This window comes from Microcoleus sp. B3-D7 (genome assembly GCF_036705305.1).
Taxonomy (GTDB): Bacteria; Cyanobacteriota; Cyanobacteriia; order Cyanobacteriales; family Microcoleaceae; genus Microcoleus.
Genome location: NZ_JAUBUE010000008.1, coordinates 1 through 57,671, shown reverse-complemented (window position 1 = coordinate 57,671; position 57,671 = coordinate 1). Strand labels below are relative to the sequence as shown.

General features: G+C 45.9%; 51 protein-coding genes and 4 tRNA genes (1 of these 55 running past the window's edge). 22 read left to right on the top strand and 33 right to left on the bottom strand.

Going from position 1 to position 57,671, the window contains the following annotated elements; all coding sequences use genetic code 11:
• Positions 1 to 890: the 3' portion of a ferredoxin:protochlorophyllide reductase (ATP-dependent) subunit B gene (bchB, locus tag QUB25_RS08510; RefSeq protein ID WP_242723164.1), read on the top strand. It extends 637 nt beyond the left edge of the window; the window shows 890 of its 1,527 coding nt (coding positions 638-1,527); its start codon lies beyond the left edge, outside the window; it ends in the stop codon at positions 888 to 890.
• A 50-nt stretch (positions 891 to 940) separates the two neighbouring features.
• Here the strand turns inward: bchB and QUB25_RS08505 are convergent, their stop codons facing one another.
• Entirely contained in the window at positions 941 to 2,008 is a 1,068-nt protein-coding gene (locus QUB25_RS08505; RefSeq protein ID WP_333182734.1) for a cold shock domain-containing protein, read from the bottom strand.
• Positions 2,009 to 2,611: 603 nt separating this feature from the next.
• Between QUB25_RS08505 and QUB25_RS08500 the strand changes: the two genes are divergently transcribed.
• Positions 2,612 to 3,070 (top strand): hypothetical protein, encoded by a 459-nt coding sequence (locus QUB25_RS08500; protein ID WP_333073129.1) that lies wholly within the window; start codon positions 2,612 to 2,614, stop codon positions 3,068 to 3,070.
• A 158-nt stretch (positions 3,071 to 3,228) separates the two neighbouring features.
• Here QUB25_RS08500 and QUB25_RS08495 read toward each other — a convergent pair whose 3' ends face one another.
• Both QUB25_RS08495 and QUB25_RS08490 read right to left on the bottom strand, forming a co-directional pair.
• Entirely contained in the window at positions 3,229 to 4,053 is an 825-nt protein-coding gene (locus tag QUB25_RS08495; RefSeq protein WP_333182732.1) for an SGNH/GDSL hydrolase family protein, read from the bottom strand.
• A 729-nt stretch (positions 4,054 to 4,782) separates the two neighbouring features.
• Positions 4,783 to 5,160, bottom strand: a complete 378-nt coding sequence (locus tag QUB25_RS08490; protein ID WP_333182731.1) for a Mo-dependent nitrogenase C-terminal domain-containing protein — start codon at positions 5,158 to 5,160, stop codon at positions 4,783 to 4,785.
• A gap of 471 nt (positions 5,161 to 5,631) precedes the next feature.
• Here QUB25_RS08490 and QUB25_RS08485 point away from each other — a divergent pair, with 471 nt between their 5' ends.
• A complete protein-coding gene (locus QUB25_RS08485; protein WP_333182730.1) occupies positions 5,632 to 6,222 on the top strand; it encodes a rhomboid family intramembrane serine protease in 591 nt (196 codons plus the stop codon).
• A 123-nt stretch (positions 6,223 to 6,345) separates the two neighbouring features.
• Here the strand turns inward: QUB25_RS08485 and QUB25_RS08480 are convergent, their stop codons facing one another.
• Positions 6,346 to 9,255 carry a PAS domain S-box protein gene (locus QUB25_RS08480; RefSeq protein ID WP_333182728.1) on the bottom strand — a complete coding sequence of 970 codons (2,910 nt, stop codon included), beginning with the start codon at positions 9,253 to 9,255 and terminating at the stop codon, positions 6,346 to 6,348.
• Between the two features lie 51 nt (positions 9,256 to 9,306).
• Here QUB25_RS08480 and QUB25_RS08475 point away from each other — a divergent pair, with 51 nt between their 5' ends.
• The 3 genes from QUB25_RS08475 (at position 9,307) to QUB25_RS08465 (ending at position 10,744) form a co-directional block, all read left to right on the top strand.
• Complete coding sequence (locus tag QUB25_RS08475) at positions 9,307 to 9,477, top strand: hypothetical protein (protein WP_333041716.1); 171 nt, start codon at positions 9,307 to 9,309, stop codon at positions 9,475 to 9,477.
• Positions 9,478 to 9,941: 464 nt separating this feature from the next.
• The gene (locus tag QUB25_RS08470) at positions 9,942 to 10,325 is read left to right on the top strand and encodes a hypothetical protein (protein WP_333182726.1); all 384 of its coding nucleotides are present in this window, start codon (positions 9,942 to 9,944) and stop codon (positions 10,323 to 10,325) included.
• Between the two features lie 230 nt (positions 10,326 to 10,555).
• Entirely contained in the window at positions 10,556 to 10,744 is a 189-nt protein-coding gene (locus QUB25_RS08465) for a DUF2949 domain-containing protein (RefSeq protein WP_333040356.1), read from the top strand.
• A 397-nt stretch (positions 10,745 to 11,141) separates the two neighbouring features.
• On the opposite strand, the gene QUB25_RS08460 is transcribed toward QUB25_RS08465, so the two are convergent.
• The 19 genes from QUB25_RS08460 to QUB25_RS08370 all read right to left on the bottom strand — a co-directional run bounded on the left by QUB25_RS08460 (position 11,142) and on the right by QUB25_RS08370 (position 30,329).
• Positions 11,142 to 11,218 (bottom strand) — tRNA-Met (locus QUB25_RS08460).
• Positions 11,219 to 11,334: 116 nt separating this feature from the next.
• Positions 11,335 to 12,288: an asparaginase gene (locus QUB25_RS08455; RefSeq protein WP_172189952.1), complete on the bottom strand. Its 954-nt coding sequence runs from the start codon at positions 12,286 to 12,288 to the stop codon at positions 11,335 to 11,337.
• A 180-nt stretch (positions 12,289 to 12,468) separates the two neighbouring features.
• A complete protein-coding gene (locus QUB25_RS08450; protein WP_333040353.1) occupies positions 12,469 to 12,978 on the bottom strand; it encodes a CGLD27 family protein in 510 nt (169 codons plus the stop codon).
• Positions 12,979 to 12,980: 2 nt separating this feature from the next.
• Entirely contained in the window at positions 12,981 to 13,400 is a 420-nt protein-coding gene (gene rsfS, locus QUB25_RS08445) for a ribosome silencing factor (protein WP_333182724.1), read from the bottom strand.
• Positions 13,401 to 13,538: 138 nt separating this feature from the next.
• Entirely contained in the window at positions 13,539 to 14,171 is a 633-nt protein-coding gene (yqeK, locus tag QUB25_RS08440) for a bis(5'-nucleosyl)-tetraphosphatase (symmetrical) YqeK (RefSeq protein ID WP_333182721.1), read from the bottom strand.
• A gap of 32 nt (positions 14,172 to 14,203) precedes the next feature.
• Entirely contained in the window at positions 14,204 to 14,431 is a 228-nt protein-coding gene (locus QUB25_RS08435) for a hypothetical protein (RefSeq protein WP_333182720.1), read from the bottom strand.
• A gap of 341 nt (positions 14,432 to 14,772) precedes the next feature.
• Complete coding sequence (locus QUB25_RS08430; RefSeq protein WP_333182718.1) at positions 14,773 to 16,041, bottom strand: WcaI family glycosyltransferase; 1,269 nt, start codon at positions 16,039 to 16,041, stop codon at positions 14,773 to 14,775.
• Between the two features lie 161 nt (positions 16,042 to 16,202).
• Positions 16,203 to 16,640, bottom strand: a complete 438-nt coding sequence (locus QUB25_RS08425; protein WP_333061381.1) for an ATP-binding protein — start codon at positions 16,638 to 16,640, stop codon at positions 16,203 to 16,205.
• Between the two features lie 547 nt (positions 16,641 to 17,187).
• Complete coding sequence (locus QUB25_RS08420; RefSeq protein ID WP_333040343.1) at positions 17,188 to 18,189, bottom strand: sugar transferase; 1,002 nt, start codon at positions 18,187 to 18,189, stop codon at positions 17,188 to 17,190.
• A 396-nt stretch (positions 18,190 to 18,585) separates the two neighbouring features.
• Positions 18,586 to 19,254, bottom strand: a complete 669-nt coding sequence (locus tag QUB25_RS08415) for a DUF3318 domain-containing protein (protein ID WP_015178535.1) — start codon at positions 19,252 to 19,254, stop codon at positions 18,586 to 18,588.
• A gap of 173 nt (positions 19,255 to 19,427) precedes the next feature.
• Complete coding sequence (locus tag QUB25_RS08410; protein WP_333040342.1) at positions 19,428 to 19,670, bottom strand: hypothetical protein; 243 nt, start codon at positions 19,668 to 19,670, stop codon at positions 19,428 to 19,430.
• A gap of 340 nt (positions 19,671 to 20,010) precedes the next feature.
• Complete coding sequence (locus tag QUB25_RS08405) at positions 20,011 to 21,066, bottom strand: hypothetical protein (RefSeq protein ID WP_333182715.1); 1,056 nt, start codon at positions 21,064 to 21,066, stop codon at positions 20,011 to 20,013.
• Positions 21,067 to 21,434: 368 nt separating this feature from the next.
• Positions 21,435 to 21,800 carry a type II toxin-antitoxin system HicB family antitoxin gene (locus QUB25_RS08400; RefSeq protein WP_333182714.1) on the bottom strand — a complete coding sequence of 122 codons (366 nt, stop codon included), beginning with the start codon at positions 21,798 to 21,800 and terminating at the stop codon, positions 21,435 to 21,437.
• A complete protein-coding gene (locus tag QUB25_RS08395; RefSeq protein WP_333182713.1) occupies positions 21,772 to 22,041 on the bottom strand; it encodes a type II toxin-antitoxin system HicA family toxin in 270 nt (89 codons plus the stop codon). Before QUB25_RS08395 ends, QUB25_RS08400 begins: the two co-directional genes overlap by 29 nt.
• 134 nt (positions 22,042 to 22,175) lie before the next feature.
• Positions 22,176 to 22,880 (bottom strand): AbiU2 domain-containing protein, encoded by a 705-nt coding sequence (locus QUB25_RS08390; protein WP_333182712.1) that lies wholly within the window; start codon positions 22,878 to 22,880, stop codon positions 22,176 to 22,178.
• 113 nt (positions 22,881 to 22,993) lie between these two features.
• Positions 22,994 to 24,403 carry a ferredoxin:protochlorophyllide reductase (ATP-dependent) subunit N gene (locus tag QUB25_RS08385; protein ID WP_199292772.1) on the bottom strand — a complete coding sequence of 470 codons (1,410 nt, stop codon included), beginning with the start codon at positions 24,401 to 24,403 and terminating at the stop codon, positions 22,994 to 22,996.
• 477 nt (positions 24,404 to 24,880) lie between these two features.
• Positions 24,881 to 26,308: a DUF5331 domain-containing protein gene (locus tag QUB25_RS08380; RefSeq protein WP_333182711.1), complete on the bottom strand. Its 1,428-nt coding sequence runs from the start codon at positions 26,306 to 26,308 to the stop codon at positions 24,881 to 24,883.
• Between the two features lie 34 nt (positions 26,309 to 26,342).
• On the bottom strand, positions 26,343 to 27,209 hold the full coding sequence (gene bchL / locus QUB25_RS08375; protein ID WP_006634709.1) for a ferredoxin:protochlorophyllide reductase (ATP-dependent) iron-sulfur ATP-binding protein: 867 nt from the start codon (positions 27,207 to 27,209) through the stop codon (positions 26,343 to 26,345).
• A gap of 957 nt (positions 27,210 to 28,166) precedes the next feature.
• Positions 28,167 to 30,329 carry a CBS domain-containing protein gene (locus QUB25_RS08370; protein WP_333182710.1) on the bottom strand — a complete coding sequence of 721 codons (2,163 nt, stop codon included), beginning with the start codon at positions 30,327 to 30,329 and terminating at the stop codon, positions 28,167 to 28,169.
• 145 nt (positions 30,330 to 30,474) lie between these two features.
• On the opposite strand from QUB25_RS08370, the gene QUB25_RS08365 reads away from it, so the two are divergent.
• Together QUB25_RS08365 and QUB25_RS08360 are read left to right on the top strand one after the other, a co-directional pair.
• Positions 30,475 to 33,033, top strand: a complete 2,559-nt coding sequence (locus tag QUB25_RS08365; RefSeq protein ID WP_333182709.1) for a PhoD-like phosphatase — start codon at positions 30,475 to 30,477, stop codon at positions 33,031 to 33,033.
• Positions 33,034 to 33,348: 315 nt separating this feature from the next.
• A complete protein-coding gene (locus tag QUB25_RS08360; protein WP_333061370.1) occupies positions 33,349 to 33,573 on the top strand; it encodes a hypothetical protein in 225 nt (74 codons plus the stop codon).
• Positions 33,574 to 33,640: 67 nt separating this feature from the next.
• Here QUB25_RS08360 and QUB25_RS08355 read toward each other — a convergent pair.
• From QUB25_RS08355 to QUB25_RS08340, 4 genes are all read right to left on the bottom strand, one after another.
• A tRNA-Thr gene (locus tag QUB25_RS08355) sits at positions 33,641 to 33,712 on the bottom strand.
• 73 nt (positions 33,713 to 33,785) lie between these two features.
• Positions 33,786 to 33,867 (bottom strand) — tRNA-Tyr (locus QUB25_RS08350).
• Between the two features lie 197 nt (positions 33,868 to 34,064).
• Positions 34,065 to 35,882 (bottom strand): ABC transporter ATP-binding protein, encoded by a 1,818-nt coding sequence (locus QUB25_RS08345; protein WP_333182708.1) that lies wholly within the window; start codon positions 35,880 to 35,882, stop codon positions 34,065 to 34,067.
• Positions 35,883 to 36,171: 289 nt separating this feature from the next.
• Positions 36,172 to 36,312 carry a hypothetical protein gene (locus QUB25_RS08340; RefSeq protein WP_172188980.1) on the bottom strand — a complete coding sequence of 47 codons (141 nt, stop codon included), beginning with the start codon at positions 36,310 to 36,312 and terminating at the stop codon, positions 36,172 to 36,174.
• A 219-nt stretch (positions 36,313 to 36,531) separates the two neighbouring features.
• On the opposite strand from QUB25_RS08340, the gene QUB25_RS08335 reads away from it, so the two are divergent.
• The 4 genes from QUB25_RS08335 (at position 36,532) to QUB25_RS08320 (ending at position 39,986) form a co-directional block, all read left to right on the top strand.
• Positions 36,532 to 36,603 (top strand) — tRNA-Gly (locus QUB25_RS08335).
• Positions 36,604 to 36,851: 248 nt separating this feature from the next.
• Positions 36,852 to 37,256 (top strand): hypothetical protein, encoded by a 405-nt coding sequence (locus QUB25_RS08330; protein WP_039888086.1) that lies wholly within the window; start codon positions 36,852 to 36,854, stop codon positions 37,254 to 37,256.
• Between the two features lie 4 nt (positions 37,257 to 37,260).
• Entirely contained in the window at positions 37,261 to 38,526 is a 1,266-nt protein-coding gene (locus QUB25_RS08325) for a glutamate-5-semialdehyde dehydrogenase (protein ID WP_333061367.1), read from the top strand.
• 320 nt (positions 38,527 to 38,846) lie between these two features.
• Positions 38,847 to 39,986 carry a fatty acid desaturase gene (locus QUB25_RS08320; RefSeq protein ID WP_333182707.1) on the top strand — a complete coding sequence of 380 codons (1,140 nt, stop codon included), beginning with the start codon at positions 38,847 to 38,849 and terminating at the stop codon, positions 39,984 to 39,986.
• Positions 39,987 to 40,104: 118 nt separating this feature from the next.
• Here the strand turns inward: QUB25_RS08320 and QUB25_RS08315 are convergent, their stop codons facing one another.
• Together QUB25_RS08315 and QUB25_RS08310 are read right to left on the bottom strand one after the other, a co-directional pair.
• Positions 40,105 to 41,808, bottom strand: coding sequence for a lipoxygenase family protein (locus QUB25_RS08315; protein ID WP_333182706.1), 1,704 nt, complete (start codon positions 41,806 to 41,808; stop codon positions 40,105 to 40,107).
• Positions 41,809 to 42,129: 321 nt separating this feature from the next.
• Positions 42,130 to 43,263 (bottom strand): class I SAM-dependent methyltransferase, encoded by a 1,134-nt coding sequence (locus QUB25_RS08310; protein ID WP_333061361.1) that lies wholly within the window; start codon positions 43,261 to 43,263, stop codon positions 42,130 to 42,132.
• Between the two features lie 551 nt (positions 43,264 to 43,814).
• On the opposite strand from QUB25_RS08310, the gene QUB25_RS08305 reads away from it, so the two are divergent.
• The 3 genes from QUB25_RS08305 (at position 43,815) to QUB25_RS08295 (ending at position 45,853) form a co-directional block, all read left to right on the top strand.
• Complete coding sequence (locus QUB25_RS08305) at positions 43,815 to 44,870, top strand: adenylate/guanylate cyclase domain-containing protein (RefSeq protein WP_333061359.1); 1,056 nt, start codon at positions 43,815 to 43,817, stop codon at positions 44,868 to 44,870.
• 36 nt (positions 44,871 to 44,906) lie between these two features.
• A complete protein-coding gene (locus QUB25_RS08300) occupies positions 44,907 to 45,335 on the top strand; it encodes an NUDIX domain-containing protein (RefSeq protein ID WP_333182705.1) in 429 nt (142 codons plus the stop codon).
• A 74-nt stretch (positions 45,336 to 45,409) separates the two neighbouring features.
• Positions 45,410 to 45,853 carry an HD domain-containing protein gene (locus QUB25_RS08295; protein WP_333182704.1) on the top strand — a complete coding sequence of 148 codons (444 nt, stop codon included), beginning with the start codon at positions 45,410 to 45,412 and terminating at the stop codon, positions 45,851 to 45,853.
• 82 nt (positions 45,854 to 45,935) lie between these two features.
• On the opposite strand, the gene fabG is transcribed toward QUB25_RS08295, so the two are convergent.
• On the bottom strand, positions 45,936 to 46,700 hold the full coding sequence (gene fabG / locus QUB25_RS08290) for a 3-oxoacyl-[acyl-carrier-protein] reductase (protein ID WP_333182703.1): 765 nt from the start codon (positions 46,698 to 46,700) through the stop codon (positions 45,936 to 45,938).
• Between the two features lie 73 nt (positions 46,701 to 46,773).
• Between fabG and trxA the strand changes: the two genes are divergently transcribed.
• Both trxA and QUB25_RS08280 read left to right on the top strand, forming a co-directional pair.
• A complete protein-coding gene (gene trxA, locus QUB25_RS08285; protein ID WP_015178505.1) occupies positions 46,774 to 47,091 on the top strand; it encodes a thioredoxin in 318 nt (105 codons plus the stop codon).
• Positions 47,092 to 47,178: 87 nt separating this feature from the next.
• Positions 47,179 to 47,772, top strand: a complete 594-nt coding sequence (locus tag QUB25_RS08280; RefSeq protein WP_333182702.1) for a hypothetical protein — start codon at positions 47,179 to 47,181, stop codon at positions 47,770 to 47,772.
• Positions 47,773 to 47,826: 54 nt separating this feature from the next.
• Here QUB25_RS08280 and prmA read toward each other — a convergent pair whose 3' ends face one another.
• Entirely contained in the window at positions 47,827 to 48,717 is an 891-nt protein-coding gene (gene prmA / locus QUB25_RS08275) for a 50S ribosomal protein L11 methyltransferase (protein WP_333061350.1), read from the bottom strand.
• A 184-nt stretch (positions 48,718 to 48,901) separates the two neighbouring features.
• Entirely contained in the window at positions 48,902 to 50,485 is a 1,584-nt protein-coding gene (gene serA / locus QUB25_RS08270; RefSeq protein WP_333040304.1) for a phosphoglycerate dehydrogenase, read from the bottom strand.
• 289 nt (positions 50,486 to 50,774) lie between these two features.
• Here serA and QUB25_RS08265 point away from each other — a divergent pair, with 289 nt between their 5' ends.
• The 5 genes from QUB25_RS08265 to QUB25_RS08245 all read left to right on the top strand — a co-directional run bounded on the left by QUB25_RS08265 (position 50,775) and on the right by QUB25_RS08245 (position 57,388).
• Entirely contained in the window at positions 50,775 to 51,281 is a 507-nt protein-coding gene (locus QUB25_RS08265; protein WP_333182701.1) for a hypothetical protein, read from the top strand.
• A gap of 74 nt (positions 51,282 to 51,355) precedes the next feature.
• Positions 51,356 to 51,946, top strand: a complete 591-nt coding sequence (locus QUB25_RS08260) for a Uma2 family endonuclease (protein ID WP_333182700.1) — start codon at positions 51,356 to 51,358, stop codon at positions 51,944 to 51,946.
• A 220-nt stretch (positions 51,947 to 52,166) separates the two neighbouring features.
• Positions 52,167 to 55,457, top strand: a complete 3,291-nt coding sequence (locus QUB25_RS08255; RefSeq protein WP_333182699.1) for a DEAD/DEAH box helicase — start codon at positions 52,167 to 52,169, stop codon at positions 55,455 to 55,457.
• 88 nt (positions 55,458 to 55,545) lie between these two features.
• The gene (locus tag QUB25_RS08250) at positions 55,546 to 56,370 is read left to right on the top strand and encodes an SWIM zinc finger family protein (protein ID WP_333182698.1); all 825 of its coding nucleotides are present in this window, start codon (positions 55,546 to 55,548) and stop codon (positions 56,368 to 56,370) included.
• Between the two features lie 238 nt (positions 56,371 to 56,608).
• Positions 56,609 to 57,388 carry a photosystem II S4 domain protein gene (locus QUB25_RS08245; RefSeq protein ID WP_333182697.1) on the top strand — a complete coding sequence of 260 codons (780 nt, stop codon included), beginning with the start codon at positions 56,609 to 56,611 and terminating at the stop codon, positions 57,386 to 57,388.
• Between the two features lie 77 nt (positions 57,389 to 57,465).
• On the opposite strand, the gene QUB25_RS08240 is transcribed toward QUB25_RS08245, so the two are convergent.
• A partial coding sequence (locus QUB25_RS08240) for a hypothetical protein (protein ID WP_333182696.1) occupies positions 57,466 to 57,671 on the bottom strand: 206 nt, incomplete at its 5' end.

Sequence of the window (57,671 nt, the reverse complement as noted above, 5' to 3'; positions counted from 1 at the left end):
CCCGCGCTTGGTTTAACTTGGTTCCTTATCGGGAATTGGGGATGATGACCGGGGAGTATTTGCAAAAAGAATTCGGTACGCCGATGGTGGATATTACGCCGATGGGTGTGGTGGAAACGGCGCGCTGTATCCGCAAGATTCAGCAAGTTTTAAACGCTCAAGGTGCGGATGTTGATTACGAAAATTTTATTGACCAACAAACTCGGTTTGTGTCGCAGGCTGCTTGGTTTTCGCGATCGATCGACTGCCAAAACTTAACGGGCAAAAAAGCCGTCGTATTTGGCGATAATACCCACGCTGCGGCAATGACGAAGATTTTGGCTCGCGAAATGGGAATCCACGTTGTGTGGGCAGGAACATACTGCAAACACGACGCTGACTGGTTCCGGGAACAGGTAAGCGAGTATTGCGATGAAGTGCTGGTGACAGACGATCACGGGGCGATTGGAGATGCGATCGCCAAAGCGGAACCTTCGGCAATTTTCGGCACCCAAATGGAACGCCACGTTGGTAAGCGGTTGGATATTCCCTGCGGCGTAATTGCTGCACCGATTCACGTCCAAAATTTCCCGATCGGCTACAAGCCATTTTTGGGTTATGAAGGCACGAATCAGTGCGTAGATTTGGTGTACAATTCCTTCACTTTGGGAATGGAAGACCACTTGCTGGAAATCTTCGGCGGCCACGATACTAAGGAAGTGATTACGAAGGGTATTTCGGCTGATTCTGATATGGGTTGGACGAAGGATGGACAAGCTGAGTTGAATAAAATCCCTGGTTTTGTGCGGGGTAAGGTGAAGCGGAATACTGAGAAGTTTGCGCGCGATCGGGGGATTGATAAGATTACCGTTGAGGTGCTTTACGCAGCGAAGGAATCTGTCGGCGCGTAGTTAGTTGTAAGGTGGGCATTTGCCCACCTTACTCAAAATGCAAAATAGCTTTAAGCAGGAATGACCTTTTCTATACGAGATAGTAGATTAAGGGCTAAATCATCTTCTTCTATCACATCTCGGTTTAATCTCTCTTGAAGTAGCCAAATAAGATGATTTACCGAAACTTCCTTAACTTTGATATTACCGTAATCACTGATTTCTCGCGTTTGACCTAGAGTAATAATCCAAACTTGTTTGCTTTTGCCATCAATCCTCAGAGTTTTTTTCTTTTGTACACCGTCTGAAGATCTAAGGTTAAATGTCAACTGAGCCTGCTCAAGCTTATTTATATAGTTTTCAATTTGGTCTTTCTTATATTCTTCAAAACCCTCCCTGAGCGTGCAATCATACATTACTGCAAGGTTGCCAATAATGAAAAATCCATCGGCTCTACCAGCTTGGTTTCTCTTGTCATATTGATAGAGATAATGGATGCCCAAATTTTTCAGTAATAAAAAAGTCAAGTCCTCAAATTCACTTGAACTGGTTGTATGTACTATTCGCTTAAATTGCTCAATTATTTGGTTTTTAAGTTCATCACAGGTGATAGGAGTGGGGTTCAACTCAGCAGGAGTATCATTTTGCTCTATTTGGTCAAAATTAATAAGTTGGATTCTATTGGCAAATCGTCTCCCATCTTCGCTCTCACCAATGGTAAAGGTAACTGCATCGCCTACTTTTAAAGTTTCCAGTTTATTCTTTTCTACTTGCTTGGCAATAAAATAGAGATCTTGAGTGCTACCCTCAAGTGTAATATAACCCGATTGCCTGTTGATAAAAATTTTTTTGACATGACCATGAAAGCGAGTTTCTGTGGTACAATCCTTATTAGTCTTTTCTGCGCTAACTAATTTTACTTTATTAGCAAAAACTACCTTGCCCTCCTTGCCTTTGCCAACAGTAAAAGTAACGGGATCTCCTGGCTTCAAAGTTTCAATTTTCTCGTTCTCAACTTGTGAAGCGATAAAATAAAGATTATCACTTTTATCATCTGGTAAAATGAATCCGCCTCTTTTATCACTAAGAATTTTTACCACTCGTCCTTGAAAACGGCTTGTCTCTGAAATTTCCCCCATTTTTTGCCTCGAATACTGAACAAGGATTGAGAAAGTATCTTTTATCGGAAAATGATTAACTCTCTCGTAACTTTAGGATCAGCTTGAAAGAGTATTTGCTACAATTGATTGATCAAATAAGTATACCTTAGATATTATAAGCCAATCCAAAGATAATAAAATGGTAGTCCTGCAGAGTCAGGACTACCCGATCGCACTTATCGAAATTGATGAAAACTAGCATCCGCGCCCGCAGTTGGCGCACAAGATTTAAAACAATTCTCTGCTTTGTCCTCACGATCGCCTGTTAGTACATAAGTCTTATCAGCAATCGAAAGTGCCAGTTTTTTAATTGTCCGTCGGCTAGTCAGTTGCAGGGAAACTCACAGAAAAATATCATTCTCAGTAACGAGCTTTCTACTATACATCCAATCCTCTTGTGGGGCGGGCTTCTAGCCTGCCCCTAAAAACTTATTGAGAATAGTGCGCGAGCTCAAGGGAAACGGAAATTGTATCCAAGGATTTCCTCCGTGAGGCCAATTGTGAAAACTGTACTGTTCGATCGCCCTAATCAATCCAACTTATTTAGGTTAGACGCATCAACATCTTTTAAAGGAATGACTTATGAACTTCACAGCAAGACTCACACAAACCAGCTTACTCGGTTTAATGCTATTTGCCAGCAATCCAGCGGCAACCTTTGCTCTAGGACAATCGAACACAAGCACTGCACCAACAGCGTCTCGCACTCAGTCTCCGATTGAAACCATACAAATAGCTAATGTATCCACCCCCCAAAAACTGGTGAGGGATTTTTGTGCTCGCAAAAGACAGAAAGTGGAAAACTATTTCGAGACCAGCAACTTTCGCATTTATCTGTGCTACAACCACGCCAATCAACTATATTACTATGGCGTTAAAAAGAGTAACGGCAGCACGATCGCCCTGCGTGCTCGTACTGAAGAGGGGACTGGTTACGTGGCAAAAAATGGCACCTACGATTACATTGTTACAGGAGCCAGCCTTAGTATTTATAACAAAGGCAAACGCATTCTCGAACAACGAGTGATTCGCTCCCTTTAGTATTTAAATGCGATCGCTCTTTCAAGCCCAGACTTCTTGAAAAAGCCGGGTATCTAACAAAATATCTGGCTTTTCTGCTGAGGCAGACGAAAGTTTGTTTAATTTAACCTGGGAGCATCCCGCTCTTGTGGCGATCGCCGGGAAAGCCTTAAAATAGTTTACCGAAGCATCTCCAATTCCGATTTAATGAGCCCGCTTTCCTGCACAACAGCCGACGCCGCTTCTCCCAAAATCCTGTGTGCAGCCGTCGTCGGATGAATGCCGTCCCAAAACAAAAATCGATCGGGACTACCACAAACACCTCCACCCGATAAACACGCACTCGTCACATTAGTCAAGCCATATTTAGCCGGAGAAGCAATGGCTTCCCGATAAAGCGCATGAGCATCCAGAGTCGCAATCTTTAAGTCAGAATGCTGTTGACTTAATACCTTAACCGTTCGCCTCAAACCCTGATTGTGTGCTTGTGTTAATGCAGTGAGCCTTGCAGAATTAGTGCCTGTTCGCGTCGCCGGTAACTGCCCCAAATCGGGTAAATTTGCTAGCAGGATATTTTTGGCACCCACACCAGCAAGAGATGCGATCGCCCTCGCCAGATTTTCAACGGGAATATTCGCATTATTTCCCCCCTGCAAATAGTCATTCGCCCCCGCCCACAGTACATACAGCGCATTAGGATTTGCCTGTTTTTGGGAGTTAGTCCATGACTGAACTTGAGTTAACAAACCAGGGACAAGGCTATTGCGATCGCTCCCCGTTGTTGCACCTCCATAAGCCAAATTAGTGACTCGTTCAGGCTGCAACTTCAGGCGATCGGCAAGATATTCTACCCAAACCTTACCATTCGAGTAACGGCCTTGAAAGTAAGTCGAACGAGGCGGATATTGACTCCCGCTTGCTCGAAACACCATTCCCATATCCGAAAGACTGTCCCCAAATACATATAGTTCATTGACAGCCTCAGAAGTTTGAGCTGATAGCATGAGTGAAACCATAAAAGATAAAAGTGCAATAATTACTGCAAAAAAAGTTCTTTTTAACACTTGGTATTAGTTAGATTCGTAAAATGTTTTATAATTTGTGTCGATAATTACCGAGTTCGTGATTTTGACATTTAGTTTTACTTATATTCTTGAAATAGCTTAAATATTTGCCTCAATTACTAATCTATCAATTTTGGGAAAAATGTAGGGAGTAAAACTCAACTTTAATTGTGGGTTGCCTCACTCCACTGCTCAACCGACATAGATTGGTGATGTCCTTGACACTTTTCTCATGGTATCTACCTCATAGCGCTCTAGAGGGGATAAAACCGTACATCTTTTGGGAGATTACCCAATAAAGTTAGGCAAGAGGCGAACCAGCAGCATCCCGGTTTTAAGCTAGCACAAGCTTTAAAACGCTCCTTTTGTTCAGGGGTCATAGCCACTTATCCTACGAATGCAGTTCACGCTTCTGTTGACGCTCTACCTATTATCCTCTCTTGATAGTTGTTTTACCTAACCGGGCTCCTCCCTACAAAATCCTCCCAAACAACCACCCTTGAGATAACTATCAATCACAAAAAAAAGAATTGATTCAAAACTGATTTACTGGGCGATCGAGAAATTGACCGCACTTTTGTTCCTGGAAAGCCGACACAAAACAAAAACCCTCCCCAACAAGGAGAAGGGAGGGTGAAAAGACAGTGAAAATTTTAAGTTTTTGCAGAATTAACAATAAGGAGTTACATCTTCGCCACACTCGTCAGCCAAATAACACAAAGCTCGAAAGCGCAGCCCAACGATTTGCTCGTAAAGCGGATTTAACTTGCACAGCGGCGGAATGGATAATAAAGTGCGATCGCCAATTTTGACTTCTCGCTCAAACGGACACTGGCTGGGAATAAACTTACAAAGCAGCCGAGCCAACTTTTGACTTTTAATTGCAGTGTTATCAAGCCATTCTTTTAGCGGATGCAAGGGGTCAAAGTGTGGCTTTTGACCGTAAGGTTGAGAATTTGTAGCGACATTAACGGCTGTTTCTTGTTTGCCAAATCCTACCCAAGTTGGCAGAGTTCGGTAGGAGACTGTATGCTCAAATACGTTCATTTTGCTCTGTTCCTCTTTTATAACGAGGGGCCAAGAACTCTTTGTAGAGCTTGTGCGATATTATCTACAATCAGTATCTACAGCATCTCGTTTTGCTTTACCGGATTGAACTTCTTAAAATTAATGACTTAGGGCGAGAAAAGTAGTTCCTGATTTTTTTTAAAGGCGGTGTGCGCTCTAAAAACTGTCCTCATTTCAAGCCCAACGATTGATTGATAGGGTAAAAATTCTGTCTTCTACGTTCTAGCTTCAACCTTCGGTTGACTCTCCTTTTGTAGTTCAATTACAATTGTGACGCATCGAGGTGAATTATCCTATACGTGAAAATGCGGAACTTTTAATAAAACTTATCATATTTCTAAATAAGCTCTGCTGCAAAAAACCCTGAAACCTCGCCCCAACAATCTTTGCTCGCGATCGCTCAGAAACTTCTACAATGAGAAATAATCGGTATCACCGCCCTCACCACCCATGAGCAACCCAGAAACCAAAGCTATCACCCGCGAATTGCAAAGCCACGCCGCCATTCTCGGTGGCTTCGTCTCCCTCCTCTGGATTATCGAAATTGTCGATGTATTCCTGTTCCGAGGCAGGCTGAATGCCTACGGAGTCCGTCCCCGCAGCCTCGACGGACTTCAAGGCATCCTGTTGATGCCTTTTCTACACGGCAGTTTTGCTCACTTAGCCGCCAATACCCTCCCTTTAGTGACATTGGGTTGGTTGATCATGCTGCGAGAAATTAGCGACTTTTTTATCGTGAGTGCCGTCACTGTGCTAGTCAGCGGATTCGGAGTTTGGCTGACTGGCGCGCCCTATTCCGTTCACATTGGTGCCAGCGGATTAATCTTTGGTTACTTCGGCTTCTTACTGCTGCGGGGCTATTTTGAACGCAGCTTTACATCTATTTTGGTATCTTTAATTGTCGGTTTCTTCTACGGCAGTTTAATTTGGGGGGTTTTGCCCTCGCAGCCAGGAGTTTCCTGGCAAGCGCATTTCTTTGGCTTTGTCGGCGGGGTATTAACAGCTCAACTTTTGGGGCGGCGGAAACAGGAAATTAGCTAGGATTAGGACTTATGGTGTATCCTATCATCACCTTAGTTTATTGCCCCGAACTTATCTGAAAGGGTAGGTTTTTTGTCAATAAACCTGGTTTCTTGTGTAACAAGTGCGTCCCGGATAGCAAGACTAACTGCTGACCAATAATTCAACGCAGGCAGGCAAGTACACAGTAAAAACCGAACCGCAACCTAACTCGCTTTCAACGTGCATATCGCCACCCATCATCACGCAAAAGTGACGGCTAATAGTCAATCCCAAACCGGTGCCACCATACTTGCGCGTAGTTGAGGCGTCGCCCTGCATAAAAGCTTGAAATAAATGCTGCAATTGTTCGGGGGGAATCCCAATTCCTGTATCAGCTACGCGAAAAATTATTGAGTCGGAAGGTTCTGCTATTTCTTGAGTGGTTAAGCTGTCATGTTTAACTCTTTCAATGCAGAGGCTAATAGTGCCACCTTCGGTAAATTTCGCTGCATTACTCAGCAGGTTGAGCAATATTTGACGAGTTTTGGTAATGTCAGCATACATCATTCCCAAGTCGCTACCACAATCCACTTGAAACTTATTAGAATTTTTATCTACCAAGGGTTTGACAGTCGAAACTACCTCGTCAATTAAATTAACCGGGTTGAAAGTTTCTAAGTAAAGTTCCATCCGACCCGCTTCAATCTTAGAAATATCTAGAATGTCGCTAATTAAAGATAGCAAGTGTTTGCCGGCAGTTTGAATTTTTTGCAAGTCGGGGATAAAATCTTCGCAGCCTAAATCCTCGGCGTCTTCTTTGAGCATATCGCTGTAACCAATAATCGCGTTGAGAGGAGTTCGCAATTCGTGGCTCATATTAGCTAAAAAGGCGCTTTTGGCTTGGCTTGCTGCTTGAGCAGTTTGAGCGACTTGTTGGAATTCTTCTGCTAATTTGCGCTGGGTAATATCTTCGGCAATACCGACGATGCGGTAAATTTCTCCGGTTTGGCTGCGGACTGGAAAAGCCCGATCGCGCACCCAGCAAACGGAACCTTCCGTTGGCATACCCCCCCTAGGGGATCGCACTACCCGATACTCCTCATCATAATCGCCCCGCACCTGTTTCGCAAAAGCAGCCTTGACGCGATCGAGATCCTCCGGGTGAATAGCATCCCAAAAAGCCTCCGGTTCTGACTGCAAACTCTGACAGCTCAAATTCCATATTTTTTCGCAAGCAGGGCTCACATAAAGTAGCTGTTTTTGATTAGGTTCTCTAATCCAAAATACCTCATGAATATTTTCTGCCAACTGGCGAAACCGCTCCTCGCTAGCCCGCAACTTCTCCACAGCACTGTGAAATTCAGTCACATCCTGAATCAGCGATGCCACCCCAATGATGCTGCCATCAGCATCAACCAAAGTCGTGTTGTACCACTCGCACAGAATTATTTTGCCGTCTTTTCTGATGTTCTCGTTAAGGCTGGTAACTCCTCCTTTATTAGTTAGCAAAGTTATAGATAGTTGCCTGACATACTCCTTAGCACTTTCAGGAACGATTAGATCGACTCCGTGGCGTCCGATAGCTTCCAAGCGGTTGTATCCAAAAATTCTTTCTGCTGACAAATTCCATTCCGCTACTTCAAAGTTTAGATCCCATTCAATCGCTCCCAAAGGAGTTTGGTGAAGATGGAGAGCCAGTTTCTGCTGCGAGTTTTTCAGAGAAATAATTAATTCATTTTTGTCGGCGATCGCAGATTCTACCCGATCTTCGAGAGTAGTAAACGCCTCTTCCAATTGACCGGCCATCGTATTAAAAGAGCGAGCCAGGACACCCACCTCATCCTCCCGCTCTACAGACGCCATCAAGCGGGGATCTACCGCCATCCCGTCCCATTCTCCCCGCGACAAAGCCTCCGCAGCCTTGCTCAGACGCTGAATCGGTACAACAATCCACCTAGAAGTCAGAGCGCCAATCGCCGTTGCCAGCACCAAAGCACCCAGACACATCACCACAGTATACCGAGTGTTGGCATTAATCCTTTCCATAAAATCGGCTTCAGGAACCGCCACCACAATCAACCAATCGAGGCCCCTGCTGTCTGAGAGTGGCGTCACCTGTATAAATTGTCGTTGACCGTCGATCGTAAAATCTAACTGGCGAGATTTGTCAATTTTGTGCAAATCTCCGAAGCGTTCTGTCAAATACCGGGCGGTCGATCGAATTAGAACATTCTTGCTGGTCGTTGCCACAATTCGTTTCGGAACGCCGTTGCTAACAATAAATGGCGGTTCCAGAGTAGAAGTAGCCACTAATTGCCCCGACCTTTCTACAATAAAAGTCTGTCCGGAACGGCCAATTTTTAGAGTTTCCAAGAATTGATTTAGCTTGGAAAGTGCCAAATCAGAACCCAGGATGCCAATCAGTTTTCTATCCTCGCCATAAACTGGTTGAGCCGCCGTAATCGCTAGTTTGGGAGCGTCAAAATAAGTATAAATTTTACTCCAAGTCGGTTTCCCTGCCTGCACCGGAGCTATGTACCAAGGTCGGACGCGGGGGTCGTAGTTGAGAGTAGTTTTTAATAGCTTGGTTGGTTCCCCCAACTCTGACGGCGCGTAGCTTTGAAAGTTATAGCCAGTAGATTGATTAGAAATTTGAACTTGCAACTTGCCGTCGTCGAGGCGTTCAACTCCAATAAAATCTTTTTGTTGAGAGGCGAATTGAATGTAGCTAATTTTATCAAAGGTTTTGATCTGTTGGGAGAAGTAGCGTTGCAAATTATCAGCATCCTGCACGTTCAAAATGCCGAGACGGATGGCATCGAGATTGAGCTGATTGATTTGGTGTGGCGTTTCAATATAACTATTAATATGTTGCTTGATACGCGATGTGACTTCTGTCCGCAGTTGTGCGGCAACATGGTTGACCGCTATGCGCCCGTTCCGCAACGACAGCCACCCCGTCAACCCTACCGCAGCGAAAGTCTGGAGGGCAAAAGGCACAACAAGGACGATGCGAATTGGCACTTTGCCCGACATTTTTAAAATCGGGTCGGTCAGATATTTGATGGGCATGGTAAAGCAGAATTATTATGAACCGACAACATTCCGGTCAAGTACAACTTGATGAGCGCAGGTTTTAAAGTTGAGATGGTTTTAGTAGGCAAAGTGCTGTTAATAACTCGGAATCTGCCGCTGGCAACTGAATTTTTAACGACTGCTACCGCCATCTTAGCGCGATCGGGAGCTTTGGGAACATTGGCGATCGAGATGAATGCAGTATCAATCCTGGACTGACTCTACACGCTCATACTATTATAGATTTGAGATTAAAGAATTAAAGAATTGGGAAAGACTGATTCTGTAAGGGTTTAGAATTTGCCGACAGTTGCATTTTTTTTTGAACTGGTATCTCCAACCCAGGTTTTTTTAGCGTTTTGGCGGTCTGCAACGAACTATTTTCTTGAAAAACCACCGATGGATCGCCGCTCGTGTGTCCAACACTAACTATTTTTCCATTCCTGACGCGCGCTAATCAAACCAATCGAGTTTTTGGTTGACTCATACCTGAAATGAGGTATTTTGGCGTTTCAACCCGGTTGCTGCGTCAGTTCTATTTGACCGATAGCGCGATCGAAAATTATAAGTTTTCACAGCAACTGCAATTGATATCTCCACAAGCAGCTACTTTTGATAGAGTGCAACTTAATTCCGGCTCGGTACAATAAGCGCATAGTAGGATGCAACTAGCGGAGGCATGGATGATGAACGCAGTTATTGCTACTCTTGGCACTGCTCTCGGACTGAGCTCAATTTTTATCGGTTTGACCCCGGCGGTTCTCGCCCAACAAAGACTGCAACCAGGGCCCCAATATTCGGAAACGACTTTATCTGGGGACTCGTTGAGGACTGTGGAGGACAGAACCTTAGACTCTGACTACCAAAACTTGATTGGTGTACCAGAAACGGCGGCTAATTCTGCTAGAAGGGAAAGAAGCTTGGGCGATACATTTCGCCTCAAAATCGAGGGTCCATTGGAATTTATTACTACTCCTTCGGACGCCCAGCGTCAAGGAAATCCTTTACCTCCAAAACAAACCGACAGCGGTACAGAAGCGGGAGTTCAGCTTCAGCTAGGACTTTAGCAATTTTAAATGAATTCATTTGAAGCGAGCGATCGCGGAACCCACTTTTTGACTCTCGGAGTTCTTGTGACTGCGATCGCTTTTTTATCAAAGTTTTATCACAAGTTTTGTGCGGTTTCGATCACACAAGGTTCTCTATTGTGAACCTAAAATTAGACCAATTAAACTTCCGATACAGACCGATTAGATACATATCTTTACAATAGCGCATAAAACTGGCGGTGAAGGTGATGGGAAAGGCTCAACTTATCGATTATTTGCGGGGGGAGTTGGCGATATCGAATTCGGCGATCGCCGTTGCTCTCCGACACGGTGAACAAGATGCAAGCGAACTGCCGATGGTTCTGTGGCAATACGGGTTAGTAACACTGGAACAGTTAAACCTAATTTTTGATTGGTTGCAAGCTCAGCCGACTTAGCAATTTAAAATCCTGAGTTAAAAAATATGGATATCGCATTGCAATTTTTTGACAAATAAAGCTTGCACAAACGGTCGTCTAAAAGTATAGGGTTGAGTGTTTAGGTGGAGGGTGGGCCTTATTTTGTCCCAATTAGAAAAATATAAATATACAGTAGGGACACAGCACTGCTGTGTCCTCATTTTTTTGCCGCATAAAATAAACTGCTTTCATATCAAATCGGGCAGCATCGGAATTAATATTACCCACAACTTTCGAGACGGTAGTGCCGTGTCCTCTATATCATGTCACTCGTCGTGCAACCGGAAACGCTATCAATCTGTCGAAGATGCGATCGCAGACGGCATAAAACAAACCCCACCAACTTTTAGGTTGCCGGGGCGTGTCTTATTTAATTTGGTGGCGGGAAGTGGATTTGAACCACTGACCTTCGGGTTATGAGCCCGACGAGCTACCAGGCTGCTCTATCCCGCGTCGCTTTGTCTCTCTCTAATATAAACATATCTTTCTGAAAATTGCAACCCCTAAATCAAAAAAACTTTTTAGATTATGGGAGGGGTTGCTTAAATCGACTCAGAGTCTCGATCGCCCTAAAGCATCGAAACTTCCCCGATTACCTCCAAGCGCTTGAAGTCACTGAGAGTGAGGTAAGTTTCCGAAAGAGTTTCGGCGATCGTTGGAGTAATCCACCCCAACTGCTTGAGCAAGTGAATCGCCACAGCAAATTGAGCGCGCTTTCCTCCATCCGTCACCTTAATTGCCAAGCCCATGCCTTCGCCAACGCGGCCAATGCACTGCACCCCTTCGGCGCCGGATTTGCTCACCAATTCCCCTTGAGTCAAGCGCATCAGTTCCGTGTCAAATTTGCCCTCACCAGCAACCATCATCGGGTGATGAGTCATAGCGCGGACAATCCGTTCCATATCCACATTGTTGCCGGAGGCTAACTGAGCGTACAAAGACGCCATTTGCCCCAACTGCAACAGATAGGTAGGAGCGCCGCAGTCGTCGCGAGCGCTGATAAACTCTTCGGCAGGCATTGCCAGCAAGTCAGCCACTTTGCCCAAAATAAGCTGCTGGACGGGATGTTTGCGGCGCAAATAAGTTTCCATAGGCCAGTGCAGTTGCTGACAGACAGCCAGCATTCCGGCGTGTTTGCCTGAGCAGTTGTATTGCAGGGCGCTCTTTTTGCCTTCGGGAATGGGGCATTGAAGTTTAGAGGGGTCAATGTCGCAGCGCCACAGGACGTTAAATACCTGGCGCGATTGCTCGATCGTACCTTGATGGGAACTGCAAATAATCGCTAAATCTCGATCGGTCAATTCGTAGCGTTCTAAAGTGCCAGTCGCCGTCACCGCCAAAGCTTGAAAAGGCTTGAGTGAAGAACGGACAAATGAGGCCGTTTCCGAGTTACCAGCAACAGACAGAACGCGCCCGCGGTTGTCGCAGACAGCGGCCTGGGCGCGGTGCCTCGATTCCACAATACCTTCGCGCAGTAGTGTGACTTCCAGTTCGGGAGCTTGGGTTCTTTTTCCCCTTGTCATATCAATTTTAGATTTTAGATTTTAGATTTTAGATTGGGGTTCAGGAAGTTATGAGTTGCGAGCTGCCAGTTAAGAGTTATAAAGTTAATCTTTCTGCGATCGTTTCTCACTCATGCACTCCGTGTGCGTTGTTGGCTGTGGGCGGCAATCTCAAAACTCAAAACTCCCTTCCATTCCCGATTACAAACAACTCCAAGTTAGTCCTCCGGCAACCAGCAATACTGTCAAACCATAAAATGTCTGCCGCAGACGCCTGAGAATTGGTTCTAGTTGGTAGTTGACAATCAACTGATCTTGAAGCAAAACTTCGGGAGTTTTAGGCCAAGATTGACAATCGTACCAGCCAGACTCTTCGTAGACGACCGTGGGATTTGAAAGGCGCGATCGCACGTAGAACCAACCCAAGTAGAGCCGCAGCAAAGCTAATCCTAGAATAAAACTGGCACCTGCGGCACCGCTGAGGACAAACTGAGCTGGATACTTGACAGGAGCAAAGCTAGAAGCAGCTATCGGCCCCGATACCAAGCAACTCCAAGCCCACACCCAAGCTAGTTTGGCCAGGTATCCGGGCCAATTGAGTGTTACCCAGCTAAAAAACCAGGATTCTTTAAGTTCTTGGTATTCATTGATCGGTCGCTGTTCTTGCGGAACGGGACAAATAGAAGCAGAAACGTTTTTCACATTAGCCATCCTCACGGCGTGGGGGAAAAGTCAATGCGTTCGGCGTGTCCCCAGAACGCTTCTAAATTGTAGAACTCCCGCTCTTGAGGCTTCAAGATGTGAATGATTGCGTCGCCGTAGTCCATGACCACCCAACTAGCGTCTGATAGGCCTTGTGTACGCAGTGGCAAGCGTTGCCACTCTTCTTCCACTTGGTCTGCTATCGCTTGGGAGATGGCTCGTACCTGCACGTTGGAAAATCCGGTGATGATCGCAAAGTAGTCTGCCAAATAGCATACTTCTGCCACTCGGAGCAATACAATATCTACTGCTTTGCGGTCATCGGCTGCTTGGGCAACGGTCATGATCATGCCACGGGCTTCGTCTGAGGAGGTGCCGTCGGTTGCTGTAGACTGGGCCCTGGAGTATTCGAGTTGGGTTAGATCTGACATTCAGTGTTTAATTTCCTAAGTGATAGGGTAAGGGGAAATGGGTGCGCTACTAGCCATTGGTTGTTGGCAGTTTGAGACGGGAAATAGGAGTTAGGTTGAAGCCAAAAGTAAGGACAGAATTTCTGGTGAATTTTACTTTCAACTTGTGATTTGTTCGATCGACTTTTCTGTCGAATTTCCTCTTTCCGGCGATCGAGCCATTTGCAGCGCCCAATTCCGCGTAAGTACGGTGCGGGGGTGGATGTAGCAGCGAGTTTCTAGCAAGTATTTAAGAGAATAATCGCTAGTTTGCCACACGGCTGCATAAAGATTTTGCAAGCTTGCCTCGCGCAGTGCTTCTAGTTGAGCTGTGTTGCCGCGGCTCGGCTCTATAGTATCTGCTACAAATACGGTACAACTGAGCTGACTCATGTTTGGTCTGCCGAGGGTGTGATTGGCGATTGCTTCCAAAATTTCTCGCTCGACCACCCCGAATTCGTCTCTGGCGACGATCGCGCTCGCGTCTGCGTGCAGCAAATGCGGGTGTGCTTCCAACACTGAGTCTAACTCTAAACCTTCCTTCTGGGCCATTTGCAGCAGCAGTTGAGGTTTGAAGTATTTTGCCAAATCGTGCAACAAACCGGCCGATCGGGCTTTTGCTTCGTCGAGGCCGTAATGGCGAGCCAAGTCACCTGCTGTCTGTTCGACTCCCAGAATATGTTTGATGCGGGCAGCAGGAACTCTGTCTGACAGCCAAGCTAGAACGTTTTCGCGCGCGGGTGCAAGTGTCAAATATTAACTCCAAAATTGTATGAGCTACTATTTTAGCGTTTTGTTTCGATCGGCTGCGGTGTCGGGCACGCAGGGGTGTGGTGACTTCTGGGATGGGGAGGGGTGAAGGGAGCGAAGGGGGCGATCGGCTGTTTGGTAGATACGTTATCTTTTCTGGTAACTCCTGGAATATTCAAAACAGTTCCTACCTGAACAATTAGTCTAATAAACTTGCTATTTTTGGTAATTATCTCATTTTTTCTATTTTTAGTCAGTGCCATCAAAGGTTATTTTGTCGTTGATCCGCTGCTATTTTCTCTGGGATTTTTTATGATTATTTTGTTAATTCAACAGAAAACTTTTTTATAAAAAATTTAATCAAAATGGTTGTAACGGGAAGTCAAAAGTCTTTTTCAGTAATCTGTATTTTACTTTTAATCGCGGTAGTCAGGGCTTTCTGCATGGCGGCTGCGAGGACAGTTCCGGTTCTTGTATATTGTGGAATTCAATCGCTCAACCATCAGTCTTTCATTTTTTTTGTATTTATGTTAACGAACGTTGTTTCTGTACTGCTAAGAACATCTTTTGGCACTCTAATTAGGCACGGTTTCAAGCGCTTATCTTATTTTGGCAGGGGCGCAAATATTTTCTCAGAATGACTCGCTGCCACCGCCGCAAACAAAGCTTCATAATGATTCAAAGCTTCCTCAAATCCGTAATTCTCCACAGCATAATTTCTGCCTTGCTCGCCCAACGCATCCACCTTAGCAGGGTGCAAGTACAAATCCTCAACAGCCTCGGCCAAAGCCTGCGGATCTTCCGGCGCTACCACCACCCCGCCACCGCTTTGCTGCACTGCTTTCTGAGCCGTACCAGTTTCGGGAACCGAAGCCAAAATTGCCCTACCGCTGGCAAGAATTACTTGAATTTTTGAAGGCATATTGAAGTTAGTAACGCGGCGCTTTTGTACGACTAAACTAACATCAGCAGCAGCTAACAAGTCGGGCAATTTTTCTCGCGGTTCAAATGGTAGCAGCATTACATTATTAGCTTTATAAGTTTCGCAATCTTGTTGCAAGCGGGCGAGTGCTGTTGATTCCCCCACAATTACAAAAGCGATTTCGGTTAGGTGTTTCAAACGAGCCGCTGCTTGGACAACTGTTTGCAAGCCTTGAGTGAGGGCAATATTGCCTGCATAGAGAACGACAAATTTTCCCTTGAGTTTGTGAGTTTCTCGAAATGAGTTACTTTCCTTGGGTAAGGGGCGAATAAAATTGACATCAACCCAATTGGGAACGCAAACTATTTTTTCCGGGGGTACTCCCTGAGAGTGCAATTTTTTGATAAAACCGCTGTCGATGACGCTGACTTGGCTAGCTGTGGAGTAGGCCAATTTTTCTAAAGCGTCAGCAATGCGAACTAGCAGTCCGTTTTTTTTGACCAAGCCGACGCGCACGGCTGCTTCTGAGACGATATCCTGAACGTTGAGGACGATCGGGCAAGCGCGAATCCAGCCGTAAAAGGCGACTGGGACGCAAATCGGTAAAGGGGGCATTGTCGAGAAAATCACGTCGGGACGCCAGCCTCTGAAAGCTTGGACGGCGCTGGAGACGACAAAACTGCCGTCTAGCAAAAGTCTGTCTAGGAGGGTGGGGTGGGGGCCGTTGACGCGCAGATAGCTGCGCTGAATTGTGACGCCGTTGTGTTCTTCGGTGAGGTAAAATTTGTCCTCATATTGCGGATAAATCCGGCGCTGCGGATAGTTGGGCATTCCTGTGACGACTCGGACTTGGTGGCCGCGCTTGACTAAGCCTTGCGCTAGTTCTGTCATCAGGGGGGCAATGCCGATCGGCTCTGGATAATAGTTATAGGAATAAATTAGAATACGCATAATATTTATTTTGAAGCAAATTGTCCTCCAGCCGCGTGCATCGAGCCTGCACCCGCAGAATTGCAGAGGATGTGGTTGGGTTCCGGGTAGGACAATAGGGGGCGAGGCGATCTTCCACTCCTTGGGAAAGAAGCCGCCCTGACCGGGCGGGTATCGCGCCCTCAGCTAATGTTTTTTCGCATTACCAGGCAGTTGCGGCGATCTTCGGTACGGATATAGCGAAGATCGTCTGTAAGCTTGTACATGAACACCAGTCCCCTTTCTCCTTCTCTGTCCAAAGGATCGCGCTGCTCTTGCATGATCGAGTGCAGCTTTGCTTCTAAGTTGAAGGGTTGACCCCTGTCCCAAATCCTAATTTCTAAGTAATCGGCAAACACTTTTACCTCAATGTCTATGGGCGTCGAGGGGGGCAAGTTCTGGTGAGCGTGGCGGACAGCGTTTGTAAAGCCTTCGTTGATTATCAGCCGGCACTGCCACCAGAAATCCGCTGGTATCATGGGCAAAACGATATTCTCCAACCATTCCAAAATGGATGTTAAAGCATTCAGGTCTGTTTCAACCTGCAGGTGCCACTCGGCCTTTGGTTGCTTGTCTTTCATCTTTCTTCCCCCTGGTCGGCCCCCACCACCGCTGTACTCAGCGGCGGAGGGAGAGAAAAAGGAGGGCAAGGTCTTGGCAACATATTAGTTAAGTCAAGCTTGAGTTGAAGAAGCCCGTTTTGCCTCAAGGTGAGCATTCCTTTCGCACCATTTACTCGCACAGCAAATGAGAGACTTCCGATACTGTAACCCGCCTCGGTAGGGCGTTTAAATAGGGAAAATTCCCGAGTCAGCTTGCGAGGAAGTGATTTAAGCATCGACCGTGTTAGCAGTCGCTACTTTTCTAAACACAGGTGAGTTCTTCTCGTCCTCGAAAATCATGCTGGGATCATTCGAGTATGACCTCGAACTCGCCAATTGCTAACTATTAATGCTCCGATTGCAGAGCTGGCAACTAGCTGTGCATTTTCTGGGCGTGTGAATTTTAACACTTAATGCTAACGTAGCTATCGCTAGCGATCGTCTGCTTGACTAAGTATCGAGTTCGACTTCCCGCCCCCCGTCGGCAACAGCACCTCAAAGTTCAGCGGTGGGTTGTTGAGGGTTCCTACACAGCGCCACTATTTTTGTTAAACAGGACTGTTACAGTTTTGACAATTAGTTTGAGGTCATACACCAGGCTCCAGTTTTGTTGGTATTTTAAATCTAAACGGATGACATCTTCAAAATCGCGGACTTGAGAGCGACCGTTGACTTGCCATTCCCCTGTCATCCCGGGTTTGACATCCAAACGCTGCCACTGAGGGACTTCGTAACGCTCAACTTCGTCTGGGGTAGGGGGTCTAGTGCCAACTAGACTCATTTCGCCTTTGAGCACGTTCCAAAACTGCGGCAGTTCGTCGAGGCTGGTTTTGCGTAAGATGCGCCCGACTTTAGTAATCCGCGGGTCGTTGTCATTTTTGAAAAATGCGCCAGAAGCCTGGTTTTTGATTTGGGCTTTCATGGCTTCGGCGTTGGTACACATCGATCGAAATTTCCAAATCCGAAATTGTCTACCCATCCAGCCACAGCGGGTTTGACCGAAAAATATCGGGCCTGGATCGTTGATAGTGATGGCTGCAGCTATAGGTACGAGCAAAATTCCTGTAATTATCAAACCGACGATTGCCCCAACGATATCTATCAGCCGCTTCACCCACGATTGCACTGAGGGGTGCGTCATCGGTAGCTGATTGTCCGAGGGGTTGGTCTCTGTGGGAGTTGAGGTTGCAGAGGGCTGCTCGATCGTCAGCACTTGATCTAGGCTGGTGAGAGCAAATACTGCCATCACCTGCGGCTTGAGGCTTCGGAGCACCAAGTCGCTACCACGCTGTTTGGCAAATTTCAGATTGCTGACTAAAGCACCGATCCCGCTACTGTCGATGAATGTCGTCTGACTGAAGTCTAGGACAATCTTGCTGGGAACGGTGGTGCTTTCCGAAAAAAGTTGCTGGCAGGTTGTCTTGAAGTTTACAGCTTCAAGTACGCTCAAGCGCACGGGTATGTGAACTGAGGGAATCTCGTCCGAGTACGTTACCCGAAAATCTGCCTCTGGGGTTTGACTGACCATGAAGTCCTGGTTTCAAATTTCAAGCTGATGTCTTTAGCCTATTCTGTCCTAGCAGCTCCACCTTTACCAAATATTATGGTTAACAAAAGGCTAGCTTTATACAAACTTTACAAAAACGCCTGCAAACTCGCCCACCGAGAATGATATCAAAGGCAAAAATAGACTTAAGTCTACCAGTGCCAGTTTTGGCCCAAAGATTTTTGAACGCAGTCGCTGCCAAACTTTGACATCGGAATCAAGATTTTTGTGGATTCAGGCCGCTTAATCTTGTCGTTAATAATTTTCCTGCCTGTCTTGCACCGGATAGCCATCGCAGTTAACAGTTAACAGCTAACACAGAAGTCAACAGTTAACGGTTAACTGGAAAACCCCCGTAACAAGCGTCGGGGGATGAGGTTAAGAATTGTAGACGTTTTCTGACTGAGAGGTTTCGCGGGTGATGGGTTTGACTTTGGCTTTGGCTTTGGCTGCGTTGCGTTTGAGCGCCTGGAGACGAGCTTCGTATTTAGCCCGCTGCTGTTTTTTGGAGGTTTGCTCGATTAAGGTTTTTAAGGCGCTGCCGAGGCTTTTGTAGGCGTTTGGGAGAGTGTAGCCGAAGCGGGTGGCGAGGGCGAGGGCTTTTTCGTCTGCGTCTACTGCTTCTTTTAAACTTTTCTCTCCGTTGTTTTTTTGGTAAAGTCTCCAGCCGGAGACGCCGCACAGGGATAGGGCTAATAACAGCAGCAAGCCGTCTTGCACCCAAAGTTCGCCGACAGCGCCGCCTAAACCAATGGCCAGGGCCGCCATTTCCCAACCGTCTCTGGGGATGGTGTCGTTTTGGATTCTGGCGACTTCGTGCCAAAATAGGAGGTTGCGCTGATCCATTGCTAGCTGTTCCCAGCGGATCAGGTCTATTTGGATTTCTACCTGGTCTTTGCCTATTTCTTCGCTGCGGATCAGGGTAGGATTAACTTCTATTGTTTTTTCTACTGTTACCCAACTTTGGAGTTCTGGGGGCAGTATGTTTTTCAAGCGCCGGATCTCACTCATCTCGGCTCTTGCTGTAGAGGTTGCATAGGATGTCATAGCTCCGGCCTATTGATTTTGCAAAGGTTAATATATGTCTATTTCTGGAGTATAGCAAACCTTGAATCCAAATATAGTCGAGTAACGGGGGTCGATCGACCAATACTTGCAATTTTACTTGATTTTAGTCTCTGGGGGCGATCGCAACTGCCTGCTAGATCCTTGACTTTCGACTATTTCATCAACGCTTCGATTTCTTGCCGTAATTTCGACCAAGCCGACCAAACTTCCGGCTTAGAAGTTATGCCTTTTTGAACTAAAACAACTCCGTCAAATACTTCAGCAATTCCGTACAAACCTCGCCGTAGAGATTCATCGGTAAAACGCACTCCCGCCAGAACTCTACCTCGGTCAACGGGAACTTTTAAATTGTTTTGCTGCAACTGCCACAACTCCAGAAACTCATAATTAATCAACAGCTAAATTTTTTAAAGTGGCGCCAACTAAATCCGTGTAATATGAGTCTAACAGCTTGTTTTATTTTCAGTTATGGAAAATATTTATCATTGTAAATACAGGAAAGTCTTCTTTTTGTCCCCATATCCTCTCTTTTTTTGCCTCGTTTAACATTCATTTTTTTCTCTTTTTTTGCTACATGAGCGCGATCGCCCACAGTCGGGTGTTCGATCGCGCACAGTAGCGAGTCGAAGCGCCCGCTGCTGGCACTAACTAATGGTCTACCCCCCTTTCGTTCTTGCAGCGGATATTACCCCTTTTCGGGGATTTACACACATTATTCAGACGCGATTTAAATGATTAAAGTGACTTGAGAAGACCGCTTTCTAACTGATAAATTGCTGCCATAATCCCGCTTTCAGGATTTGTGAGCAAGGACTTTTTGACATCTTTCAAGTATTCTACAATGTGTGCCCGCAAAATCGGTCTTTCTACTTTGACGGTGTGATTGTAATCCCACAAATCCCAAATGATAATTCCGATGCCGACAATCGGGTCGATTAAACTTACTCCCAACTGACTAGCAACTGTACCGCCTGTTTTTGTGGCTACCTTGGCGGCGGCTTTGCTGGCAACTTTTGCCGTAACTTTACTACCAACTTTAGCTGCGACTCCCAAAATTAAGGGTTTAGCAACCAAGTAACCGCTACCGCCAACTAATACTTTTAATGATAAATTCGAGACATTTCCTTTGTCGCTAATAGTGGTGGCAATATCGTTCAGGTATTTGTCCCACTGTACTTGCGGTATGTTATAATTGTTTTGAACTACTTTCACATTCTTGCTAACTTCTGATATATACAAGTTAGCAGTATCTTGAGTGATTAATTGAAATCGCAGTTGAGCGTTTTTGGGTACCAGCACTCGGTTAGCAAATTCTCTTTGAAAATCTTCGGTTAATTTTTCGGAAACAGCACGAGATGCTGCTGTCATATCAAATCTGTTGAGAACAGCAGATTTCACGAAATTAAAAGGTACGGTAAACTCCATCTTTTTTTGATTGAAGTAATCAAAGTACCAATCGAGAAAACTGTTGTCTACTCGTGCAATTACTTCGGCTTCCCATTTGTCCAATTCTTTGGATGCGAAAGTTTCGGCTGTTGTATGGGATTTTTGGATGGCGTTTTTAACGTCTTGGTTGACTTTGCTAAAATCGTGTGGCGGCGAGACTACAACTGCTGTGGTTCCCGTATTTGTTAGTGACTGGGAAATTAAAAAGTTACCTAATAGGGGAATGATGACTACTAAAATTACGATCGTCCAAATCATCGGTGTGACAGTTTTGATAAACTGACCGATAACTCTGAGACGTTCTGTTTTCTCTGAATAGCTAATTTCTTCCTTGTCTTGACTCATGGCGGTTTCTCAACTGATGAGAGTTGGGCTAGTTTCGATTATAGGCGGCGCTTCCTGAATTGTGTTACGGGCGTGTGGCCTGGGATTCTGGAAAAGTTGGGGAAAAGTCCGCGCGAAGCTACCCCAAAGGGAATAGCCAGTTTTAAATTTTTGACTGGATAGAAATTACAGTGGTACTATTTTTGAATATATCTCAAGCTGTTAATATGACCTTAGATCCTTATTGTAAATTGATTGAAAAGTACGATCGCACTCTTCATCCGCGTTAATCTGCGTTAATCTGCCTGCATCAGCGGTTCATAAAAAAATAAAAGAGCGATCGCCCTTGAAGCGTGCCTCAAACTTGATAATCCTTATTTGATTATCTTTTAGCCTGCTTTACTTAACACAAGCAGAATGTACTGGTCAAGACTAACTCCTTCCCTTTCCGCTTTTTCTGCTAAACTCAAATGTAGAGATTTAGGAATCTGTAAAGATAGACTTCCACTATACTCAACTTCCGTTGCAGGTAAAGGAATCTCATCGCCGCACTCATAAGCAGTCTCTATCCACAATTCCCTAGCTTCCTGAATATTCTCCATCGCTTCGGACAAAGTTTCACCCTGAGACATACAGCCAGGAAGGTCTTTAATTATAGCTGTATAACCTTCAGGTTCTGGATAAAAATTGATAGGATATTTCAGGCTCAAGTAATAATCTAGGGATTTAAGCTTGACTTTCATCTTCTGATTCATCGCTCCATTCCTCTAACTTCAATAATGCCACAATTTGCCTGACGTAGACTCCTTTTACCTTCTGACCGCCCTTTTTAGGGACTGTAATCTTTAATCCATTGGCATTTCGGAAAGAATGGTGACTTCCTTTCGATCGCTTTTCTTCAAACCCAAAAGCAGTTAGGATATAGCACACATCGTCAAACCGCACTTCAGACGGGTTTGATAAAAATTGTTCTATCAGTTTTCCTAACTTACTCATCTTAACCAAATTTTCCGACTATCTATCACAGCTTTCCAGGACTTACGCAGTGATAACGATTTTTTGTCATTCTCAGCGATAGCGAAGAATCTCAAGGTCTGATACTACCGTTACAATGCGTAAGTCCTGTTTCATTAGGGGGTTGTACTTATATCTAATAAGTTATTGTAATCCTCTTGAATCTCTAGGGAAGGAATTTCAATATTTAAAAGAGACATATAACGATGACATATTGCTCTCGCCTCATCGATCAGTTTTTGCAACTCATCTTGTTTAAGCCTAGTCATCTCTTCAGGCATTGGCAAGTAGGGCGCGTTTTCATCATCCTCATTTTTTAATATATTCCTGTTTTTTTCCCTAACACCTAAAGCTTTTTTATATTTAAAAAGTTCTGCCTTGTCATAGTGAGCTATTGCTTTGTCTCTCTGATTAAAAAGTATTTTTTTCAATCCATCTAGATTCTGATCGTAATCTTTGTCATCCGCTTTTTTATCTTTGAATTTAATTTTGTCTTTCTCTAATTGTTTTATGTCTAACTCACCTATTTCCTGGGAGGTTTTTTTCCATGATTTATAATTACTATCAACAATTTTTAAAATTTTGGGAACGCTTACAGCATCATCATGTGAGTCATATACTTGACACAAATATAATACACACAGGTCGCGAAATCCCAAGGCAGTCATCGTCCAGAAATGACGTGCTTTAGCGTATTTTTCTGGTGTACTACCCAAACCATACAATAAATCATAAGCTACCGACAAATAGTATTGAGCATCGGATAGCCTATCATTAATAGAGTGAACCATCTCACCAAATTCTTCTTGTTCAACTGTCATTTTGATAGCCTTTTATTGATGAACTTATAAAGTAGGGTAGGCATTACCTACCCCACTTATATAATTATAGCGGTTTTTACAGTAGTGAAAACCGGAAGTAGATGAGCTAGAGATTAAACCTTCGCTTCATTCTTCACCAAATTACCCCAACCCAAATCCTTCAGCGAATTATTCCGGCGCAGCGGACGAGTCACCAACTCCAAAATATCCCGCGCATTACCAAAGCCGTGAATCTGAGCAAAAGTAAACTCAACAGACCACTTAGTATTAATTCCCCGCGCTTCCAAAGGATTAGCGTGAGCCATACCCGTAATCACCAAATCAATATTCTGCTCGTAAATCCGCTGAAGCTGATTGTAATTGTCCGGTTTTTCCACAATCCGAGGAGTAGGAACTCCCATCTCGTGACAAGTCTTTTCTAACAAAGCCAATTCCGCCGCCTGATAGCGCTTGTCCATGTAAGGAATGCCAATTTCCGGGCAAGTCATGCCGCAGCGAATCAAGAAACGTGCTAAAGAAATCTCCAGCAAATTGTCGCCCATAAAGAAGACAGATTTGCCGCGAATTATTTGCAAGTAATCTTCCAAACCAGCCCAAATTTGCGCTTCCCGTTCGTCCAAACCTTTTGGTTCAATTCCCAACACTGAGCAAATCTTTTCAATCCAAGCGCGAGTTCCGTCAGGGCCGATCGGGAATGGCGCACCAATTAGCTTACACTTGCGGCGGCGCATCAACGTAGAAGCTGTGCGCGACAAGAACGGATTCATGCCCGATACATAATAACCTTCTTCCAAGACTGGCAATTCAGTGTAGCGCTTGGAAGGAAGCCAACCGGAAACTTTGATTCCTTGCTTCTTCAATTCTAGAGTTAGCTGAGTAACAACCGGATCGGGCAAAGAACCGAAAAGTACCAGCGGTGTGTGCTTGACATATTCCGATTCATCTGCTGCAACTTCCTCTTTTTTCTTGCCGAAATTCAGCAGTTGAGAGATAGCATTGCGTTCTTGTTTCTGAGATTCCATCACGGGCGCTTTCTCAGGACATTTAGCAGCCATCGCTGCTAAAACGGTATCTTCCCCTTGAGTAAAGGCGTAATCCAAGCCGTTAGCGCGCGCTGTGACGATGGGAATGCCAATTTCGGCTTCCAGCTTCGGTGCTAACCCTTCCAAGTCCATTTTGATGATTTCGGTGGTGCAAGTGCCGATCCAGACAATTACACTGGGGTTACGATCGCGCTTAATTTGCAAGCACAGCCGCTTCAACTCATCATAATCGTTTAACTGAGCGGAAATATCGCCCTCTTCCAACTCAGCCATCGCATAGCGAGGCTCAGCAAAAATCATCACGCCCATTGCGTTTTGCAAGAAATAGCCGCAAGTCTTAGTACCGATGACCAAGAAAAAGCTATCTTCAATTTTTTGATAAAGCCAAGCTACGCAGCTAATCGGACAAAATGTGTGATAATTGCCTGTTTCGCATTCAAAGTTTAAAGCTTCCGGTTCATTAGTAGTAATAGCAGTCATATCTCAAATCTTCTCCCTTTAAATTGTTTTTCTTCTCGAACAGGACTTGCGGCGGAGCGAGGAAACGCCTGGATTTTGCCATCGTCTCGGTGCGGTCGCCCAGGAGAGGAATAGGTTGTTTTTCCTCTCGATCACGAACAGGCGCAGTGGGGATAAAACACCTGTTTTGCGCGATCGCGACGCACAGCGAACAATAAATAGAAATACCTATTTTTGGGCTAATTCCTGTGAAAAATAGATGCAACCACTCAATATTTCCGCAGAAGCCGCAGCATCCAAAATTCTGGCTAAAAAATTCTGCGCGAGGGCATACAATCCCTCACAGCAGGGATTTAGTTTACTTCAAATCGCTAAGGAAAAAAGCCTTTTGGCAGTTGTGAGTTGGAGCTAATTAAAAATTAACAACTCGCAACTCACAACTCACAAATAGAGCGGGAAACTTCAAGACTAGAACAGATGCGGGCGATCGCAACAACCTCACTTAAAATCAGATAAAAACCCGGAAATTTCTTCATCCTCATCGTCGGAATCCAAATCGCCGAGACCTAGAGCATCTAAATCATCTTCGTCAGGATCTCCGGTAGTTGCTTCCCCCAGATCGTCGAGTCCGAGATCATCGAGGTCATCGTCATCAGATACAGAGAAATCGTCAATACCGTCATCGTCCAAGTCGCCCAGATCCATGTCTAGGTCATCTGAGGTCGCTGTCCCAAAAGGATCGGGTATTTCTTCGGCGACAAACTCTTCATCTTCTTCCCCAAACGGATCGGAAATCCCCGATTCGAGATCTCCCGAGGTCAAAGTCCCAAATTGTGAGGCTTCATCTTCCTCGTCATCGCCGAGGTCGAGACCGCCCAAAGCCAAAGCTTCATCTTCCTCGTCATCGCCGAGGTCGAGACCGCCCAAAGCCGAGGCTTCATCTTCCTCGTCATCGCCGAGGTCGAGACCGCCCAAAGCCAAGGCTTCATCTTCCTCGTCATCACCCATATCAAAGTCAGATACGGCGTCTTCCTCATCGTCGCCCATACCGAAGTCAGATACGGCGTCTTCCTCATCGTCTTCTAGACCGAGACCGTCCAAAGCCGAGGCTTCTTCCTCGTCATCATCCATGTCGAAGTCGGAGACAGCTTCTTCCTCGTCCTCGTCCATGTCGAAGTCGGAGACAGCTTCTTCCTCGTCATCGTCCATGTCGAAGTCGGAGACAACTTCTTCCTCGTCATCGCCCATGTCGAAGTCGGAGACAGCTTCTTCCTCGTCATCGCCCATGTCGAAGTCGGAAACCGCTTCTTCCTCAAACTCATCGAAGGATTCCTCCTCTGAGCTCAGTGCTGACGCTGCTGCTGCCAGACCGGCGACTCCGGCGACTCCGGCGACTACTCCGCCGGCTGCTAAGGCAGCACCGCCCAATTTATTAGATTTGGCTGCGGCGGGTGCAGCAGTTGCAGTTTGAGCTGCTACGGGTGCAGCAGTTGCAGTTTGAGCTGCTACGGGTGCAGCAGTTGCAGTTTGAGCTGCTACGGGTGCAGTAGTTGCAGTTTGAGCTGCTGCGGGTGCAGCAGTTGCAGTTTGAGCTGCTGCGGGTGTTGGAGATTTGCCGGCCGTCTGCGGCGCGAGATTTGAGGGCATACCCAGCGCTATGTCCGGGTCAAAATTTAGCCCCAACACTTCGATCAGGCTGTCTGCATCCGGCTTGAGTTTTGAGAAGGGCAGCATTAATTGCTGGAGTTCCGGCTCCAGGGCAGCCGCAATTCCCAGGATGAGGTAAGAAACAGGCCTTTTCCCGCCGTCGGGTGTGGCGACCGTGTTCTCAGCCGTCATGTGCAGGAGCAGCCAAGCCCGATTTACCTGGTAGTAGTCCAACCACTTCTGTTTGAGAGCAACTGAAAAAGTATCAAAAAAAGCCATAACCTCTTTATCCTCATCCTGATCGCTAGACCTATTAAACCATCATCAGGTCTAGCTCATCTTCCTCCTTCTTGACCACCGGTTGCACTGGATTTAGATAAAAATCTGAAAGTAAGGCGAATAATTCGCGATCGGGCGTGTCGTTGGGCACTACTCCTTCGGGCATGGCCAAAATCTGGTCAGCGATGTTGAGGTAGTAATCGCAGACGTAGTTGAGGGAAGGATCGCTTTCAGCCATCTCAAACAATGTTTTGCCTTTGACGCGAGAAACGCGAATGTCTTCAATCAGGGGCAGCACTTCCAGCACCGGCATCGGTACAGAGTCAATGTATTTGTCGATCAAGTCGCGCTTTGAGGTGCGGTTGCCAATTAAACCGGCGAGCCGCAACGGGTGAGTGCGGGCTTTTTCGCGGACTGAGGCGGCGATGCGGTTGGCTGCAAATAAAGCGTCGAACCCGTTGTCGGTAACAATCATGCAGTAATCGGCGTAGTTCAATGGGGCTGCAAAACCGCCGCACACTACGTCGCCGAGTACGTCGAACAGGATGATGTCGTATTCGTCGAAGGCATTGAGTTCTTTTAGGAGTTTGACGGTTTCACCGACTACATAGCCGCCGCAGCCAGCTCCTGCGGGAGGGCCGCCTGCTTCTACGCAGTCAACGCCGCCGTAGCCTTTGTAGATGACATCTTCGGGCCAAACGTCTTCGTAGTGATAGTCCTTTTGCTGAAGGGTGTCAATAATGGTGGGGATCAAGAAGCCAGTGAGGGTAAATGTGCTGTCGTGCTTTGGATCGCAACCGATTTGCAAAACTTTCTTGCCGCGCTTGGCTAGGGCAACGGAGATGTTGCAGCTTGTTGTTGATTTACCAATTCCACCTTTTCCGTAAACTGCTAGTTTCACTCTTGGTTCTCCTATAGGTTTCTATCAAAACGATGAGGGCTGGGTTTTCATGCTTTTTTTCGCTCGCCCAATTGCAATAGCCCAATTGCAATAGCCCAATTGCAATTCCCTTACTGTCAGTCGATTTGAGATTTCAGATTAAAGAATGGACTCCACAGATGAATCTGGGGCTTTTCTCTAACTTAAATTTTCTCTCTAGACGACTTTTGTTTGGGGCTTGTATCCGTCTTTGGGTTAGACCAATTTTGGACTCTGCCCTTAGTCACCTCGTTGAAAGCATTATTAGCTAACTTGCGATGAAAAGAAAGGGGGCGTCTAAATGAAAATGCTAGTAAATTGGTTTATTTTGCATCTTTGGGAATCTTAACTGGTTTTTTGATATAAAAATCTATTTTTAGATTATTTTTAGATTTTAAATTAATTTTAGAATACTTTCTTAATAAAAACAGGTACAAAAATAAAACAAAAATTAACTTCTCAAACAATCTGGGCTTTTGGCTTTGGGGCTAGGATGCAGGCAGTTGATGGCTTGTGCGGGTAACTGGAACCGTCATAAAGGCGCTAGTGGATGAGGCCAACTCGAAGTGAGTTCGGATCAGTTGGGTCAGGGCAGGGCAAAGTTATGGGATTTTAGATTTGAGATTTGAGATTTTAGATTGGGAAAGATGGACTTTGGTGGGGTTTCTGGTGTTTTGTAAAAAATTGTGAATTTTTAGGAAATGGTGGGGATTTGGAGAGTGGGGGAGTGAGTCGGGAAGAGGGAGAGTGGATGGGGAGAGTGGGGGATTGGGAGAATATCATGTCTTCCCCATGACTACTGATACCAGTTGAAAAAAAGAATGCAACTGTAGGCCCGTGATCCAAACCACGAGCTTAATGAGTCATTTCCAATTCTTCAATTTTTCAATCTAAAATCTAGAATCTAAAATCTAAAATCTAAAATCTTAGGACTGCTGACTAATGACAACTGACGATCGGAATCTCGATCGCAAATTCAGTGCCCCGTCCAGCTTCGGAAACGCAGTCGAGCCGCCCCCCGTGCTGTTCGACAACTAAATGGTAAGAAATCGACAGTCCCAACCCAGTGCCCTTGCCGACTGGTTTGGTAGTAAAAAACGGGTCAAATAATTGGCGGCGAATCTCATCAGGTATGCCCCGCCCGTTGTCGGAAATGCGGATCGCCACAAAATCGCCACCAACAACTTCAGTGCGAATTGTAATAGTGGGAAGAGTCAATGGAGAACTAGGATTAGACGGGGGTAAATTTTTCGCATTTCTCGTCGCCCATTCCCCTTTCTGGATTTCTTCATCCAAAGCATCAATGGCATTGCCGATAATATTCATGAACACCTGATTGATCTGACCGGCACAGCACTCGATGTGGGGCAAATTGCCATATTCTTTAATAATCTGGATAGCTGGATGTCCGCCGTGGGGTTTGAGCCGATGCTGCAAAATCAACAAAGTGGTTTCGAGTCCCTCGTGAATGTCAACGAGCTTGGTGTTAGATTGATCGGATCTGGAAAAATTACGCATCGACACAACTATTTGGCGGATGCGCTCGGTTCCTACTTGCATAGAAGACACTAGCTTAGATAAGTCTTCTACCAAAAAATCGATTTCCATCTCTGCTGCTGCTTCCCGAATTTCCGAGACTGGTTCCGGATAGTGCTGCTGATAAAGTCCCAAAAGTTGGAGCAATTCTTTGATGTAGTGGCTGGCGTGGGAAAGGTTGCCGTAGATAAAATTAACAGGATTGTTAATTTCGTGAGCGATACCGGCAATCATTTGTCCCAAAGAAGACATTTTTTCGGTTTGCACTAATTGAGTTTGAGTTTGCTGCAACTTTCGCACAGTCTCCTCTAATTGCTGTGCTTGATTTTTCAAGCAATTTTGCTTTCGCCGCAGGACTTCTTCGACTCTCTGGCGCTTGATAATATCCCGTCTCAACAATTCATTGGATTCTAAAAGTTGAGCTGTGCGTTCTTCAACTTGTTTTTTTAAGTCGTCGTGAGCTTGGCGCAGGGCTTCTTGGGCCCGTTGCCTCTCTAAAATTTCTTCCTGCAAAAGTTGGTTGGCTTTCTGCAATTGGGTGGCTCGATCGTCCACTGCTTGTTGCAACAGCTCGATCGTCCCATACATTTCAGATTGGTTAAAAACTTGCGGCAAATTTGTCTGAGACACAACGCCCAAAAGTTCTCCCTGGCTGCCAACTACTACCAAACGGCGGACGCAGTGGCGCTGCATGGACTGGTGGACACTCCACAGGGAATCGGCGGGAGATATGCAAAATAAAGGCGCACTCATGGCCCTTGCTGCTGGGATTTCCGAGAGGTTGAGCTCGAGGGCGTGAAACTGCACGATGTCGCGCTCGGTGACAATGCCGATCGGAATTTGATAATTTTGTGGTGGTGCGATCGCCCGATCGGGATGCTGAGTTTGCTCTTTGACAATGACGACGGAACTAACTCGATGCTTGACCATGAGCTGGGCTAAATCGAGGGCTGAGGCAGTTGTTGGGGCAGAAATGACTTCTTTCGTCATGACATCTGCTGCACAGCGCAAATTGGTTAGCAAGTTAATCGGTTGCAGGGCTTCGTGAATGGCTTCGCGGGTGATGATGCCGAGAAGTCGCGAGTCGTCGTCCACTACGGGCAAATGCCGGATCTGGTGCTGGCGCAACGTGAACATAGCTGTGAAAATATCTTGAGACTCGGATTGTTTGAGGGTAATGGGCGATCGAGTCATTACGTCAGCAATTGTCAGTCCGACTGTACAAGCTGCGACGGTAGTTAGCTTGACGATATCCCGTTCTGTAAAAATGCCGATCGGTCGATTATCTTCCACGACTAATACACAACTGCGCTTGGCTGCGCTAGCAACAGCGTTTTGTTTTTCGCCACAAAGCTGACAGGAGACGCGCATCGGGTTCATGAGAGCCAACACCTGGGCGATCGGGGTTTGTGGAGGCACGGTGAGGGGGTGGCGGTCGATCGCCCGATCTAAAGGCGAGGAGTAGATTGGTCGGCTGTTAGGGCGTCCGGCGGGTTCTGATGATTTAATTACGGGCAACTGCGGGGCTAAATCTCGGAAATGTTGTAATTTTTCTTCTTGTAGCATGATTATTAATTTTACTTAATGAGTTGTTACAATTTTGGAGACTTGGGTTGGCAGACTTAGCATTAATTAAGCGAGTGACAGATGCTCGATCGCCTAAAATCTGATTGCTAGAACACCCTTATTTAATTTTTATTTTTTAAATTCTATGTCGTGGACTCCCTTAAGTCATCGAATTCATCACTTGCCGCTTATCCTTGCGGGCCCGATTTTGCGCCGGACTGAAAGTCGGGCCGTGACAGTTTGGCTGGCTCTGAAAGCACCCCGCCGAGTCGAACTCAAGGTTTATTCGACTGAGGGCGGAATCGGCGAAATTGTCGATCGGCCCTTGCTCCAAGGTGCGAACTCTACCGTGCAGCTCGGCAAATACCTGCACGTAGTCGCGGTGACTGCTAAACCAATTAACACCAATGTCTTGACATCGGGGCAAATTTATGCTTATAACATCGAGTTTGCTGCGAGTAGCGAGTCGAACGTCGGGGGTGCAGTCCCAGAAAATGAGAAAGAAAATCTCATTTCTTGCCTGTGGCCTGCCGCCCCTGATTTATCGGCTTTGGGGCCGGGGACGATTAGTTATTTCGCTCACCAGTTGCCGACTTTTGCCCTGCCACCGAACGATTTAAACTATTTGCGTATCGTTCACGGTTCTTGTCGCAAGCCCCACGGAGACGGCAGAGATGCGCTGCCTATCTTGGATAATTCGATCGAACAGTTTGCAGGAACGGCAAATAGCAGGCCCCATCAACTGTTTTTAACGGGCGACCAAATTTACGGCGACGACGTTGCCGATGCCATGCTGTGGGCCCTGACTGATGCTGGCGATACACTGTTGGGCTGGGAAGAGAGTCTACCCCTGATGGATGATGCCCAAATAAAAAAGAATTTGTGTATCAGTATACCTAAAAATTCGGAAAACGAAACTGCACTGGGCCAAGAGAGGGAAATTTTTAGAGAGTCGCCAATTCAGAAACCGTCTGATGCTGAGTATGAGTCCAAAAAACCAATTGAGTTACAGCCGGGGACTCGCAGCGATATTGCCAGAGATTTTGGCGGCTTTACGGCGATGTTGGTAAATAAACCCAACAATGCTAAAAGTCACTTGTTTAGCTTGGGCGAATATTATGCGATGTATTTGTTAGTTTGGTCGCCGGTACTCTGGTGTACGAGTTTTCCGAAGGGTAAGGATATTTGCCCAAATTCTAAGCAGGCAAAAGTCTGGGATAGAGAAGTTGTTGAACTTGACGGTTTTGCTCGCAATTTGTGGAGGGTGAGGAGGGCGCTAGCGAATATTCCTACTTATATGATTTGCGACGACCATGATGTTAGCGACGATTTGTATTTGAATCGAGAGTGGTGTTACCGAGTGCTGGGAAAGCCGCTGGGACGGCGGGTGGTGCAGAATGCTTTGCTGGCTTACGCTGTGTTTCAGGCGTGGGGAAATACGCCTGCACAGTTCGATCGCGAAAAACCGGGAGATAAATTATTAACAACTGCTGAAAAATGGTCGAATTCGGCGGGGAATGATGTTTCTGCTTGGGAGGAGGCGGCTTCGTATTTGGGAATTCCCAGACTCGATCCGAAAACTCATTTGCCTAAGTTGAAATTAGATGAAGATGTTTTTATTTTGGATCGAGATGAGGAGGGTGTAAGTGAGGTTTTGAATTGGCATTTTAATGTGAGAAGTTTTAAGCACGAGGTGATTGTGCTGGATACGCGGAGTTGGCGGGGGTATCCGGTGAAAAGCGCAATCGATCCGCCCATGCTTTTGACTCACAAAGGTTTTGAGGAGCAAATTCAGAAACCTTTTAAGGAGACTGATTTGCTGAATAAAACTGGGGAGTTTGAGATTGAGGCGACGCTGGTAGTTGTACCAACAAATTTGGTGGGTCTGTGGATTATTGATGCGGTGCAAAAGTGGGATGTGGAACAGGGGAAGGTTTTTAATAGTGATGCAGGGGATGCTTGGAATTTTCATGAGTTAGCTTTTGTAAAGCTGTTGTCGGAGTTTTTTAAGCAGCGCGATCGGGTGATTGTGTTGACCGGGGATATTCACTATGCTGCTGCTGTGCGACTGAGTTATTGGTCGGATTGTCATTTTGGCGATTCTCGATCGAATATTGAGCCTTTGAAGGGGGCGAATTATAAGTCAAATTGTCAAAATTCTGTGTTGGCGCAGTTGACTGCTAGTGCTTTGATCAATGAGGAGTGGAAAACGCATTTAGTTCATACTAAAATTAAGTCGCTGTTTCCTGAGCGATCCCACGAATGTTTGGGATGGAATGAGCCACTGGAATTAATGAAGATTTCGAGGGGTGGCCGAAAGAAAGCTATGGCGGCTGCTCTCAGGAATAGACAATCTCTGCCTGATTGGGGCTATCGGATTGACTGGATTAAACGGCAAAGAGCTCGGGTATTTTTGCTGCTAGAAAAGGGAACTGCGTCAGATAGATCGCATAAAAATAAACAATTGTCATTCCTGCGTAGGTTGTGGAATTTTATATCGCTCTTGTGGCGCAATCGCTGGCTGCAAGAGGGTGATGAGATTGTGGGATATAGCAATATTGCGATCGTCAGTTTTCAGTGGCCTGCTGAGGGTGATGGAGAGAAAGCGGTGATGCAAAATGTTTATTGGCGGCCTCTTTGGGAGCCGGATAGTGTGGTTTACAGTCAATATTTTGTGCCACTGGGATTGGATGAGGATGATTAGATTCACGATTTCTTGAAGAAGTCGGGGATTTCGATACGGGTACAATATTGTGATGAGTTTGTGGCAGTGTCCGCCGGGGGTTGAAACCCCAGTCTCATAGCTAAAGTCGGTTGGAAGTGAGAGGTTACACCATTCTTGCTTAACAGGCTTTCGGGCCTGTTCCACAAAGAATAAGTTTTCTTGTGGGGAGTAGGGGTTGGGCAGGAGATCCCGCCCAAAAAAGGATTATTGATATTGGTGCAACATCTCCGGTGGAACTGAGAGGTGACACCATTCTCAACTCTCAACTAGCCATACTGCCAGCGACTAACAGTGATGTCAAAACCGTGCTTACGAGCTAAACTATGGGTACGATCGATATTAATTAACAGCCCCAACACTACCAAAGATAGCAACAAAGTTTCTCCGGCAGTCGCAGAATTTTCAGAGCAGGCCGACCTGCTCAATCAGTTAAAAGCCAGACGCAAAAAGTTGAGGGCGCACTTGGCAGATATGGAAGTCGTTTTGGAAATATTAGAAAACCATCAGCACGAAAGTTGATCGTAAAACTAACCTTCTTGATGTGCGATGAACCTGAAACCCTTGATGGATATAGCATAGACTAGAAAGCCCGTGACGAGATTTGAACTCGTGACTTCCTCCTTACCAAGGAGGTACTCTACCACTGAGTTACACGGGCATAAAAAATTAAGAACCTCCAATTAAAAAATTAATTTTTAATTCTTAAATTTTAACTTTTTATTAAATTGAGGTGGGCCGAGCTAGATTTGAACTAGCGTAGGCGTAGCCAGCGGATTTACAGTCCGCCCCCATTAACCGCTCGGGCATCGACCCATTTCCATCACAGTTATATATCCTAGCACCAGAATCTTTATTTGCAACATTATATTTAAAACTCTAATCATTAACTTTAGAACACATAAGTTAGTTAGCGGCTGACGGGAAATTTGAACACTGTTTAAGGTGTGCATTGCTACGTCTAGGCTGGGTGCCCGCCCGGAGCACCCTAAGTCTAGACTTAGCCCAAATCCCTAATTCAGTAATTCTCCGGTTTCTTGCAGGGAGTGCAGGCGGCGGTAAATGCCTTGTTGGCTTAAGAGTTCTTCGTGGCTGCCAATTTCGACGATTCTACCGCCGTCGAGTACGACGATCGTATCGGCTTCGCGAATTGTACTGAGTCTGTGGGCAATAATGATGGTGGTGCGCGTACCGAGGATATTTTGCATGGCTAGCTGGATCGATCGCTCGGACTCATAGTCCAAACTAGAAGTAGCCTCATCAAAAATTAACACATCCGGCTCCACCAACAGCGCCCTCGCAATCCCCAACCGCTGCCGCTGACCGCCGGACAACCGCATTCCTCTCTCTCCGACCACGGTATAGTAACCTTGGGGCAACAGCCGCACAAAATCGTCTACTTTGGCAATGCGACAAGCATCCTCAACTTGCTCGAAAGTTGCATTTCTGTTTCCGTAAGTCAAATTTTCCAGCAAAGTACCGTTAAAAACGTCTACTTCTTGGTGGACAATGGCTAAACGCTGGCGGTAGCGAGTCACGTCTAAGCTGCGAATGTCTTCGCCGTCGATCAGAATGCGGCCGGAGTTTGGTTCAAAGTAGCGAAACAGAAGTTTAACTAAAGTCGATTTCCCGGAACCCGATCGCCCGACTAATGCTACAGTTTGACGGGGATGAATCAATAAATTCACATCTTGCAAAACGGGTTTTTGACTGTCGTACCCGAAGGTCAAACCGCTGAGCTCAACTTTGCCGGTAAATTTATAAGGCGACGCCGATCGAGCATTTTCTGCTAAATTAACTGCATCAACACCGTCTGGCGTTTGCATAAACTCGTGGAACCGGATCATTGAAGAATAACGCCGCGCCAATAATTCGGCGATAATGCTAATCGGACGCAGTTGGGAATATGCCATGCTTGCCAGGGTGTAGACGGTAACAAAATATCCGAGGGAAATTTTGCCTGCAACCGTGGCTGCTAGGCTAAAACCAAGAACTGAAAACAAACACAACTGGACGATCGTCTGCTGGTATGTCCCCAGGGTGACGTATCCTTTGTGAATGCGGTTGATCACGACTTTTAATTCGCGATCGAGTCTAGTGGTTTGCCTTTTGAGTTCATCGCTTTCTGTCGCAAAAGCTTTGACTGTTTTGATGTTGGTGATAATTTCCGAGTTGCGGCTTTCGGTATCTTCGATGTATTCATCGAGAATTTCTTCTCGCGCAGTCACCCCTTGCAGGCCTTTGAGGGTGAAACTGAGGATAAATAGGAATGAAACCAAAATTAATAAGCCAATCCGCCACTCAATTAAGCAGATAACGGCAAAAATGCCGATTAAGCGGACGACTTCGGGGATGAATTCGCCGGCAATTTCTGGGTAAGTCCAAGTATGGTTGGCGATGCCTTTGGCGATGCGGCTGGCAATCCGTCCGGCGTTGTTTTCGTCGTAGAATTCTAGGGGTAAGGTGAGGATTTTGCCGATCGCACTTCTCATTCGATCGCGCCTTGCCCTCAACGGTATCGCCCAGTGGAACCAATTTCCCACCCAAGGCTGTACCGGTGCTTTGGCGACTGTTACCAGAAAAATTATGCCCAGCAAGACCGATAGCGATAATATTTTGTTGGATGAGTGCTGGGTAACAGAGGCGATCGCTGTTATCAGTTTTTGGGTTACTGTATCTGTAGGTTGACCCGACAATACGTTTAATATTTGACCGATCGCGTAGGGAACAAGCAAATCGGCTAGTGCCAAAATGCTGGATGCGCCTATGCTGTAAACGGAGATTTTCCAGTAGCGACTGTAGTATTTGAAGATGTCCTGAAAGCTTGCCATAAATTCTTGTTGAGATACAACCCTTGCAAACACTTGCATTTAAAATTGCGCTCTCGGCGCGCTTTGTTTACAAGTGTACTACAAAAGTAGTTGATCGGGGAGTCATCTCGGCTCATGCTAGCGACTCGCCCGATCGGGTGATTTATGGCAATCATTTGATCGTCAGCAATCGATCCGCATTCCTGGGCAATCAATTCCAGACTAAGGGCAAAAAAATGCAAAAGACAGAATTTTTCTTAAATTCTGCCTTCTGAGCAAGACCTTATAAGTTTTACGTTTGAGTAGTCTGTTAGCTGAAGGTGTAGGCTGATTGCAGCGCCCACCAGATCAAGAAGCCGATGCCGCCGGCAATGACAATCGCCGAAATGGCGATCGCTATAGGACTGTCAGCTCCCTTGAACTTCATGATTCCGCGATTTAAATCTGACATGACAGTGTTCTCCCACAATTCCAGCTTGATTGTAGCTTTGCCGTCGGCCGATGGCGGTCAATTTTCACGGCAATTACTGATTTGGTTAATGATCTGGCTGCTGAAATTGCAGGTGGGGGGTGGGTTTGGGGGGGGTTTACTGGGTTTGTGAAAAAAACTTACTAAAAAGACTTGACAAATTTCGAGAATTGAGACAATATTGTTAATACCGCAGGAAATGCGGGTGTAGCTCAGTGGTAGAGCGTCACCTTGCCAAGGTGAATGTCGCGCGTTCGAATCGCGTCACCCGCTTTAGAAGATAAAAAAATCAAGGAAACCGGAAAGTATATCAAGAAAGTTTTCGGTATAGTCCTAATGATGGTTGAAAATACCTAAGTTAGTGGTAAGATTGAATCCAGAACTTGCAAGTCAAAATTGCCGATCGGGCCATATCTCGGAACAGGCAGTTGAAAGCCTCGGTATGCCGAAATTGACAAGTTTGATTAAGTGGATATGTTAACGATTATTTTTGCAAAAACGCTTTTTTTATCCGATCGCTAGTGCCATCTCAAAAAGCTCCAAAAATTGACTTAAACGATGAGTACCCCTGTCCTTGCCGACGCCGGGGTCGTCTAGTTCCCATAACGTTGACAGAAGCCTTTGGCTGCAACCGCTGTCAACAAATATTTGTATTGGACGAAAGTGGATACGTGATTGAGCAACTATCAACGAACTATCCTTACAAGCAGGCTTGGCGGTGGACGGGCAACCAGTGGAACAGAGCGCATCCGGGTTTGAAGGCCCATTACTTGCCACTGGCTTTGGGTATGATATTGGTGCCGCTAGTGATTTGGTTGCCCTTGGCGCTACACTCGCCGGGCCCGAATATTATTCTGTGGGCAATGGTTGCGGTGCTGCTAGCAATGCTGCCGGCGCTGATGGTATGGCTGGCTTATAGGCGTTAGCTAGATGATAATAGAGGATTTTACCCATTCATCAGATGCCGCAAATGTCGCGCGTCGTGCTTATCAAGCTTCTTTGGAGTTGGCTGCGACAAAGAGTGCCGATCGCGCGGCAGCTTTGCAGGCGATGGCGGGCTCGCTGAAACGCAGACAAAATGACATTTTAGAAGCAAATACTCTGGATCTAGAAGCGAGTCGGGACATGGCGATTCCCGAGTTGATTGTGGAGTGGCTGAAGCTGACGCCGGAACGGATCAAGACAACTGTGCAAATTCTGGAACGGTTGGGGGAAATGCCAGATCCGATCGGCAGGGTGATCAATGCTTCTTATCAAGTCGATCGCTGTCAGGTGTACTGTCAGTCGCTGCCACTGGGGGCGATCGCTCTAATTTACGAGGCGTTTCCCGAGTTGGGGGCGATTGCCGCGGGTTTGTCTCTCAAAAGCGCTAACAGTTTGATTCTTAAAGGTGGCAGCGAAAGCTGGCAAACTAATACAGTAATTGGAGAAGCTTTGGTTTCGGCGATCGATGAGGTCGGTTTGCCATCGGGATGTTTGCAGGTACTGCCGCCGGATCGGGGCGCTTCGATCAGAGAATTGGTCACTCAAGACCAATATCTCAATTTAATTATTCCCTACGGCAGACCAAGTTTGGTGCAGCAGGTTGTAAGGTTGTGTACAGCACCAGTTTTGAGGTCAGCAATGGGAAATTGTTACCTTTATTGGTCACCGACTGGCAGTTTGGAGATGGCAAGGTGGATGATTTTGGACAGCCATCAAAGCATTCCCGATCCTGTTAATGCGATCGAGAAAGTGCTGATCGATCGCAACCAAAAGCCTTCTTCCTTAGTTAGGCTGTGGAACAGTTTAAAAGAAAAAGGCTTTCAAATTAGCGCAGATGCGGATCTTGTCGCAGATTTCCCAGACTTGAAGCTGGCGGAACCATACGAGTGGACTCAACCGTATTTAAACAAAACCATAGCGTTTAAAGTTGTCGATAGTTTAGAGATTGCGATCGGCTGGATCAACCGCTACAGCAGCGGCCACGCTGACTGCATCGCCACTGAATCTTACTTAGAAAGTCGCCAATTTGCTCTGGATGTTAACAGCGCCTCAACTTTTATTAATGCCTCACCTCGGTTTTGGCGTTATCAAAATCGGGGAGATGCGATATTTTTGGGAATGTCAAACCAAAAAGGTTATCGTCGGGGATTGATCGGGTTAGATACGCTAACGACAATTAAAGAAATTGTTCAGGGAAACGGACTTTTTTAATCTTATAGGTTATTTAGGATTGGTTATTGGGATTAAACCAAACTGAAAAGTGGGAGACTATTATCGATGCGTAAGCCTTTAATAGTTGTCCAAAAATATTTTTATAGGATACAATAATATCTGGGTAGAACAATCAGGCAGCCTTGATATAAAGCAATTTGATCACCAGCTCCCGGATAGCCGCAGTGGAGACAAAAAAAATCTCCGCATCCTAACAATAAGCCGCCGGATTTATGTGTGGGTTCAATCTAAAATCGGGTACGGGATCTAATTAAAATTAGAAACTTATTAAGTCACATGAAAATACTCTTAGCGATCACATGAAATCAGAAAAATTACTCAATACTTTAGACAAGACGGCAACGCCGACTTTAGGAAAAGAAACGCTAATTAACCACTCGCTATATATAAAAAAATTGCGTCCGCTGCTGCCGTCAGATGCCTTTGAACCAGATACCAGCAAGTTAGCAATACTATTCATCAACGCTGCTATTTTATTGCTGGGATGGGGAATTGCTGCTAATCTCGATCGCTGGCCTGTCTATCTTTTAGGGCTTTACTTACCTTTAGCCGTCATCATGGGCAATAGTATCATAGTTTTGCTATTTAGCTCCCACGATTTGATGCACGGTAGCGTTCAGAAAAAGTCGCGCCTCACTTATCCGATCGCCTTTTTGGGACTAAGTATGCTGTTTATGCCGCCTACTCAGTGGAAAAATCTGCACAACCTTGTACATCACAATAACACGAATTCTTTAGCAGACCCCGATCGCAACTATCTCTACCAGCAACCAGATACTTGGGGAAAATGGATTCAAAATCTATTTGTACCGTCGGTGGAAGTCAATCCAGTGTGGTTAATTGTAGGGATGGCCGGTTCGTGGTTAGTGCATAATTTCCGCAATCTCACCTCGGTACTGTTCTTTAACGATAAATCTGTCGATTACGTACCGGCTGCGTTTACAGTTAGTCCTAAAGATAGATTGACAATCGCATTTGAATGTCTGGGAATTTTAGGAATTCATGCCAGCATTTTGTTCTACCTAAATTTTCATCCGCTCAAAATCGCTCTCGCTTACTTTTTGCCGATCGCAATTGGTCATGCAGGCGCAATGTTTTACATCTATACCAACCACATGGGTTGCCGGATGACCGCCATTAATGACCCGCTGATCAACAGTATGTCAGTGCGGGTTCCTAAAATATTTGACCTGCTGCACTTGAATTTTTCTTACCACACAGAGCATCATATTTTCCCCAGCATCAACTCAAACTATTATCCGATGGTGCAAGAGTTGTTGCAAATTCACTATCCCGAGCGCATGAATTTAATAGAGGCTGGTAAAGCTTGGCGATTGCTGATGCAAACACCCCGGCATTATCAAGATGAAGTCACCTTCTCTGATTCCTCTGGTACAATGTGCGTGAATTGCTCGATTGTTGAAGACTATAAAAGCTGAGAATTAGCATTGCAACTCACATCTTGAACCATGCTTAAGAACAGGCTTTCCGGCCTGTTCCACAAAGAATGAATTTTCTTGTGGGGTGGGCGTCTCGCCCGCCCCAAAAAATACAATTCTACATACTGATGCTATTGAGTACCAACGAAGGCTTGAGAGCCAAATAAGGGATGACTCGTTTTTGATTGTTAGCATCAATCTTCTGTTCAGCCATATTCAAATTTTGCTGGAACTGTCTGGCTAAAAATTCGATCGGCGTTCCCGCAAAAACTTCGTCGAAACTCATCCGGTAGAGTTCTCGGAAAGATTTATCGTAATAACCCAAACGGTCATATCGATAAGCTGACAAAATAAACAGAATTTTCAGTTGTTCAGCCGCTCGCTTGTACGGAGGAAGCAACCGTAAAATGTCCTTTTCCGTAATCACTTCGAGAGTCCCAGAAGCATTAATTTTGGGAATGTCCCGGTATGCTGCCAAAGGCATATTGGCAGAAAAACTCATGTATTCATACTGGGGAAAATTGACTGCTGAATGCTGCGGGCCGCAGGTAAAAATTATGGTTGTGACAATTTTAATTAATTGTTCAACTGTGTCTATTTTGCTGGGCATTCCTTTGACTTTACCGCCCTCATTCGAGGCTAATTCTTGAGCCCAAGTTTGCAGTTCCACATCTTGGACGAGTGCTTCATTTGTCGGGTAAAAGAATTTGAGATAGCCACATACAAAGGTTTCGATCGCATTCCACAGCAGTAATCCATCATCTCGGTAAGGATAGTGAGGCAGTTGATTTGGATCGTCCATGCCCCGATTTTTCAGTTCGGTTGGGAAGGCAAATTGATCCAGACTCCAGTTACTGCAAGCCTCTCTAGCTATTTCCATTGTCTCTGGCAAGCTACCGCTTAGCAAGTCATCGACTGGCCCGCCCGGAGCGATCAAATAAGAACGCGCCAGCTCGTTGTTAGTCAACATAAACCGAAAGTGCGGTTTCAGCAGCAGGCTAAGGGGGTGATTTTTAGCCAACTGTCGGGCGGTGACGATCGCGATTGGTTCCATCACCAAATGAGTTCGACCTAAATGCGAACTCATTTCGTGGTGATTGGCATCTGCTACTTGCACGCAGAGTTTCGCAAACAGCCAATCCACAGGAGGATCGAACGGGGTGTAAAGATGGCTATTTGGCGTCGGATCTAGTTGAATGGCGATCGGCACCAGTTCACCGCGATCGCGGATTCCCGTCCACCGCCAAGCGAAAAAAGCTCGCGGTTTTGGCAAGAATTTTCTGCCTTTTTCATAGCTGCCGCCTCCAATTTTTGAAGGCGCGCGATAGTGTTGGTCGCTACCCGTATAATCGGCAATGTAAATGTTTTTTTGTTGCAACTCTTGGCCCAGATCGAATAATGGGTGAAAGCTGGAAATTTGTGCCAGTGTTTGCGCCCGAGGATCGCCGGCATCTAACAAACGAAGCATCATCGGATTTGCTCCAGACAGGCGCTGTTCTGCAAAAGAGCGATCGGTTTGGTAGATTTTGGCAACAGCAGGTAGCGGCAGCAGACTAAACAAATCTTCATAGTCTTGGAGGTCGTCGAGAGGATCGAGAAAACTTCTCGAATCGGCCGCCAGCATATTTCCTGGAAGTTCCGATGTTGCTAGTATCCGCTCTCCAATATACTTGCTCGAAAAGTTCTCGACTGGTGGCACATCTTTCAATAATGCCAAAGGTGATAAACTCTCATGGTCAAACTGATAAGCTTGTTGCTGGCGATTCAAGGAATCACGGCGCTGTTCTTGGTTCGGATCGTCTTGAGGAAGAGAAGGTTTCATATTGTCTACCATTGTATAGATTAACCCTTTTTCGGTAGTAAAAAGCCGGATAGCATCACTACCGATCGAGGATGGAATTTAAAAAGTATTGTGCATGATCACGCTTGATATAAGTCTTATTCACCGAGCAATAATCTTATTCCGGATTTTTTTAAACTCAGAAAAATTCCTCAAAAGAAGGCAACACTTTTCGATCGCCCTAAATCTAGTTTGAAAGGTTTCATTCTCCCTATAAGTAGCTCGCACTCAAGAACCCCGACTTCTTTGAGATGTCGGGGTTCGGGGTGTTCGGTTTTTTGAGCTGGGCCTACGGATTAGCGATTAGGCATGAGTCATTAAATATTGACCGTTGCCGTTATATTCGCCGTCGCAACTCGCGAAATTAGCCACAAACCAAATTAAGTAAAACCGCCAGATGCGGCGAAATTTGGCATAGTCAATGCCGTAGTCTAAATCTTTGACTATTGCCTGAGAATCGTCAAAGTTTTTCAGCCAGTTAGCAAAGGTTGTGGAGTAATTGTATCCGTTGATATACCATCTTTGAACTGTTTTGAGGTCTTTATTGTGGCTGGGAACGGCATCGTATTTCCAGTAACGGCCGTGGGGGAAAATGTATTTGTGGGTGAAAACGCTGGATATATTGTTGGGGGTGCGAACTGTGATGATATGAATGAAAACTTTGCCGTTATCCTTCAGGAAAGAGGCGAGCTTTTGGAAAGCCTTCGTTAAATTACCTACATGCTCAAAAACTCCGATGGAGAGAATTTTGTCAAATTTTGTCTCGAAGTTGGCGTCGTTCAAATCGCTTTCATATAGGGCAAATCGACCGGAACTAAGGTAGCTTTCGGGGTCTTGCATCTTCTGACGCATATACTCGCATTGGTGGTGGCTGAGGTTAATGCCAGTAAACTCGACATTAGGGAATTTGGAAAGAATGTAATTGGGAACGCAACCCCAACCGCAACCAAAGTCTAAAATGTGATCGCCATCCTGAATCTCTAGCTTTTCAATAACATCATCAATCATCTGCATTTGCGATTGTTCAAGGTTGGTGGCTCCTTTTTCCCACAATCCCATGCTGTATTTAGGATAAATGAGTTTCCCGTCGCCTAACATCGGATTCAGCATGGCTTGAGGCAAGTCGTACTGAATTTTCATTAAATCTTGCGATCCTTCGGCTGTATGGTCTGTTTCTGTTAGTACCCATTCGTAGGGTGCAAGCAGGGAGGGAAAATGCTTAAAAAAGACGGGCATACAGGTATCAAAAAGCGATCGCAATACTGAATCTGGGACTTCTAATCCGTTGATGTAAGACTCTGCTACTGCCATTTGCACCGTGTTAACTGCACTGACTGCGAGGCGGGTTGCTCCGTAAGCGATCGGACTTTTGGTATGCACATCTCCCACTAGGGGAATGTGCTTTTCGAGGTTTTGTAGGGCGGTTGATGAAGTCATACTTATACTGGTTTTAAAGATGCTGCTATTCTATCTCACGAAAATTGGCTGGTGGTTAGAGAGCAAAAAAGCTGAAACTATTGCCAAGTAAGGTTGGTACAGCAAAACTTCGCAAAATCCTAAAAATATATGGCGGTTGAAGGGGATTTGATAACGGATTTATCGGGGTTTGGGCGATAATAATTTTATTAAGAATTATGTCAGTTTATTTGATATCTTAGATCTCAGATCTTAGATTAACTCTACAGCTTGAATAGGGGTATTTTCACGGTGCGAGGAAAATTGTAGTGCTCAGTTATACATTTTAGATTTGAGAATTGGGAATGACTGATGAGCTAAGAGTTGGACTATTGCCTAGAGTTGCATTCTTTTTTTAAACTGGTGTCAGTTGGGCGCTTGAGCTGACGCAACGAGAAGCAAATGCCGATCGCGACTTATAGTTAAGGAATCAGGGATACAGAAAAAATGCCCAGAAACCGGGTTTGCATACAGGTTCGCTGCAATAACAGATGTCCGCGAGATTCCTCGCTAATTAGCTAGACGCGCCAAATATGCCACAGATTCACTATCTGCCGGACGATCGCACGATCGAGATAGACGACGACGATATAATTCTCGAAGCTTCCCTGCGTGCCGACATTCCCCACACCCACATCTGCGGCGGTAGTGCTCGATGTTCGACTTGCCGGGTATTGATTGTCGAAGGTTTGGAATTTTGCTCTCCGCGCACTTCGCCGGAAGAGGAACTTGCCAAAAAATTGCGTTTAGAACCGGAAATTAGGCTAGCTTGTCAGACACAGGTTGCGGGCGGCAAGGTGATTTTGCGCCGATTGGCGATCGATTCTGAAGACTTGGAATCATTTAACGACGAAATGGCGGGAAAGTCAATTTCTGCTCCTGTCGGGCAAGAGAAGAAAATTGCAATTTTGTTTGCCGATATTCGAGGGTTTACTACGTTTGCAGAGTCGCTGTTGCCCTACGATGTAATTTATGTTTTAAATCGCTATTTCCAAAAAATGGGTTATGTGATCAACCGCAATGGCGGGATGATTAATAATTACATGGGAGATGGTTTTATGGCGCTGTTTGGGTTGGAAAATCCCGACAAAGCGGCGGAACAAGCAGTGAGGGCTGGGGTGGAGATGCTGGAGGAACTAGAGAAACTCAATCCTTATTTTGAGACTTTATACCGTCACCGATTGCGGATTGGGATTGGCATTCACTGCGGCTGCGTGGTTGTGGGGAAGTTGGGCGCGTCGAAGAGTCAGACAGTTACGGCGATCGGGGATGCAGTGAATTTGGCCAGCCGGATCGAGGCTGCTAACAAGCAAGTGGGAACAAGTTTACTGATTTCCGAGGAGACTTATCAGGAAGTTAAGGCATTGGCGATCGTCGATCGGTGCGTATCCGTGCCAATTCCGGGGAAAAGTGGCGAATATCCGCTGTATGAAGTAGTCTGGATGCCGCCGCTGCCCGTGGAAATCGAAGAAGTTTCTGAGGTAAGGGAAGGTTTTATTTGGCAAAGTTTTGTCAATAAATTTTTGGCTTTGTATGCTGCCCCGTACAATTGGATTAGGAAAATCTGGAGTCAAATTAGAAAACTCTAGAGAAACTTTTTTTAGTTTTGTTATTCCCTGGAGAAGATGAATATTCCTCAGTCAATAGTTCGCATTTTTCTCATGCTCCCCAACGGTCAGATTGGGGCCCAACTGCGAGATAATATTCCCGGTATTGCTAGTCAAGGAATGCTTTCTACTTTTGGTGGTGGCGTGGACATTGGAGAAAGTCCACAGCAGGCAGCCCTGCGAGAAATGGAGGAAGAAACTTGCCTCACAACCAATGATTACAAAATGGAGTTTATCACAACTTTTACTCACCAAAAGACCCACAAAGATAGAAAAATTTTACAAAACAACCACCTTTTTTTGGCTACAGTTAGCGATTGTGATAAAATAGAAATCAAAGAAGGTGTGGGTTTGGTAGTTTTGAGAAAAGATGTAGATTTCGAGAAAGTAAATGCAGGGGAAGGTACTCAAATGGCTTGGAAATGGTTGCAGGAATATTTACAATAAAAACTCCCACACTACCTTTTGCCCGCGAGGAGACTGAAACTTTAATAGAGAACTTCTTTACTATGTTGTCAAATATGAATTCAGATTACGAATCATTACTACAACGAGCGATCGCGATCGCCGCAAAAGCTCATGAGGGGCAGGTTGATAAGGCAGGCAATCCCTATCTCGAGCATCCGCTATTTGTGATGGAAAATGTAAATTCTCTAGAGCAAAAAATCGTAGCGGTTCTACACGATGCGGTCGAAGATTCTGAACTGACACTTGAGCAACTTAGAAGCGAAGGTTTTCCTGAAGTTATCGTCTCGGCGATAGAGGCGATTACCAAAATAGAAGGAGAAGCTTATGCAGCTTATTTAGAACGTGTGATTGCCAACCCGATCGCACTGCGAGTCAAAATCGCTGATGTTACTCATAATCTCGATCTTCGTCGCATCGCCAATCCGACAGAGGCAGATTTTCAACGCATTGCCAAATACAAAAAAGTGCTCAGTCAGTTGTGTGCCACCTTAAAGTAATTATTAACCGCAGATATCCGCTTTCATCGTCGCACAGGCATCTTGCCTGTGCGATATCTGCGGTTAAAAAAATCCCGAAATCCTAAGCCATTACCATCCCCCCATCCACATTAAAAACCTGCCCCGTTATATAAGCCGCAGCCGCATCCGCCGCCAAAAACTTCACCATCCCCGCAACTTCCTCAACTTCCCCATATCTCCCCAAGGGAATATACTTCAAAATGTCATCAGACTTGACATCCTTAGTCATATCTGTAGTGATAAAACCCGGTGCAACTGCATTCACAGTAATCCCGCGACTGGCCAACTCCTTCGCCACAGTTTTAGTAAACCCAATTACCCCAGCCTTCGCCGCACTGTAATTAGCTTGTCCGGGATTGCCCATTTGTCCAGCAACCGAAGCAATATTAATAATTCGGCCGCTTCGCTGTTTCAGCATGATTTTACTGGCCGCTTTCGCACACAAAAACACGCCGGTTAGATTCAAATCAATTACCGCTTGCCAATCTTCCAACTTCATCCGCAGCAGCAAAGTATCCCGAGTAATGCCTGCATTGTTCACCAAAATGTCAATCCGTCCCCATTTTTCCATGACATTACTGGTGAGTAAATCTACTTGGTCAGTTTTCGAGACATCTGCTGCAAGTGCGACAGCTTCTCCTCCAGCACCGACTATTTCTGCTACCACCTCATCAGCAGCAGCACTCGAACTCGCATAGTTGACGGCGACTTTAGCGCCTTCTGCTGCTAGTGTTAAAGCAACGGCGCGGCCGATTCCCCGCGACGCACCGGTCACGACAGCAACTTGACCCCGCAATCTCTGAAAAGTCTCTGGTAATAGTTCCATAATTGTATCCTCGCAATCTACCAGAGAATTTTGCACTAAAATCGAGCCAGAACCCAAAAAATTATTTTGTCTTATGGCAGTTCAAAAACAGTTCAGCAGTTTTGAAGAGTTACTATCCGGCTCTGACTTGCCGGTGTTGGTAGATTTTTACGCTACTTGGTGCGGGCCTTGTCAGATGATGGCACCGATTTTGGAGCAAGTGAGTGGTCAGATGAAAGACAAGCTGATGGTTGTCAAAATTGACACCGATAAGTACGAACAGTTGGCGTCGCAGCATCACATTTATGCTTTGCCGACTTTGGTGTTGTTCAAAAATGGCGCTGAGGTCGATCGCATTGAGGGAGTGATGCAAGCGGCGCAGTTGATCGATCGAGTGCAACCTTACTTGTAGCAGGAGCCAATTATCTCACACGTAGGGTGCGTCAGCTAATATCTGATTAATTATGAATAAGATAATCGTAGTTGACGCACCCTACCTATGAAGACTCCCAGCCACGCTATTATCAATCTCGCAATTCTCGGCAAACCGCAACTGCCGCAAGCTAATCTAATTATTGCGATCGGCGGAATTTTGCCGGATATTCCGATATTTTTATTTTACTTTTGGGCGAAATACATTGCTCGCTTGCCCGCAGCTACAATTTGGTCAAAAGCATATTATGAGCCTTTTGTGCAAAATATTGTGGCTCTGTTTCATTCAATTCCCCTTGCGGTTATTGGTTTGCTAATTGCTTATTACTTTGGCTGGCAAAGTGTGCAAATTCTGTTTCTCAGCATGATACTACACTTTCTGGGAGATTTGCCTGTCCACAATGACGACGCTCACCGGCACTTTTTTCCGTTCAGCAATTACCGTTTTATCAGTCCAATTTCTTATTGGGATAGGAAGCACTACGGGTCAATTGTTTCTGTGGTTGAAATGTTGTTAGTGCTGCTGTCAACTTACCGCGTTTTTGGTTTTGTTAATTCTTCGGCTGGAAAAACGTTGTTGATTTTGGTGAATGGTTTTTACTGGGCTGGCGCGGTTTATTTTCAGGTTAGAGACTTATTTAAATTCACTTCCCAAAGATGAAACATGAACTCAAAATTACCAATTAGCAATTAGGAATTAGCAATTACCATATTGTTAACTACGCCGAATATTAAAACAACACCAATCTTGGCGCTTCCACAGAGTAGCCACAATCCAGCCGTGCTGTTCCAGAGTGTCGGCAATTGGCTTAGCTTGTTCGAGCAAAATGCCGCTGAGCACGCCCCAAGTAGTGGGTTTGCTAATTGCAGTGAACTGCGGGATTAAATCAATGATTACTTCTGCTAAAATGTTGCATATCAAACCGTCGATCGGCTCATCTACCATTTCTTTCAAACGATCGATACTTCCGAGCTCTGCAACTAACTGCTGAGAATTAACGCGGTTGAGTAGTCTGTTGCTAATGGTCGATCGCACTGCCAAAGGATCAGTATCCAAAGCATAAACTTTTGTAGCGCCCAACAACACTGCGCCGATCGACAAAATACCCGATCCGCAGCCGATATCAGCAACGATGCACTCTTTGTCATCAAAACCGAGACGCATTTCCAGCGACTCCAGACACAGTTGAGTAGTGGCGTGAGCACCTGTACCGAAAGCCACACCCGGATCTAAACGCAAAATGACGCGATCGGTATCAGTCGGTAAGGGCAGCCAAGCCGGATTAATTAAAAAGCGATCGCCCACTTCTTGAGGCTGCCAGTGCTCCTTCCAAGTGCTGCCCCAGTCTTCGTCTTCAATCAAATCCCACTGCATCGCAGGTAGGGGCAAACCTGCACACAGAGCATCTTGGCGCAGCCACAGAGACAGAGCGGCCAAATCCAGCAATCCTGCCTGTTCTTCGGGCAAATAAGCCGACATCAGGCAGGAATTGCTTTTGAGCTCCGTAGCAGTTCCTCGACAGTTAAACCGTTCCAGACGCCAAAAGATGATATCTTCCAGCGCCGGATCGCAAAGAATTCTAATTTCCCACCAGCTATGTGCCATAACGATTTTAGATTTTAGATTTTAGATTTTAGATTGGCCCAGGGGAACTGGAGACTGGGAAGTGGGGAGTGAGGAAGGAGGATTGGCTAATAGAAAAATTCCCGCTTTCTTGCCAATGACCAATGACCAATTACCCATTACCAATTATCAGCCCTTGCATCCAAAATCTAAACTCCAAAATCCGTCAAAGATTTACCGTGTAAGCATCCCGAATTCCCGGAACTTTTAGGATCTCAGCCAGTATCCCCTCTGGTAGAGGGTCATCGAGGCTCAAAACCATCACCGCATCGCCTCGCACGATTTTACGGCCTACTTGCATACTGGCAATATTGACATTAAAACTGCCCAATTGGGAACCAATTTTGCCAATAATCCCCGGCATATCGCGGTGCAGGGTAAACAGCATATGGTGAGTGGGGGAAACGTTGACCGGGAAATCGTCAACGCTGGTAATCCGAATTTCGCTTTCGCCGAGCACTGCACCTGTGACGGTGTGTTCGCCGAGGGTTCCCTTGGCCGAGAGGTGCAGGGAGCCGGTGTAGTCGCGAATTGAGGCGTCTCTGGTTTCGACGACGCGAATTCCGCGTTCTTTGGCTTCGATGCTGGCGTTGACGTAGTTAACGCGCTCTCGCAGGGCTTGGGAGAGCAGGCCTTTGAGGGCGGCGACGACTACGGGCTGGCTTTGGTTGCTGGCCAATTCGCCTTGCAGTTGAACGTTGAGGTAATCGACTCGGCCTCCGGCTAGCTGGCTGACGAGGTTGCCGAGGGTTTCGGCGAGTTGCAGGTAGGGTTTGAGTTTTTCGATCGAGTCTGGGTAAATTCCTGGTATGTTAACAGCCGATCGTGCGGGTAGCCCCAACAGTACATCGCGAATTTGTTCAGCAACATCGATGGCCACATTCACCTGAGCTTCCGCTGTGGATGCTCCCAAGTGGGGCGTCAGCACAATGTTTTGGCCGACACTCCGCAACGGGGAATCAGCTTCCAGCGGTTCGTGTTCGTAAACGTCCAAAGCTGCGCCGGCGATCTTGCCTTCTTTTATGGCTTCTGCTAGGGCTGCTTCGTCGATGATGCCGCCTCTGGCGCAGTTTATGATGCGGGCCGTGGGCTTCATTTTCGAGAGCACTTCAGCGTTAATTAAGTGCAGGGTTTCCGGCGTTTTGGGGATGTGCAGGGTGATGTAGTCAGATTCGCGCATCAGCAGTTCGAGTTCTACCAAGCGGCAGCCCAACTGGTCGGCTCTTTCGGTCGAAATGAAGGGATCGTAGGCCAGCAGTTTCATGCCCATTGCTTTGGCTGCAGCGGCGAGGTGGGAGCCGATTTTGCCCAAACCGACGATGCCGAGGGTTTTTTTGTAAACTTCTACACCGATAAAGCGGTTGCGTTCCCATTTACCACCTTTGACGGATTCGTTAGCTTCCGGGATGTGGCGGGACATCGAGAGCATCATGGCGAGCGCGTGTTCTGCGGCGGCGATCGTGTTGCCTTCGGGGGAATTGACGACTACAATTCCTTTGCGGGTAGCGGCGGGTACATCGACATTATCTACGCCGACGCCGGCTCTGCCGATGATTTTAAGTGAATTCCCGGCTTCAATGATTTCTTTGGTAACTTGGGTGCCAGAACGGATCATCAAAGCGTCGTAATCTGGAATAATTTTTACCAGTTGTTCGGCTGAGAGTCCTGTGTTTACGTCAACTTGCGCGACTTGGGAGAGGATGTCAATTCCGGCTTGGTCGATCGGATCGGATACTAGAACTTTAGGCATAGCAAGCAATTGAGTGCAATAGTAAAAATAGACCGAGCGTTGGCGAGCTCAAAGTTGAGACTTAGACTTAGAGCAGTATCTAACAGCTCAGCTCAAGCTTGCCTTTGTGCAGTTTGAATTGTATCTGTATTCGGTCAAGGTCGGCCGTTTTTTGCATGAAATATTTTAGCTTTGCGGGCGATCGGACTCTCTGAGTGTCTGAAAATCCCCCAAGTGCTTAGCTAGTATGTCTTTTCGGTCTATAATAGACTTTGGGTATTCAAGCCTAACTATCAGGAATTGTTTTCTAATGAATTATCTTATCGCCGTACTGTCCGATCGAATTCAAGCCGAAGCTGCCTACTGTGCTCTCGAAAAAGAAGGCTTGCCTATGAAGCAAGTGAGTATTTTGGGCCGCGGCTACAAAACTGCTGATGAATTTGGCTTGATCGACCCGAACCAGCAAGCGAAGAAACAAGCTAAACTCATGGCTATTTGGCTGATTCCCTTTGGCTTTATTGCTGGCGTTACTTTCAGTCTGATGACTGAGTTGAAGACTTTTGCCTGGGCGGGCGAAATTGGCGATCACGCGATCGGCGGAGTGCTAGGTGCGATCGCCGCTGCGATGGGCAGTGTGTTTGTTGGAGGCGCGGGCGGTATGGCTTTTGGTAGCGGCGATGCTTTGCCCTACCGCAACCGTTTGAATGCGGGTAAATTTTTGATTGCGGTTAAGGGTACTGATGATTTGACTGGGAAAGCTGCGAAGATTTTGCAGCGGTTTGAACCGGAAAATATCCAAGGTTATACAGAGACTTAGTTATTTGTTTGTTAACAGTTAACTGTTGACTGTTGACTGTTGACATTCAACTCGTGTAATATTTGGAGGCAGTTATGGAATTACAAACTATCCCCCTACATTCTCCCCTAGAATTAACGCTTGAATTAACTGACGAGCAGTTTTTTCAGTTGTGTATAGACAACCGGGATTTTAGATTTGAGCGCACTGCTAGTGGAGGATTGATTATTATGCCACCGACAGGTAGCGAGACAGGTAGACGGAATTCAGACCTAAACTATCAACTTCAATCTTGGAGCCGTCAAAATAAACATTTAGGAGAGGCTTTTGATTCTTCAACTGGATTTAAACTGCCCGACGGTACAGATATTTCTCCGGATGCTGCTTGGGTGTGTCGCGACAAGTGGGATGCTTTAACTCCCGAACAAAAAGAGAAATTTGCGCCGATTTGTCCCGATTTTGTGGTGGAATTGCGCTCGACCACCGACTCCCTAGAAAAATTGCGGGCTAAAATGAAAGTGTATGTGAAAAATGGAGCGAGGTTGGGATGGTTGCTCGATCGCAAAAATAGGAAAGTAGAAATCTCCCGTCAAGGTAGAGAAGTAGAAATTTTAGATGAACCTGCAACTCTGTCAGGTGAAGATGTATTACCCGGTTTTGTTTTGGATTTAACTGATATTTTCTAAATTTGTAAGAAGACTCGGCGGTTTCAACTGCATCTATAAAGTCAAAAGCTGCAGAGGCGGGTTAAAGAGTAAAGAATACAACTGGGATAAAATTACGTTATTCTCTTTAGTCGGCATCCAGCAGACATGGTTTATATAAACCTGCTTTCAACCGCCTTCTTATCTTTTCCCACTCATTCATGATATGATAGGCTGCCAAAGGTTGCGTTTGGTATGACCTATGAAAATCCTCCACGGGACTTGGATTCCTCAAGGAGAAGAGAGTTTTGTTCAAAGTGGAACTTTTTGTCTTTGGGTTGAAACCACTGAAAAGAAAAAACTGCCTGCTAAGGTTCATCCCCGACAATTGGAGACGGCACAGTTAAGAGAGTTTCTAACGAAAGAAGCCGGGATTCAACTGTCACCAGTCAGCAATACAAGTGCGATGGGGCTAGAATACGCGATCGTCCATCGGCATTTTTTACTGCCCACTGCCGACAACCAGCCGTTGCCCTCTTTAGAACTAGCGCGATATTTAGAGACAGAGTTACCCGAAACATTTGAGTTGGAGTATTGGGAAGTTGATTGTGTGTCCATCGCCACCCACACTTTGACTAAAGTATTGAACGATCTGCATTTTTTTGCCCTCTACGATTTAGCAGAAGTTCAGTTTGGTTCAGACTTGCTATTTTGGTATCACTACACCCAAAGTTTTAAGCAAATAGTTCTGAAAGATCATTATATTCCAGCGTTGCGCTATCGAGAAACTGCTCCGATCGCGATGGCACCCATCGAAACATCCGAACCCGCTGAGAAAGCCACGCGCGGGCGTAAGAAAGCGGGCGAGACAAAAACCAAAACAACTGCAAAAACTCCAAAAACACCTGCCAAAATTGAACCCAGCTTTGAGATTTATCCGGGATGGGAAATTGTTTCCACACAGTACGAAAATGATTTAAAACGCTATGTTGAATGGATGCCTTTAGTTTGTGTGTCAGGTTTTCGGAAGATCCAGCTACAAGATACACCAAAATTCTACGATCGCGAACGGTTGCTGCGGCATTTTTCCGAGTGTGCGATCGCGGAAATTGTCACTCAAACCCCTATCCCAGCATCGTTTGAAAATAAGATTGCGGATTCTTTACTCCAAATCTGCCTCAACCAAACACGAAAAATCGCGCGAGTAAGCCTTGAACAATACCGGCAATGGCAAACCTGGCGCGATCGCATTACGCGCAATCAATCTGCTGACTCATTCTCCCTCTGCTTTCAACTACAATCCCCCGAAAACCCCGAACAGCCTTGGGTTTTAGAGTTTCAGGTGGCTGCGAAAAAAGACCCATCTCTGCGGATGCCGTTGCAGGATTATTGGCGATCGCGATCGACTCAACAAAAACAGTTGCAAACACAATTCGGAGACAACTTTGAGCAACATTTGCTGACAAATCTCGGCTACGCTGCCCGCATTTATCCCCAACTTTGGCAAGGGCTAGAAACCGACCAACCCGTTAACATTACCCTCAGCTTAGATGATGCTTTCACCTTTCTCAGCGAGTCCGCTTGGGTATTAGAAGATGCCGGATACAAAGTGATTGTCCCCGCTTGGTGGACGCCGAAGGGACGACAGCGGGCGAAGATTCGCCTGCAAGTCAAAGGGAAGGGCAGCAAGAGCGCTGCAATCAAGGGCAAGGGATTATTTTCAGCGGATTCCTTGGTGGAATATCAGTATGAATTGGCGATCGGGGGTGAACGGGTTAGCGAACAAGAATGGCAGGCGTTAGTAAATAGCAAAACACCGCTGGTGCAGTTCCGAGGACAATGGATGGAACTGGACAAAGACAAGATGCAGGAGATGTTGGAGTTTTGGAAAAAACATCGCCAAGAAAACCCCGATTTAAGCCTGATTGACTTTATGAAGTTGACGGCAGAAGGAGAAGCGAGCGAACAGTTGGAGGTTGAGCGCGATCGGGCTTTATCGGATATGTTAGAGAAGCTGAACGATAAGAGTCGGTTAGAGTTAATTGCAGATCCAGCAAAGTTTCAGGGCAAGTTACGGGATTACCAAAAGCGCGGCGTTTCTTGGTTGAGTTATTTGGAAAGTTTGGGATTAAATGGCTGTCTTGCTGATGATATGGGTTTGGGTAAATCGGCGCAGGTAATTGCTCGATTATTGCAAGAGCGGGAAGTTTTATCTACTACAAAAGAGACAGAAAAAAAGACAGAAAAAGCGATCGCTCCTTCGGTTCTACCCACGCTGCTAATTGCGCCCACTTCCGTAGTTGGTAACTGGCAAAAGGAAATGGAAAAGTTTGCTCCAGAATTGCGATCCCTCATACACCACGGCCCTCAACGTTTGCAAGATGCCAAGGAATTCAAAGCCGCCGTCCAAGGTTGCGATATGTTGATTACTTCCTTTACCTTGGTGCGAAAAGATGAGAAGCTGTTGAGCAGCGTAGCGTGGCATCGCGTGGTAATTGATGAAGCCCAGAATATTAAAAATCCGAAAGCGGCGCAAACCAAGGCGATTTTAAAGTTACCCGCTACCCATCGACTAGCATTGACTGGAACACCGGTGGAAAATCGATTGTTGGATTTATGGTCAATTTTTAATTTCCTCAATCCCGGATATTTGGGAAAAGAGGCACAGTTTCGGAAAATGTTTGAATTACCGATTCAAAAACATGGGAGTCGCACACAATCAGCCGCGCTCAAAAAATTAGTAGAACCTTTTATCCTGCGCCGTCTGAAAACCGATAAGTCGATTATTCAGGATCTCCCCGACAAAGTTGAGCAAAAGCTCTACTGCAATCTCACCCGCGAGCAAGCTTCGCTTTATGAAGCGATTGTGAAAGAGATAGAACAAGAAATTGACGCGACGGAAGGGATGAAGCGCAAGGGGATGATTTTGGCGACACTGCTGAAGCTGAAGCAAATTTGTAACCATCCGCGCCAATTTTTGCAAGATGAAAGTGAGTTTACACCAGAGCGATCGCACAAACTGGAACGGCTGATCGAGATGATTGAGGAAGTCAAAGCAGAAGGCGAAAGTTTATTGGTATTTACGCAGTTTACAGAACTGGGAAGCGCGTTGGAAAAATATATTAAACAAACACTACATTACAACACTTACTACATCCACGGGGGAACCAGTCGCGAAAAACGGGAACGGATGATTTCAGAGTTTCAAGATCCAGAGTCTGAACCTTCGGTATTTATTCTGTCACTGAAGGCCGGCGGCGTGGGAATTACACTGACAAAAGCCAATCACGTGTTCCATTTCGATCGCTGGTGGAATCCGGCGGTGGAAGATCAGGCGACGGATCGGGCGTTTCGGATCGGACAGGAAAAAAATGTGTTTGTGCATAAGTTTGTGGCGATTGGCACTTTGGAAGAAAAGATTGACCAAATGATTGAGGACAAAAAGAAATTGGCAGGGTCAATTATTGGTGCGGATGAGTCGTGGTTGACTGAGTTGGATAATGAGGCATTTAAGAAATTAATTAGGCTCAATAAAAATGCGGTTCTAGATTAGGAGAAACAACATAAGAGAGGGAGAGGGGGAGAGGGGGAGAGGATTTTTGATTGTCATCGAAATATACAATTTAAATGCAGAACAGCTTATGTCACAATTTACTCGGACTTGGTGGGGCAATAAATTTATCGATGGGCTGGAAAGATTTACCGATTCTGGACGACTCGGACGGGGACGTTCCTATGCACGGAATGACAAGGTAAAAAGCTTTAAGATTAATGATGGCTTAGTGATGGCAGAAGTAAGGGGGTCGGTAAATCCTTATTTTGGGGTTTATAAGGAGCCTCTGTACACAACTCAAATTGAGTTTGAGCCAATTAGTCAGGAAAAGTGGCAAATGGCGATCGCCCAAATGGCATCCAAAGCCAGCTTCATTTCCCGGCTGCTACTCAACGAAATGCCCGACAACATTGAAAAGGCTTTTGCACCCCTCGGATTGCACCTTTTACCCAGCAGCCGCGAGGACTTTAAGACTACTTGCTCTTGCCCAGACTATAGCAATCCCTGCAAACATATTGCCGGAGTTTATTATTTGGTGGCGGCCGAATTGGACAAAGATCCATTTTTACTGTTTGAATTACGGGGGCTTTCTAAGGAAGTGCTGCACCGCGAATTAGCAAAAACGCCTTTGGGCTTGGCGCTTTCTGCCGAGTTAACGGCGGATGCAGCGGCCCCTGTGGCGGTGGATTCCTATTACACGCAGGCGATCGCCAGTGAGGCGCAAACGGTCAGTCTGAAAGAGTTTTGGCATGGTGCGAAGCGATTACCGCAGACGATTGAGGTGGCAGCGCAAAGTGGTGTAAGTGCGATCGTGGTGAAGAAACAGGGAGATTTTCCACAGTTTTGGCACAAGGATGGTTCGTTTATTGAGGCGATGGAAGAGTTGTATTTGCGGGTGAAGAAGAATAAGTAGTTGGGTGGACAATTTTGCTGCCATACTCGATCGAGCTCTTGCAAAAACTTTAACTCGAAGACTTCATCGATTTGGTACAATAATCGTGCTCATCATATAAGCTTTACCAGCAACTAAAATCATAAGATAGTTATTTGATGATTTTCGACTATAATTAAGTTAGTGCGACTGTTAAAAAAGTAGACTTTGTAGTTACAGCAAGCTTTGGCAATTTCAAATTAGAATCTAGCATTAACTGATGTTACCAAGAGAAGAACTGTTAAAAGGAATCGAAAACCGCGAATGTGTGGCACGGGCGATCGACCAAGCGGAACAAGCAATTAAAACTTGGGAAGTTACTCTGACTGATTTTCTGTCGCCTCCAGAATTGGCGGACACTATGACGGTATTCAAGCGCTTAACAGACGTGGAATTAGTGGCTTGGGGCGGCTACCCGCAAGCTGAAAGACAAAGAATTGCGATCGCGCGATCGGATATCCCGATCGACTCTGCTAGCGTTAACGTTGCTGCGGTAGAAATCGCTGGCAATTTCTTGTTCGATACAGCTTCTCACCGCGACTTTTTGGGGGCGATGTTGGGTACGGGAATTGTCCGCGAGAAAACTGGCGATGTGATTGTTTTGGGAGAACGCGGCGCGCAGGCAATTGTCATGCCGGAGATGGTAGAGTATTTGGAGATGAGTTTGCAGCAAGTGCGATCGGTTCCTGTGCAAACGCGGCGCATTGAGTTGAGCGAACTCAAAATTAGAGAACCCAAAAAGAAAGAAATGACAACCGTTGAAGCATCCATGAGATTGGATGCTGTCGCCTCGGCTGGATTCGCAATGTCTCGCAGCAAAATGGCCGATTTAATTGACAGCGGTGACGTGCGAGTTAACTGGAAAGACATTACTCAAGCTAGTTATAATGTCAAGTCGGGAGATTTAATTGCTGTTACGGGCAAGGGAAGATTGGAAATTGGAGAAGTTGCGGTTACTAAGAAGGAACGCTATCGAGTCCAGTTAACTCGATATTTGTAATTCTCGGAATTAGTAATTGGGAATTGGGAATTAGGAATTTTTCCCCTGTTCCTTTTTCCCAATCTCGGCTAAATGGGTTAAATCTCGTACACAATCTGTTGCCGAACTTTCCTAGAACCCACCTCGGTTAAATCCGTTAAATCCCGTAGATAGACTACTTCCTTGCCGAACTTCCTTCGTAATATTATGTCCGGTCGATTAACCATGATTAAACTTTTGCCTCCGGCCACCAATAGAAATGAGTCAAACCACTGATTAACTGTTTGAGATTTAACAGTTTTTG

Excerpts from the sequence above, each read along its gene's own strand:
- QUB25_RS08315 (WP_333182706.1), bottom strand. The coding sequence starts at position 41,808 with ATGAAACCTTCTCTTCCTCAAGACGATCCGAACCAAGAACAGCGCCGT.
- QUB25_RS08420 (WP_333040343.1), bottom strand. The coding sequence starts at position 18,189 with ATGGTCAGTCAAACCCCAGAGGCAGATTTTCGGGTAACGTACTCGGAC.
- QUB25_RS08455 (WP_172189952.1), bottom strand. The coding sequence starts at position 12,288 with ATGACAAGGGGAAAAAGAACCCAAGCTCCCGAACTGGAAGTCACACTA.
- QUB25_RS08475 (WP_333041716.1), top strand. The coding sequence starts at position 9,307 with ATGAGCGCAGGTTTTAAAGTTGAGATGGTTTTAGTAGGCAAAGTGCTG.
- fabG (WP_333182703.1), bottom strand. The coding sequence starts at position 46,700 with ATGGAACTATTACCAGAGACTTTTCAGAGATTGCGGGGTCAAGTTGCT.
- trxA (WP_015178505.1), top strand. The coding sequence starts at position 46,774 with ATGGCAGTTCAAAAACAGTTCAGCAGTTTTGAAGAGTTACTATCCGGC.
- QUB25_RS08295 (WP_333182704.1), top strand. The coding sequence starts at position 45,410 with ATGAATTCAGATTACGAATCATTACTACAACGAGCGATCGCGATCGCC.
- QUB25_RS08480 (WP_333182728.1), bottom strand. The coding sequence starts at position 9,255 with ATGCCCATCAAATATCTGACCGACCCGATTTTAAAAATGTCGGGCAAA.
- QUB25_RS08250 (WP_333182698.1), top strand. The coding sequence starts at position 55,546 with ATGTCACAATTTACTCGGACTTGGTGGGGCAATAAATTTATCGATGGG.
- QUB25_RS08325 (WP_333061367.1), top strand. The coding sequence starts at position 37,261 with ATGATAATAGAGGATTTTACCCATTCATCAGATGCCGCAAATGTCGCG.
- QUB25_RS08390 (WP_333182712.1), bottom strand. The coding sequence starts at position 22,880 with ATGACAGTTGAACAAGAAGAATTTGGTGAGATGGTTCACTCTATTAAT.
- QUB25_RS08320 (WP_333182707.1), top strand. The coding sequence starts at position 38,847 with ATGAAATCAGAAAAATTACTCAATACTTTAGACAAGACGGCAACGCCG.
- QUB25_RS08260 (WP_333182700.1), top strand. The coding sequence starts at position 51,356 with ATGGAATTACAAACTATCCCCCTACATTCTCCCCTAGAATTAACGCTT.
- QUB25_RS08345 (WP_333182708.1), bottom strand. The coding sequence starts at position 35,882 with ATGGCAAGCTTTCAGGACATCTTCAAATACTACAGTCGCTACTGGAAA.
- QUB25_RS08490 (WP_333182731.1), bottom strand. The coding sequence starts at position 5,160 with ATGAACGTATTTGAGCATACAGTCTCCTACCGAACTCTGCCAACTTGG.
- QUB25_RS08470 (WP_333182726.1), top strand. The coding sequence starts at position 9,942 with ATGATGAACGCAGTTATTGCTACTCTTGGCACTGCTCTCGGACTGAGC.
- serA (WP_333040304.1), bottom strand. The coding sequence starts at position 50,485 with ATGCCTAAAGTTCTAGTATCCGATCCGATCGACCAAGCCGGAATTGAC.
- QUB25_RS08380 (WP_333182711.1), bottom strand. The coding sequence starts at position 26,308 with ATGGCTTTTTTTGATACTTTTTCAGTTGCTCTCAAACAGAAGTGGTTG.
- QUB25_RS08425 (WP_333061381.1), bottom strand. The coding sequence starts at position 16,640 with ATGAAAGACAAGCAACCAAAGGCCGAGTGGCACCTGCAGGTTGAAACA.
- QUB25_RS08435 (WP_333182720.1), bottom strand. The coding sequence starts at position 14,431 with ATGGCACTGACTAAAAATAGAAAAAATGAGATAATTACCAAAAATAGC.
- QUB25_RS08360 (WP_333061370.1), top strand. The coding sequence starts at position 33,349 with ATGTCAAAACCGTGCTTACGAGCTAAACTATGGGTACGATCGATATTA.
- QUB25_RS08465 (WP_333040356.1), top strand. The coding sequence starts at position 10,556 with ATGGGAAAGGCTCAACTTATCGATTATTTGCGGGGGGAGTTGGCGATA.
- QUB25_RS08305 (WP_333061359.1), top strand. The coding sequence starts at position 43,815 with ATGCCACAGATTCACTATCTGCCGGACGATCGCACGATCGAGATAGAC.
- QUB25_RS08505 (WP_333182734.1), bottom strand. The coding sequence starts at position 2,008 with ATGGGGGAAATTTCAGAGACAAGCCGTTTTCAAGGACGAGTGGTAAAA.
- QUB25_RS08365 (WP_333182709.1), top strand. The coding sequence starts at position 30,475 with ATGTCGTGGACTCCCTTAAGTCATCGAATTCATCACTTGCCGCTTATC.
- prmA (WP_333061350.1), bottom strand. The coding sequence starts at position 48,717 with ATGGCACATAGCTGGTGGGAAATTAGAATTCTTTGCGATCCGGCGCTG.
- QUB25_RS08405 (WP_333182715.1), bottom strand. The coding sequence starts at position 21,066 with ATGAGTCAAGACAAGGAAGAAATTAGCTATTCAGAGAAAACAGAACGT.
- QUB25_RS08500 (WP_333073129.1), top strand. The coding sequence starts at position 2,612 with ATGAACTTCACAGCAAGACTCACACAAACCAGCTTACTCGGTTTAATG.
- QUB25_RS08265 (WP_333182701.1), top strand. The coding sequence starts at position 50,775 with ATGAATTATCTTATCGCCGTACTGTCCGATCGAATTCAAGCCGAAGCT.
- QUB25_RS08400 (WP_333182714.1), bottom strand. The coding sequence starts at position 21,800 with ATGAATCAGAAGATGAAAGTCAAGCTTAAATCCCTAGATTATTACTTG.
- QUB25_RS08280 (WP_333182702.1), top strand. The coding sequence starts at position 47,179 with ATGAAGACTCCCAGCCACGCTATTATCAATCTCGCAATTCTCGGCAAA.
- QUB25_RS08450 (WP_333040353.1), bottom strand. The coding sequence starts at position 12,978 with ATGGCTAATGTGAAAAACGTTTCTGCTTCTATTTGTCCCGTTCCGCAA.
- QUB25_RS08385 (WP_199292772.1), bottom strand. The coding sequence starts at position 24,403 with ATGACTGCTATTACTACTAATGAACCGGAAGCTTTAAACTTTGAATGC.
- QUB25_RS08395 (WP_333182713.1), bottom strand. The coding sequence starts at position 22,041 with ATGAGTAAGTTAGGAAAACTGATAGAACAATTTTTATCAAACCCGTCT.
- QUB25_RS08370 (WP_333182710.1), bottom strand. The coding sequence starts at position 30,329 with ATGCTACAAGAAGAAAAATTACAACATTTCCGAGATTTAGCCCCGCAG.
- QUB25_RS08340 (WP_172188980.1), bottom strand. The coding sequence starts at position 36,312 with ATGTCAGATTTAAATCGCGGAATCATGAAGTTCAAGGGAGCTGACAGT.
- rsfS (WP_333182724.1), bottom strand. The coding sequence starts at position 13,400 with ATGTCAGATCTAACCCAACTCGAATACTCCAGGGCCCAGTCTACAGCA.
- QUB25_RS08255 (WP_333182699.1), top strand. The coding sequence starts at position 52,167 with ATGAAAATCCTCCACGGGACTTGGATTCCTCAAGGAGAAGAGAGTTTT.
- QUB25_RS08310 (WP_333061361.1), bottom strand. The coding sequence starts at position 43,263 with ATGACTTCATCAACCGCCCTACAAAACCTCGAAAAGCACATTCCCCTA.
- QUB25_RS08245 (WP_333182697.1), top strand. The coding sequence starts at position 56,609 with ATGTTACCAAGAGAAGAACTGTTAAAAGGAATCGAAAACCGCGAATGT.
- QUB25_RS08485 (WP_333182730.1), top strand. The coding sequence starts at position 5,632 with ATGAGCAACCCAGAAACCAAAGCTATCACCCGCGAATTGCAAAGCCAC.
- QUB25_RS08415 (WP_015178535.1), bottom strand. The coding sequence starts at position 19,254 with ATGACATCCTATGCAACCTCTACAGCAAGAGCCGAGATGAGTGAGATC.
- QUB25_RS08300 (WP_333182705.1), top strand. The coding sequence starts at position 44,907 with ATGAATATTCCTCAGTCAATAGTTCGCATTTTTCTCATGCTCCCCAAC.
- QUB25_RS08430 (WP_333182718.1), bottom strand. The coding sequence starts at position 16,041 with ATGCGTATTCTAATTTATTCCTATAACTATTATCCAGAGCCGATCGGC.
- QUB25_RS08495 (WP_333182732.1), bottom strand. The coding sequence starts at position 4,053 with ATGCTATCAGCTCAAACTTCTGAGGCTGTCAATGAACTATATGTATTT.